We start from the raw sequence: 55,998 nt of genomic DNA, 5'->3' as shown, positions 1-55,998 counted from the left end.
GCCGCCGTCCGTGGTCCCGTAGGAGCCGGTGCCGTCGAGCGGGCCGAGTTCGGCCTTCATCTTGCCGGCCATGGCGAAGGTGCGGCGCACGGTCTCGCCGGCGCGGCCCATGCCCTGGGCGTCGGAGGAGGTGATGCCGATGACCCCGAGGTCGTGCAGCACGTCCTCGGCGCCCATCGTGCCGGCCCGGATGCGGTCGCGGGCCATGGCGGCGTCGCCGGGCAGGTCGACCTTGAGGTCGTGCGCGGAGACGATCATGCCGAAGTGCTCGCCGAGCGCGTCCCGGCCGAAGGGGAGGGTGGGGTTGGTGGAGGAGCCGATGACGTTCGGCACGCCCGCCATCTTCAGGACGTTGGGGACGTGGCCGCCGCCGCAGCCCTCGATGTGGAAGGCGTGGATGGTCCGTCCTTCGAGGACGCGCAGGGTGTCCTCGACGGAGAGGCACTCGTTGAGGCCGTCGGTGTGCAGGGCGACCTGGACGTCGTACTCCTCGGCGACGCGCAGCGCGGTGTCCAGCGCACGGGTGTGCGCGCCCATGTCCTCGTGCACCTTGAAGCCGGAGGCGCCGCCCTCGGCCAGCGCCTCGATCAGCGGGGCCTCGTCGGAGGACGAACCGCGGCCCAGGAAGCCGATGTTGACGGGCCAGGCGTCGAAGGCGTTGAAGGCGTGGCGCAGTGCCCAGGGGGAGTTGACGCCGACGCCCCAGACCGGGCCGAACTCCTGGCCGATGATCGTGGTGACGCCGGAGGCCAGCGAGGCCTCCATGATCCGCGGCGAGAGCAGGTGGACGTGGGTGTCGATGGCGCCGGCGGTGGCGATCATGCCCTCGCCGGAGACGATGGTCGTGCCGGTGCCGACGACGACGTCCACGCCGTCGAGGGTGTCCGGGTTGCCGGCCCGGCCGATGGAGGCGATCCGGCCGTCGATCAGGCCGATGGAGGTCTTGCGGATGCCCTGGACGGCGTCGATGACCAGGACGTTGCTGATCACGACGTCGCAGGTGTCGCGGACGGCGGCGGGCTTGAGGTGCAGGCCGTCGCGGGCGGTCTTGCCGAAGCCGGCCAGGAACTCGTCGCCGGGCGCCTGGGAGTCGGACTCGACCCGGACGATCAGGCCGCTGTCGCCGAGCCGGATCCGGTCGCCGGCGCGCGGGCCGTGGACGGAGATGTAGTCGTGGGGGCTGATGCTGGTCACGAGGGCATCTCCGTGTCGTCGAAGGCGGTCAGGTAGCCGGTGGCCCGGGCCTTCTCCAGGGCGGCCTCCTTCGCTCCGGGCGCGTCCAGCGGTCCGTCGACCAGGCCGGCGAAGCCGATCGCGACCCGCTCGCCGCCGATCGGCACCAGGCCGACCTCGACGGTGGCGCCGGGGTCGAAGCGCACCGAGGAGCCGGCCGGGACGGCCAGGTGGGTGCCGTAGGCGGCGGCGCGGTCGAAGGCGAGGCGGGGGTTGACCTCGAAGAAGTGGAAGTGCGAGGTGACCGAGATCGGCACCTCGGCGGTGTTGTGGACGGGGAGCAGCAGCGTCTCCTCGATCGGGTCGTAGCCCGCGCCGTCGCCGATGAGCGCGCCGCCGGGGGCCTCGTCGCCGAGCGAGCCGGCGCCCTTGAACGGGTCGTTGACCACGGCGAGGCGGGTGCCGTCCTCGAAGACGGCCTCGACCTGGACGACGGTGACCACGTCCGGCACGCCGGGCAGCACGTCGTCGGCGGTCAGCACGGAGCGGCCGGCCTCGATGGCCTCGGCCAGGCGCCGGCCGTCGCGGGCGGCCTCGCAGACGGTGTCCGCGATCAGGGCGGTCGCCTCGGGGATGTTGAGGCGCACGCCCCGGGCGCGGCGGGCGCGGGCCAGTTCGGCTGCTGTGAAGATCAGCAGCCGGTCCCGCTCGGTGGGGGTCAGTCGCACGGTTCCTCGCTCGCGGTCGCCGGGGAGGGGGGGTCGGCTCGGGGCCGGGGGCTTCCGGGGTGATGTTTAGAACGTCGTTCAAACATCTCGGGCCATTGAACCCGGACGGGGGCGCCCTGTCCAGCGTTGCCCGTTCGGGCGGGTCCGGCCTGTCGGGTGGACGGCCCGGCGGCTCGGCCCGGCGCGGCGGCCCGACGCTCGGCCCGGTACAGCGGCCCGACGCTCGGTCCGGTGCGGCGGCGTGAGGTGGTGTACGGACGGCGCGGTGCCGGCCGGGGCGCGCGGCGGTGCGGGTATGGGGCGCGCGGTCGGGCGCGCGGCCGGTGCGGGCGCCGGGTGTGCGCGGGATCGGGTGGGGGCTCCCTCGAAAACGGCCTCTGCGCTTCGCAAACCCGTCCGGCGCGGGCAGTTGGATCACGCGAACCTCCCCGTGCCCCTTTCACCCCACGTGATCGGACGCACACTGTTGCAAACGCCGTCAACTGGGCATGAGGATGGGTGGTCAGAACGAGGGGGCCACCCGGCCGGCGGGGGATCCGGAGGCGGGGGCCCGGATTTGAGGGCGGGGGCATGTTGATGGACGGTCAGTCGCGATTCCCGCGGCAGCGGACGAGTTCGGGCGACGCCTACCGGTCCGGGCCGGTCCAGGGCCCGGCCGTCGGCACCGGGACGACCCTGCCGGGCACGCCGGCCCCGGGCTGCGCACTGCACCGACGCCTGCACCTGACGGTGGACCCGGCCGACCTGGTCGCGGTGGGCGCGGTCCGGCACCGGCTGCGGACGGCGCTCAGCCACTGGGGGGTTCCGGAGCTGTCCGACACGGCCGAGCTGCTCTCCTCCGAGCTGGTCACCAACGCGCTGCAGCACACCGGCAAGGGTGCGGTCTTCGACGCGGTGCTCGGCTCGGACCACCGGCTGCGGGTCGAGGTGCAGGACGGTGCGAGCCGGCTGCCCGGGCGCCGCCGCGACCCCGAGGCCGAGTACGCGACCTCGGGGCGCGGGCTGATGCTGGTGGAGGCGCTCGCGGACTCCTGGGGCGTGCAGCTGAGAGGCGACGGCAAGGTCACCTGGTTCGAGCTGGTGCTGCCGTAGCCCCGAGCCGTCGTGGCCCGGATCCGTCATGAGGACCGAGTCGCCATGGGACCGAACCGTCGTGGGACCGGCCCGCCCGTTGGTCCGCCGCCCCGGCGCGGTCCGTGCGCGCGGTCCGCGGGATGCTTCGCCGCCGATCGGTACGTCGTCGAAGCAAGCCCTGAACAGAAGGCGGAGCGGAAGATTTCCGGACCCTTGGCATTGCCGCTCGGCCGAACATTGGACAGGATGGTGGGAATGTGTGTCCACGTGCGGGAAGTAGCGGGGAGGCCGAACCTCGACTGACCACCGCCCGTCGACACCGTCCGATCCAGCACGACCCATCACACCGCCACGCGGCCCGGCCGGACGGTCGGCGCGGTCCGACGCGGCAGCGGCAGGAGCAGCATGCCCACTGAGCCCGAGTCGCCGGGGCCGGCGCTTCCACCCGGCGCGCGCGCCGTGGAGCCGCCGCCCGCCGCCCGACAGCCCGCCGCCCGACCCCCGGCGCAGGCCTCCCGCCGCAACCCGCTGCGCCCGTCCCCCACGCTGGCCACCGGACGGCTGGCGCTCTCCGGCGGGCTGCCGCCGGCCTCCGCCGACAACATGCCGGACTGGCTGGAGCCCGCGATGGCCGCCAACGGCATCGGCTCCTTCGACTGGGACATCCGCCGCGACGTGCTGGAGGGCGACCCGCGGGCCTGCTCGATCATCGGCCTGGACAGCGTGGAGAAGGGCCGCTTCGACCGCACCGCCGCCTCCTTCCTGGCCCTGCTGCACCCCGAGGACGCGCCCGTGGTGCGCCGCCGGGTCGAGCGCGCGGTCTCCGAACTCGGCCAGTGCGGCGCCTACTACCGCACCGTCGGGTCGAACGGCGCCATGCGCGCGGTGCGCTTCCGCGGCCGGGTGCTCGCAGACGCCTTCGGCCGCGCCTCCCGGATGGTCGGCTTCGTCTGGGACGCCACCGTCGAACTGCACAAGCGCGACCGCGCCGACCGGCTCGCCCTGCTGCGCGAGGAGCGCTCCCGGTTCATCAAGGAGGCCGCGCGCGCCCTCTCCGAAGCGGTCACCGTCCGTGACGTGGCCCGGGTGTTCACCGAGCTGCCGCTGCCCGGGCTGCCGCCGGACGGCCTGGTGCTCGCCGCCTTCGAGGCCGGACGCACCCGGATCCTCGGCGCCTCCGGCTACCGCTCCGGGGCGCTCGCCGTCTGGGACCGCACCGTGCTGCCCGCCGGCCACCCGGCCGCCGAGGCGCTGCGCCAGCGGACGCCGGTCTTCATCTCCAGCCGCGAGGAGTTCCGCGGGGGCTACCCGGAGGTGTGGGAGCAGACCAGCCGGAACGGCCGCGGCTCCTGGGCGTACCTGCCGCTGGTGGCCAGCGGCCGGGCGATCGGCGTCTGCGTGGTCAGCTTCGACGACGAGCGGGAGCTGGACCCGGACGAGCGCACCCTGCTGTCCACCCTGGGCGGGCTGGTCGCCCAGTCGCTGGCCCGGGCCCGGCTGCACGACGCCGAGCACGAGCTGGCGGCCGGCCTGCAACGGGTGATGCTGCCGCGCACCGTCCCGTCCGTCCCCGGCGTCACCACCGCCGTGCGCTACCTCGCGGCCGGCTCCGGCCTCCAGATCGGCGGCGACTGGTACGACGTGGTGCCGCTGCCCGGCGGGCACGTCGGCCTGGTGATCGGCGACGTGCAGGGCCACGACGTGCACGCCGCCGGCATCATGGGCCAGCTGCGGATCGCGCTGCGCGCCTACGCCGCCGAGGGCCACCCGCCCGCCGCGGTGATGGCCCGCGCCTCCCGCTTCCTCGCCGACCTGGACACCGACCACTTCGCGACCTGCACCTACGCCGAGGTCAACGTGGACTACGGAGTGGTCTACGCCGTCCGGGCCGGCCACCTCGACCCGGTGGTGCGCCGCGCCGACGGCACCGCCGCCGTGGTGCCGGTGGCCGGCGGGCTGCCGCTGGGCATCGACCCGGACCAGGAGTACCGCGTCACCCGGTTCAGCCTGGACCCGGGCGAGACCGTGCTGCTGTGCACCGACGGCCTGGTCGAGGCGCGCGGCATGGACCTGGACGAGGGCATCGCCCGGCTCACCCGGGTGCTCGCCCGCCCGCTGCCCACCATCGAGGAGGCGGCCCGCGACCCGCTGGAGGAGCTGGCCGAACGGATCGCCTCCCAGGCCGCCGACTCCAGCGAGCGCGAGGACGACATAGCCCTGCTGCTCCTGCGCTGGGACGGCCCGGCGGGCGGGCTCGCCGCCCAGCAGCTGCGCCGCCGGATCGGCCAGGCCGACCTGGCGCGGATCTCCGAGGTCCGCGCCGAGCTGCGCGACGCGCTGCGCCGCTGGGGCGTCGCCGAGTTCATCGACACCGCCGAGCTGCTCTCCTCCGAGCTGGTCACCAACGCCATCCGGCACACCGACCGGGACGCCATGTTCACCGCCCGGCTCTACCGGGAGCCGGAGGCGGCCGGCGGCCGGGCCCGGCTGCGGGTCGAGGTGGAGGACGAGTCGGACCTCTGGCCGACCCGCCGGACGCCGGGCGAGCAGGCCTCCTCCGGCCGCGGGCTGATGCTGGTCGAGGCGCTGGCGGACGCCTGGGGCGTGGAGCCTCGCGGCTCCGGCAAGCGGATGTGGTTCGAACTCAGCGGGACGGGCGCGGCGGCCTAGCGGACTCAACGGCCTGGACGGGCTAGCCGAACTGCTGCTCCAGGTCCTTCAGCTTGCGCTCCAGCGAATCCAGCCGGGGCAGCGCCACGGTGTCCTCGTCGGGGGTGAGGTCGATGGTGCGCCGCTCCGGACGGGCCGGCAGGCCCGGCTGGACGACCGCGCCCTCGGCCGCCCCGACCTCCCGTGCACCGGTACCGGCGCCCACCTCCCGCGCACCGGCCGACGGCTCGGCCCCGGGTCCGCCGGCCGCGGGGGGCTCCGAGCCGGGTGCCGGCTGCCGTGCGGCGGCGCCGTCGCGGCCGCGCCAGTGGCCGATGCCGCGGTTGATCGCCCGGATCTCCGCCCGCTCGCGGCGGCCGGCCCGCTTGCGGCGCTCCCTCTCCAGGGCCCGCTCCCGCCTGTCCTCGCGGACCTCGTCCACCGCCTCGTCCAGGCTGCGCACGCCCTCCAGGAGCATCAGCGACCAGGCCGCGTAGGTCTCGCGCGGGGCGCGCAGCCAGCGGACGATGCGGATCTGCGGCAGCGGGCGGGGCACGAGGCCCTGCTCGCGCAGTGCCGCCCGGCGGGTCTGCTTCAGCGCGCGGTCGAACAGGACCGCCGCGGACAGCGACATGCCGGAGAAGAACTGCGGGGCGCCCGCGTGGCCCAGGCCGCGCGGGGCGTGCACCCAGTTGAACCAGGCGGAGGCGCCGGCGAAGAGCCAGACCAGCAGCCGGGAGCCGAGCGCGGCGTCGCCGTGGCTGGCCTCGCGGACGGCGAGGACCGAGCAGAACATCGCGGCGCCGTCCAGGCCGAACGGCACGAGGTACTCCCAGCCGCCGGACAGGCCGAGGTTCTGCACGCCGAAGCCGACCAGGCCGTGGAAGGAGAGCGCGGCGGCGACACCGGCGCAGCAGAACAGCAGGGTGTAGGAGGCGGCGCCGTACAGGGACTCCTTGCGGCGTCGCCGTTCCTCGGAGCGCTCCCAGGAGTCCGTGCCGGCGGTGGAGGTCGATCCCCGGTTGCGGGCCAGGGCCACCAGGAGCGCGGTGACCAGCAGCCCGGCGATTCCGGTGACGGCCCAGCCGAGCGGTATGTCGGACGATTTCATCGCCGGAACCAGCCTCGCTTTCCTGCGTCGCTTTCCTGCGTCGTGATGGCGGGGACCATCATGGCGGATGCCCGGCAGGGGAGTGGCCGATTCGCCGTGAATGCGCTGAGGAGAGGGATTTCTGGCACAGGGAAAATCGGATCGTGCGACTAATGCGGAGCGGATTGTTCCTGGAATTGCGGGCTTTACGGATTCGGAATCGGACGGATGTGCGTCAACGCCGCGTGACGCGCGGACAACCGGTGCACATGCCCTCCGGTTCCACGGTGTAGACGAGGCAACAGCTGGCCCGGGCCCGGTCGGTGTCCGGAGCGCCGACGCGGCCGGGCACCGGGAGCGCGAAGCCGGCACCGGGGGTGAAGGGGGCCGGGGTGGGGGCGGCGGTACCGTGCGCGCCGGGCGTGTGCGTCCCGGGCGCCGGGGGTGCCAGCAGCACGGACAGCTCGGCGCGCGCCCGCTCCTGCTCCCCGAGCAGCCCGCCCGCGTACCAGAGCCCCTCCACCACCGCGTCGGTGGCCATCGCCCACAGCACCCGGGGCCCGCGCCGCACCCGGGGGCCGAAGGCGGCCAGCACCGGAGCGAGGAACCCGCCCAGCGCGTCCCGCAGTTCGGCGGCCAGCGCGTCCCCGTCCGCCGCCGTACGGGCCTGCGGCGAGCCGCCCGCCGGATCTCCCGGCAGGCAGGCGAAGGCCTCCGGACGGACGGTCAGCTCCACCGCGGTGGGGCCGCGGCGCACCGAGACGTCGCCGGGGCCGAGCAGCGGGACGCGCCGCTCCAGGAACCACGGCACGGTGAACAGCAGCGAGACCGGCCAGACGAGGCGGTGCAGCCCGAACCCGGCCGCGACGTCGGGGCGCAGCGGCCGCCCGTAGCGGGCGAGGCCCTGCAGGGTGTCGTGCGTGACCAGCTCCTCCACCGCCTGCGGGTCCGCGACCAGTTCGGCGACGGGCAGCCAGCCGTCGCCGCCGCGGGGCGGGGCGCAGCGCACGGTCAGGGTGGGGGTGAGCGCGGTCAGCCGGTGGTACGAGGAGGCGCACGGGGTGGGGGAGTCCGGCGCGGGGGCCTGGCTGTGCGCCCCGGTGGTGCGGGGGGCGCGCGGCGCGGAGCCGGGCCGGGTGCTGCTCGCGGTCATGGGCGGCCCCATCGGGTCGAGCGGGGCCGCCGGTGGACCGCCCGGCGGTGCCCGGCCACCGCGGCGGCCGGGCCCGGCCGGACCGGGGCGCGGCGGTGCCCGGGGAACGGCAAGGCGACCTGGCCGGGATACTGCTCCTCCCGGCCAGGTTAGGCTCACCTTAGCTGATTGTTCCCCGGCTCTCGCGGGTGGTGCGCCCGTCCGGGGGAGGCCCCGGCGTGCGCCCGGTTCCCAGTTGGCGCGCGAGCCAGACCGGAACCCCGCCCAGGGCGTGCACCAGGCGGGCGGCCTCGGCGCGCAGCCGCTCGGCCTCGGCGGGCTCGGACACCTCGGCGAGCGCCGCGAGCGCCGGCGCCACCCCCACCGTGAAGCCGAGTTGCTCGCGCAGCCGCAACGAGGCGTCGAAGCCCTCCCGGGCGTTGCCGCGGTCCCCGCGGGCCAGCGCCAGGGCGGCCAGGTGTCGCCAGGTGTAGGAGCGCAGCAGTTCGTCCCCGCGCTCTCCCGCGCCCTCGTGCGCCCGGCGATAGGCGATCCAGGCGGCGCTGCGGTCGCGCAGCAGGTTCTCGGCGACCAGCCCGCGCCGGAAGTCCAGCAGCGGGCGGCCCGGGGCGTCCGGCGGCAGCAGCGCCGAGGTGCGGCCGAGGGCGGCCTGCGCCTCGTCCAGCCGGTCGCGCGGGCCGAGCACGCTGGCCACGTACGCGAGGAAGCCGCGGGCGCAGGCGGCGGCCGCGCGCTGCTCGGTGCCGGCCGCCAGCGCCTCGGCGAGCCGTAGCGCCTGTTCCGCCTGGATCCAGTGCCCGGCGGTGAACAGGCACTGCTCGATGAGGAGTTCGGCCCGCCCGAGGGCGGCCGCGGGGTCGTGTTCGGAGGCTGGTCGCAGCAGTTCGGCGGCCTCCTGCCAGCACCCCCGGGACCGCAGCCGCCACACGGTGTCGCCCGGTTCCTCCGCTGCCGCCCGCCCCCGCCCGTCCGGGCCGCTCGGGCCCCATCCGTGCTCCGACAACGCCACCTCCTTGTGTGCGCCATCCAGCAGGACGCGGACCTGCCCCTGGAGCCCTGCCGTCACGGCCGATCGCACGGCGACGGCAGGGCGAAGGCCCGCGTTGTGGCGGCAATTCAACACGGGGGCGAGCTTGTGCACCAGATCACGAGCGGAGGTTGTTGCTTTTGGCGGAGAAATGATCTAGTCAGGAGGGTTGGGCGCTCAGGAGGTCCAGCCGGTCTCCATCAGGGCCTCGGCGGCGCCGTTGGCGGGCTGCGGCACGCCCGCGAGGTCCAGGCTGAACAGGGCGACCAGCAGCTGTTCGCCGCGCACGGTGGCCTGGTGCGAGTAGCCGGCGAGGGTGAACATCGCGGCGGCCATCTCCTCCGCGTGCAGGGTCTGGAGCCACAGGCACTCGACCGACTTCACGTCGGCGGGCTCGGTCCAGGTGTCCACCTGGGCGACCATCCGGCTGCCCAGCAGGGTGACCCCGTCGCGTTCCTGGGCCTCGGTCAGCTCCAGGTCGTCGAAGCCGAGCCACTCCAGGTAGCGGGCGGCGGTGAACACCGCGTCCTGCGAGGTGCGCACCGGGTGCGGGCGGAACGGCGTGCGGGGGCGGAACGGGCGGGGGCGGCCGGTGGAGCCGCCGGGCGGCGCGGGCGGGCCGGACACCGGGGCGCTCATCGGGTGCGCCGGGTACGGGCGGGCGGCCTGCGGGTTGGGGGCGGCGAGCGGGGCGGCCGTACCGGTGCCGAGCCGGGTGGTGCGGTCCACCGGCAGCCGGACGGTGGCGCCGCAGTTGCAGGTGAACTCGGGCTGCGGCCACTGGTCGGAGCGGCCGCAGTGCGGGCAGCGCATGCTCAGCCAGGAGTCCTCCCAGGAGCGGAACCGCACCTGCACCGGCACCCCGCCCCGCAGCAGCGGCACCTTCAGCGAGGCGCCGCACGGACAGGGCAGCGAGGGCGGTTCGTAGAGGTGCTCGCGGCGGCAGGCGGGGCAGCGGATCGCCCGGGCGCCACCACCTGTCCCCGGCCCTGGCCGCGCGGGGTCGTGTCCGGTGAAGTCGTCGGGCAGTCCGGCCATCGCGGGCTCCGTCCGTCGGTGTCGGGTGGATGGTTCCCATGCTCCCCGAAACGTCCCGCTCTGGGCGCGGAATGGGGCAATCCTCAGGGACGGATCAGGGGAGGCTGCGCGGCGCGGGCGATGCCGAACCCTTCGCAGGGAGGATGCGGCGGGGAGGGCGCGCGGTCGGTGGACGGAGGGCGCACGGTCGGCGTACGAAGGGCGTGCGGGTCGGCGTACGAAGGGTTCTCAGCCCGCCGACCAGCGGTCCAGGTCGGCGGGGGTGTCCAGGTCGTCCGGCACGGCGACGTCCGCGCACTCGACCAGGACGAGTTCCGCGGCGTGCGCCGCCAGCAGGGCGCGGGCCCCGGCGTCGCCGCCGGCTCCCGCGGCCGCCTCGGCGAAGTGCCGGGCGCCGATCAGCACCGGGTGCCCGCGCCGCCCGCCGTAGGCCGCCGCGGCCAGTTCGGCGCCGGCCCGGTGCGCGGCCAGCAGCCGGGCCACCGCGGCCGGGGTGACGCCCGGGGTGTCCACCAGCATCACCAGCACCGCAGGGGCCCCTGACGGCAGTGCGGCCAGCCCGGCGCGCAGTGAGGAGCCCATGCCCTGCGCCCAGTCCGGGTTGGCCACCAGTCGGCAGCCCGGCAGGTGCGCGGTGGAGCGCACCCGGTCGCGCTCCGCGCCCAGCACCACCGTCACGTCCCGGCAGCCGCCGGCCCGCACGGTGGCCACCGCGTGCTCGACCAGGGGCCGGCCCGCGTAGCGGATCAGCGCCTTGGGCCGCCCGCCGAGGCGGCGTCCGCCCCCGGCGGCGAGGACCAGGGCGACGGGGGTGCGAGGGGTGGGGTCGTGCATGCGTCCAGGGTGCCCGGTGCGGGCGGGGAGCGCAGCCCTTCGGCGGGGTCTGGCGGAGTGTGAGCTTCGACATGCTCCTTGGCCTTCCCGTGGCGTCGGCTTGACCTGGTCTTGGGCGGCTGGTCTGCTGGTTCGCCGTCAACCCGCCCCTGACTCCGGGAGTTCTCCGTGCCCGCCCGCCGTACCTGGCTGTCCGCCGCCTCCGTGTTCCTGATATGCGTGCTCGCGCTGGTCGGCTGGTTGGTGGAGGGCCGCGACCACAAGTCGACCGGCGGATCCGCCGCCCCCGCCGGGGGCCTGGGCACCAGCCCGCTGCAGAACCCGGACGGCACCAAGCCGGGCCTGGCGCCGCTGACCTCCCCCGAGGACCGGAAGGCCGGCCGGGACCTCATCGCCAAGGTCGCCACCGCCTCCGTCGGCGCCAAGGACGGCTACGACCGCAACGAGTTCGGCCCCGCCTGGACCGACAACGTCGACGGCGTCCCGTTCGGGCACAACAACTGCGACACCCGCAACGACCTGCTCGCCCGGGACGGCACCGCCGTCGAGCGCAAGGACGGCTCGAACTGCGTGGTCACCTCGATGACCATCTACGACCCGTACACCGGCAAGACCGTCGACTGGACCAAGCAGCAGGCCACCAAGATCCAGATCGACCACGTGATGCCGCTCTCCTACGACTGGCAGATGGGTGCCAGCAAGTGGGACAAGGCCAAGCGGGTCCAGATCGCCAACGACCCGCTCAACCTGATCCCCGCCGACGGCTCGCAGAACGCCTCCAAGGGCGACTCCGGCCCGGCGTCCTGGCTGCCCGCCAACACCGACATCCGCTGCTCCTACGCCGTGCGCTTCGCCCAGGTCTCGCTGAAGTACCAGCTGCCGGTCACCGAGGCGGACAAGAAGGCCATGCTGGAGCAGTGCGTCTGACGAATCGTTCCGTCTGACACCCGGGGACCGGTGCGATGTGCCCCGGGCGGGTGCCGGGTGGTATTCGTGGGCGGTGCCCTCGTTGATCACCCGGCTCCCGCGGCGTGCCCTGCCCGCCCTCGCCGCCCTCGTCCTCACCCTGCCGGCCGGCTGCTCCGGCCCGGGCGGCCCCGGCGGCCCGGGCACGGTGACCCGGCCGCCGCTCGCCGAGCGGGTCGCCGCCACCGCCTCCCCGGCCCTGCGGGCCTTCTACGACCAGCGGATCGACTGGGCCCCCTGCTCCGACCGGGCCGGCGCCGAACCCGACGGACCGACCGTCCAGTGCGCCACCCTCAGGGTCCCGCTGGACTACGCCGACCCCGGCGGCCGGAGCATCGAGGTGGCCCTCGCCCGGCTGCCCGCCGCCGACCCCGGCGCCCGGATCGGCTCCCTCGTGCTCAACCCCGGCGGCCCCGGCAACTCCGGCGTCGGCATGGTCCGTTGGGGCTGGCGCGGCTACCAGGGCGCGCTGCGCGACCACTTCGACCTGGTCGGCTTCGACCCGCGCGGCGCCGGCGCCACCACCCCCGTCGACTGCCTGGACGACCGCACCCGCGAGAAGTGGAACGGCACCGACGACCCGTCCTACGACCGCGGCCGGGTCCTCGCCGACGCCTGCCGCACCCGGCACGCCGACCTCCTCCCGCACCTGGGCACCCGCGACGCCGCCCGCGACCTCGACGTGCTGCGCGGCGCCCTCGGCGAGCGCCGGCTCGACTTCCTCGGCCTCTCCTACGGCACCCACCTCGGCGCCCTCTACGCCGAGGAGTTCCCCGACCGCACCGGTCGCCTCGTCCTCGACGGCGCCGTCGAGCGCAGCACCGACCTGATGCACCTCAACGCCGAACAGGCCGCCGCCACCGAGACCGCGTTCCGCGCCTACGCCACCGCCTGCGCCGCCGGCGGCGGCTCCTGCCCCCTCGGCACCGACCCGGCCACCGCCCCCAAGCGGCTCGCCGACTTCCTCGACGGCCTCAAGGACCACCCGCTGCGCGCCGCCGACGGCCGTGAGGTCACCGCCGCGCTCGGCTGGGCCGGCGTCCTCGACGTGCTCGCCGACGGCCACCGCTCCTGGCCCCGGCTGCGCGGCGCCCTCGACCCGGCCGTCGAGCGCGGCGAGGGCGACGAACTGCTCAGGCTCGCCGACGGCGCCGACGACCGCGACGAGGACGGCCGCTACGACAGCCGCTGGGACGCCTTCGCGGCCATCCACTGCGCGGACGCCCCGCTGGCGCCCACCGACACGGACCTGCGCGCGGCCCTCGCCGACCTCGCCGCCCACGCCCCGCTGACCAGCGGGCACGACCCCCGGGGCACCCTGTTCACCCCGGACTGCCGCCCCTGGCCGTACCGTTCGCCCGAGCGGCCGCACACGGTGAAGGCGCCCGGCAGCGCCCCGATCCTGGTGGTCGGCTCCACCGGGGATCCGATCACCCCCTACCCGTGGGCGCAGCGGCTGGCGGCCGGACTGGAGCACGGGGTGCTGCTCACCCGCGAGGGCGACGGGCACACCGCGTACGACAAGAGCGAGTGCGTGCGCGAGGCCGTCACGGCGTTCCTGGTGGCCGGCCGGATGCCGGCGGCCGGGACGCGCTGCCCGTCCGACTGAGACCGACACCGAGAGGGGCGTGCCGCGCGAACGCGGCACGCCCCTCTCGGATTTCGGGCCCTGTGGAACAGCGGTTTCAGGACTTCGGAGCCGTCAGGTCGTAGAACGTGGTGCTGCCGACCGTCTTGGCGGTGAAGTGGCTGGTCACCCAGGACTCGATCTGGGCGGACTCGGACTCCTGCCCACCCTCGTCGCCCTCGCCGCCCGCACCGCCGAAGCCCCGGTGGGAGCCGCCGGCGATGAACCAGTGCACCTTGCCCTCCTCGACGTACTTCTGGAAGCCGGCCAGGCTGAGCGACGGGTCGGTGCCGTTGAAGCCGCCGAGGGCCATCACCGGCTCACCGGTGGCGAGTTGGTAGCTGGCGGCGTTCTGCGAGCCGGTGGTGGCGGCCGCCCAGGTGTACTGGTCGGCGCCGTCCTTGAGCAGGGACGCGGCCTCGTCGCTCACCTTGGCGCCGTCGAGCAGGCCGCCCATGCCGCCGCCGCCCATGCCGCCGGGGAAGCCGCCGGGGCCCGTGCCCTCGGAGTCCTGCGCGCCGGGGAAGCCGCCGGTGGTGCCGGGGGCGGCGCCCGTGCCACGCTCGTGGCGGCCGCCGGTGCCCTCGCCCCTCCCGGACCCGTCGGAGCCGTTTCCGGAACCTCCGCCGAACCCGCCCGGGAAGCCGCCGGGGAAGCCGTTCTGCCCGTGCGAGCCCTGACCGCCCTGACCGCCGGGGAAGCCCTGACCGCCCTGGCCTCCCGGGAAGCCCTGGCCGCCGGGGAAGCCCTGCCCGCCCGGGAACCCCTTGCCGCCCCTGTGCCCGCCGCCACCCGGTCCGAACGCGCCCTTCACGGACGGTCCGGCGGTGATGATCGAGCCGGTGTGCGCGGTGCCCACGGTGTCCACCGCGTACGCCGCCGGGCCGCCGAGCGCCGCGGCCAGGCCCACCAGGCCCGCCACCGAGGCGATCCGCGCGCCGACCCGCCCGGAGAGGTTCCCGGCGAACTGCCCGGCCACCAGCGCGACGGCCGCCACCAGTCCGCCGACCAGCACCGCCCAGCGCAGCCAGGGCACGAAGCCGGAGCTGCGTCCGAGCAGGACGAACGACCACACCGCCGTCACCGCGAGGGTCCCGGCCAGCACCAGAGCCCAGGGCAGCCGGTGCCGGGCCCGCCACAGCCCGTCCACGCCCATGCCGACCAGCGCCGCGACGGCCGGGGCGAGCGCCACCGTGTAGTACTGGTGGAAGATCCCGGACATGAAGCTGAAGATCAGCGCGGTGGAGACCAGCCAGCCGCCCCAGACCAGGAAGGCCGCGCGGGCCGTGTCGGTACGGGCGTAGCGGCGGGTCGCCCAGAGGGCGGCGACCAGCAGGATCAGCGCGGCCGGCATCAGCCAGGCGATCTGCCCGCCGATGTCACCGCCGAACATCCGGGTGATGCCGGTCTGGCCCCAGCCGCGGCCGCCGCCGGGCATCGCCCCGCCCGGCAGGTCGAGCCCGGCCGGCATCCGGCCGCCGCCGCCGACGCTGCCGCGCTCGTTGCCGTCGACCCGGCCGAGGCCGTTGTAGCCGAAGGTGAGCGACAGGAAGCTGTTGTCCTGCGAGCCGCCGACGTACGGGCGGGCCGAGGCGGGCAGCAGCTCGACGACCGCCACCCACCAGCCGCCCGCGACCAGCAGGGCCGCGCCCGCGAGCAGGGTCTGCCGCACCCGCCGCCAGAAGCCGGTGGGCGCCACGACCAGGTAGATCACCGCGAAGGCGGGCAGGATCAGGAAGGCCGCCAGCGTCTTGGTGAGGAAGGCGAGGCCGAACATCGCCCCGGTGAACAGCAGCCAGCGGGTGCCCGCCGTCTCGATCGCCCGCACCAGCCCGTACGCGGACAGGGTGAGCAGCAGCACCAGCAGCGCGTCCGGGTTGTTGAAGCGGAACATCAGCGCCGCGACCGGGGTGAGCGCCAGCGCGGCCCCGGCCAGCAGGCCGCCGAGCGGGGAGAAGCGGCGGCGCACCGTCGCGTACAGCACGCCGACGGTGGCGGTGCCCATCAGCGCCTGCGGGGCGAGGATCGCCCAGGAGGAGAGGCCGAAGATCCGCACCGACAGTGCCATCGGCCACAGCGAGGCCGGGGGCTTGTCGACGGTGATGAAGTTGGCGGCGTCGGAGGAGCCGAAGAAGAAGGCCTTCCAGCTCTGGCTGCCGGCCTGCACGGCGGCCGAGTAGAAGGCGTTGGCCCAGCCGGAGGCGCCCAGGCCCCACAGGTAGAGCACGGTGGTCGTGGCCAGCAGCGCCAGCAGGGCCGGGCGCACCCAGCGCGGGTCGTCCGCGCGGCCGCGCCAGGCGCGGGCCGGGAGGGTGCGCAGCCGGTCGGGCCAGGAGGCGAACCCCTTGGGGCCGACGGGCGGCAGGGGCTGCTCGGGGAAGAGCGGCGCCGGGTCCGGCTGCGGCACCTCCGGCGGCGGGTAGTTCGCGGCCTCGGGCCACCACGGATCGCCGGCCGGAGGGGAGTAGCTGCTCGTGGTCATGCGCCATACGCTCGGTGGCGTGCCTGAGAGAACCGTGAGACGGGTCTGTGAGACGGGTGTGATCTGCCGTTTCACCCGGACGGCGGGTGGTGTCAGGCGGTCGCGGGCATGGTGATGTGCTTGCCGAGCCATTCCAGGGCCGGGGGGATCTCCCGGGTCCAGGTGTGGAAGTTGTGGCCGGCGGTGTCCAGGGTGATGGTCGACATCTTGGTCGGGGCCTTGAAGGCGCCGACCATGGCCTGGGTCTCGGCGTAGTTGTTCTCGTCGTTCGCGGTGGTCAGCAGCAGTGAGACGGGCGCGGGCGGCTGGTTCTTGAGCCGCCACAGCAGGTCGTTCTCCTGCTTCAGCTTGTCGCTGCCGCCGAAGAGGTCGCCGGTGGTCGGGTCGTGGGCCGCGCTGTAGTAGCCGGAGAGGGCGACGGCCGCGCGGTAGGAGTCGGGCTTGCGCAGCGCGAACTTGAGCGCGCAGTAGCCGCCGGTGGAGTTGCCGATCACGGCCCGGTTGGACGGGTCGGTGCCGATCCGGTAGGTGGTGGCGAGGGCCTTGGGCAGGTCGGTGGTGAAGAAGGTCTCGACCTGCGGGCCGTTCGGGACGTCCACGCACTCGGTGTCCCGGTCGCCGACGAGGGTGGGGCGGGTCATCACCAGGATGGTCGGCGGCAGCTTCTTCTGCTCTATCGCTTCGAGGGTGGAGGCCGGGTACTGCATCAGCGAGATCAGCTTCTCCGGGGTGCCCGGGTAGCCGGTGAGCACCAGGGCCATCGGGAAGCGCTGCTTGGCGTAGTCCGGCTGGAAGTACTGCGGGGGCAGGTAGACGTACGCCTCGCTGCTCAGGCCGCTGCCGGCTCCTTTGACGTCGACCTTCTGGATCAGTCCGGAGCGCTCCGGGTCCGAGCCCTGGGCCGAGTAGAACTTCTGCTCACCGGTGACGGCCACACCGGAGGCGTTGGGGGAGTGGTCGACGACTGTGCCGAGCCCGCCGCTGGTGCCGAGCAGGTCGGTCCAGGAGCTGTAGAAGCCGAAGTAGCTGTTGGCGATCAGGCCCATGGCGGCCAGCACGGTGAGCTGGGTGGCGAGGAAGGCGCCGAACCGTCCCAGCCAGGACTTCCAGCCCTTCCCGCCGAGCCGCGGCCAGAACCACATGGTGGCGGCGAAGACGAGGATCGCGATGACCGAGGTGGCGATCTGGAGGGGGAGTCCGGTGAGGCTGAGCACGTGCCCGATCGTAGTTGACCTCCTGGGAGCGACCTGGGCGGCCCCTGGGAGTAATGGGCCGGTCATCGGTTGACCATGAGATTCCGTGACCGCCGTGAGGCGGCCCCGTGCGGGCGATCCGTGCGCCCGTAACGGACATATCGGGATGGGTGGTTGCTGTTGGGTGGCACAACACGCGTCGCACGGTGGCGAGTTCGGCCCGAACGGTTGACCACTTGAAGTGACCATGGCACTTTCGTGCGGGCGCGGGCCTCGGCGACCAGCCGGGCACCCCGCGATCCCCCACAAGGAGAGCCATGTTCAAGAGACTTGTCGCGGTGGCCGGTGCGAGTGCCGTCGTCGCGGGCGGGCTGGCCTTCGCCGCCGCCCCCGCGCACGCGGTCCAGGCGGCCGACCTGAACGCGACCATCGCGTTGAGCAACTGCTCGGCCTCGCTGGTCCGTTACCCCGCCTCGGTGGACGGCGACCGGGCGCTGATGCTCACCAACGGGCACTGCCTGCCGACCATGCCGTCGGCCGGCCAGGTCATCCAGAACGTGAGCGCCAGCCGCAGCGGCACCCTGCTCGACGGCGCGGGCAACAGCCTCGGCACCGTCCAGGCCGACCAGGTGCTGTACGCGACGATGACCGGCACCGACGTCGCGCTCTACCGCCTCACCGACACCTACGGCTCGATCAGTTCCAAGTACGGCGTCACCGCGCTGACCGTCAACGACGCGCACCCCGTCGACGGCGCCGCGATGTACATCCCGTCCTCGTACTGGAAGCAGGTCTGGAACTGCTCCGTCAACGGCTTCGTGCCCACCCTGCGCGAGGACCAGTGGACCTGGCACGACTCGCTGCGCTACAGCTCCGGCTGCAACACCACGCACGGCACCTCCGGCTCGCCGATCGTCGACTCCGCGAGCGGGCGGATCGTCGGCATCAACAACACCGGCAACGACGACGGCGCGATGTGCACCCTCAACAACCCCTGTGAGGTCGCCGCCGACGGCACGACCACCGTCACCAAGGGCCAGAGCTACGGCGAGGAGACCTACTGGTTCACCACCTGCCTGGGCACCAACCGGACCATCGACCTCACCGTGCCCGGCTGCCTGCTCACCAAGCCGGCCGGTACCGGCGCCGTCTCGGTCAGCAGCCCCGGTGACCAGTCCACGGCGGTCGGCACCGCGGTGAACCTCCAGATCAACGCCTCGGGCGGCACCGCCCCGCTGTCGTACAGCGCGAGCGGCCTGCCCGCCGGGCTGTCGATCAACTCCTCGACCGGCGCGATCACCGGCACCGCGACCACCGCGGGCACCTCCAACGTCACGGTCACGGTGACGGACTCGGCCGGCAGGGCCGGTTCGACCGGCTTCACCTGGGCGGTGAACGGCGGTGGCGGCGGCACCTGCACGCCGGCGCAGCTGCTGGGCAACCCGGGCTTCGAGACGGGTACGGCGGCGCCGTGGACGACGAGCTCGGGCGTGATCGACAACAGCGCCTCGCAGGCGGCGCACGGCGGTTCGTGGAAGGCGTGGCTGAACGGCTACGGCACCACCCACACCGACACGCTGGCGCAGACGGTGACGATCCCGGCCGGGTGCAAGGCGACGCTGAGCTTCTGGCTGCACATCGACACCGCCGAGTCGGGCTCCACGGCGTACGACAAGCTGACCGTGTCGGTGAACGGCACCACGCTGAAGACCTACTCCAACGTGGACGCCGCGGCCGGCTACCAGCAGCGCACCTTCGACCTCTCGTCCTACGCGGGCCAGAGCGTCACCCTGAAGTTCACCGGGACCGAGGACGCCTCGCTCCAGACGAGCTTCGTGATCGACGACACCTCCATCCAGACCAGCTGAGGCCGGCCGCCGCCCGGGGCCGTCGGCCCGTTCATGGACCACCGGCCCCGGGCGGTGGGCGCATCCCTATGCTGTTCGGATGATCAAGCCGATTGAGCTGGTGATATTCGACTGCGACGGCGTCCTGGTGGACAGCGAGGTGATCGCCGTCCGGGTGCTGGTGCGGCTGGGCGCCGAGCTGGGCTGGCCGCTGACCGAGGCGGAGGCGATCGAGCGGTTCGTCGGGAGATCGGAGGCGGCCAACCACGCGATGGTCGCCGAGCGGCTCGGGGAGGAGACCGCGACGGCGTTCGACCGGCGCTTCCGCGAGCTGCACGCCGAGGCCATGGACGCCTGGTTGACCCCGGTGGACGGCCTGCCGGAGGCGCTGGACGCGATCACCCTGCCGACCTGCGTCGCCTCCAGCGGCACCCACGAGAAGATGCGCCACACCCTCGGCCGCACCGGGCTGTACGACCGCTTCGCCGGGCGGATCTTCAGCGCCACCGAGGTCGGGCGCGGCAAGCCCGCGCCCGACCTGTTCCTGCACGCCGCCCGCACCATGGGCGTCGACCCGGCGGCCTGCCTGGTCGTCGAGGACAGCCTGCCCGGCGTCACGGCCGCCCGCGCCGCCGGGATGCGCTCGCTCGGCTACGCGGGCGGCGTCACCGCGGCGCAGCGGCTGGCCGGGCCGGGCACGGTCGTCTTCGAGTCCATGCGCGAACTGCCCGGGCTCATCGCCGCCCACCGGGGGTGACGGCCGCCGCCCAGTGGGTTCCTAGAGGAGCCCGAAGTCGAACTCCCCGGCGGCGACGGCGTCGATGAACGCGGTGTGGGCCGCGCGGTCGAAGGCGAGGGCGGGGCCGGAGGGGTCCTTCGAGTCGCGGATGCGGGAGCCGGATCCGGAGCCGCCAGGGGTGGCCACCTCGACGCAGTTGTCGTCCCCGGCGCTGTAGCTGGACTTCTTGAAGGTCGGCTGGGTCACTTGATCTTGTCTCTCTGTGCGGTGATGAAGGCGAGCGAGGAGTCGACGGACATGGCTTCCGCCGTGATCTCCTGGAACTTCGCCCGGTAGAGCTCCACATCGGCCGGATCCTCGACCCACAGGCTGCTCAGCAGCCCTTCGACCAGGACGACGTCGAGGTCCTTCCGCTGGGGGAATCCCATCAGCGCGAGTGCTCCGGTCATTCCCGGGTTGATCGCCGCGCCGACCGGCATGACCTGGATGTTGATGTTGGGCAGGCTGCTGAGCGTCAGGAGCCTGTCCAGCTGCGGGACCATGATCTCGGGGCGGTTGGCGTTGGAGCAGAGGGCCGCCTCGTGGATGACGGCCCACACCTGCACGGGGTTCGGGCGGGTCAGGATGGACTGCCGTGCCATGCGCACCTGGACCAGGTCCTCGACGGATCCGCCGGACCGGATGCGCAGACGGTCGATGACGATGCGCGCGTATTCGGGCGTCTGGAAGAGGCCGGGGACGAGGGCCGGCTCGTACGTCTTGTAGGTGGTGGCGTCGGCTTCCAGGAGGATCAGGTCGTTCGCGGTGGCGTTGATGACGTCGCGGTAGCTCAGCCACCAGCCGCGCTTGCTCCCGTCCTTCGTGATGGCGATCAGTCCGGCCCGGTAGTCCTCGTCGTCGCATCCGTAGTAGTCGAGGAGTTTGATGACGTCCTCGATCTTGGCCGCGGTGTGGGCGGTCTCGATCCGGGTGAGTTTGGGCTGGCTCATCCCCGTGGCCTCCGCGACCACTTCGGCGGTGAGCCTCCGTTCCTCACGGAGCTTCCGCAGTTCGCCGCCGAGCCTTCGTCGGCGAACGGTCGAGACTGCCATGCTGCCCCCTCCCGAGCTGTCGGCTGACCAGTCTGCCCGGGTGATGGGCGCCGACGCTACCGACAACTAGCAGGCCAGACCGCCGAATTGAGGTTCGATTTGTATATATGCGAGTCACCGCAAAGAAGTTGCGCCGAGCATCACATAGGCCCCATGCTGAGCGTAGCGAGTCGTGTGCGCTGAGTGTTCGTTGGCTCGTGATCTCGCCGTTGTCCGGGTCCTGTTGGCCGGTATGCGTCGACGAGTGGTCCACTTTCGTCCCCCCGCGGAGGTCTCTTCGTGTTCCCCCTCGAACTCCCCCCTGACCGGTCGGCCGCGCGCGAGGAGTTGTGCGGAGCAGCGCCGCGCGCCGGGTGGAGACCCGGGGGGCGCCGCCGGGTGGCCGTGAACCAGCACCCGTGCCCGATCGGGCCGGCCGGGGGCGACGCGTGCGACTCGTGACCGGCCTCGTCCTGCTCTCCCTCCTGCTCTTCGCCATCGCCGTCGTCGCCCTCGGCGCCCTGGCCGTCCTGCGGATGCCCCACCGCTCCGAGGACCTCACCGCCGCCCCCACACCCGACCGGGACCGTGACCGTGACCGGCAGCCGGTGGCCTGACCGCGGCGGGGCGTCGGACGGCCGATCCCGTGGTGCCCGACCGGTCGGCAGGGCTACGGTGGCGGCCGTGAGTACTTCGACCGGGGTCGTACGGCGGCGCGGCTCCCTCGCCGTGGTGTGGGCGGTGCTGCTCGTCGCGGTGGTGGCACCGCCGTTGGCGGTCGGCCCGGCGTTCGCGCACTCGGCGGCGCTGCTGCTGCCCGGACTGGTGGCGGCGATGGGGCCGGCCGTCCTGCTGCGGTCCGGTACGGCGCGGCGGAAGTCCTGGCGGGCCGACGGAACCCTGGTGCGGGCCCGTACCTGGACGGGCGTGCGGGAGGTGGACCTCGCGGCGCTCGCCATCGTGCGCGGCTGGGTGCTGCCGCGGCGGTCGGGCCCGCTCACCTACGTGTCCGTGGCCGACCGCTCCGGCCGGCGGGTGATCCTGGACGTCGACGACCGGGGCCTGAAACTGGTCGCCGACGCGGTGCGCCACCACGGCGCCGACTACCTCTCGTCCTGGGCCCTGACGATCCTGGGCCTGGCCCCCGCCCATCGGTTCGCCTCGGTCGGCCGCCAACTGGGCCTCGGCTTCATCGCGTTGGGCCTGCTCCTCATCGGCATGCTGCTGGCGGCGGCGATCGCCCAGTGCTGACCCGGATCAACCCGCCCGGTCGGCGGAGCGGTGGAGATGCTCCCGCCCGCCGGGATCCTCGAACTCGACGCTGAGGGGCCGGCCGTGCGCACGGCGATCCCTCAGGGCTTGCGCCAGGTCAGCGAGTAGCGCCGCAGCAGGTGCCACCGGTAGCCGACCCCGGGCAGCACCCGCCAGGCCGCCTGCCGCACCTCCCGGTAGGTCATCACCGGTGCGGTCGTCGGCATGCCCTCCGGGGTGGTGGCCCGCCGTACCGTCTTCACGGCCCGTACCAGTGGTGCGGCGGCTGCTCGCCGGGCCCGGTCCGCCGCCGACCCCTCCCGTGCGAGCCCGACCACCACCAGGACGCCGCCGGGGCGCAGCAGTTCCCGCATGCGGGTGAGGGCGGCCTCGAAGTCCATGTGGTGGATCGCGCTGACCGAGCAGACGAAGTCGAAGCCCTCGACGGGAAGGTCAAGGGTGAGGAAGTCCCCCTCCAGGAAGGCGGGTTCGAGGTGGGCGGCCCGCGCCCGGGCGACCATCTCGGCCGAGGTGTCCACCCCGACCACCCGTCCGCACCGCCGCGCCAGCCTCGACGCCAACAGCCCGTCCCCGCACCCCACGTCCAGCGCCGCCCCGCACCCCGGCGGCACCGCCCGCAGGATGCCGGCGTGCCGGGCCACGTTGGTGTTCCAGTACGGAGCCTGGTCGCGCGTCATCCCCACACCTCAGCGGTATTCGTGCTGCTGGCCGTCCGTCAGGGCCCACATCGGAGCCCAGGCGACATGATGCTCGATTCCTGTGGTCAGGGCCATCGAGCCGAGCGCCGTGATGACCACGATGCCGACTCATCGCGGCGCTGGTCTCGGTCCTCGTCGCCGGGGCCGCGCTGTCGGCCTCGCGGGGGATGTGCTCGTCGTCCCACTGGGGCGTGTGCTCGATCGGGATGGTGATCCGCCCCGCGCAAGCCCGTTTCAGGGGGCGGCCAGGGCGGCGTCGATGGCCGCCTCGGCGTGCAGCCGGGTGGTGGGGAAGACGGGCACCGGGCTGTCCTCCGGCCGGATCAGCAGCTCGATCTCGGTGCAGCCGAGCACGATTCCCTCCGCGCCGGCCGCCACCAGTTCGCTGATGACCTGCCGGTAGCTCGCGCGGGACTCCTCGCGGACCAGGCCGACGCACAGCTCCTCGTAGATGATCCGGTGCACCAGGGCACGCGAACCCGCCTTCGGCACCAGGACGTTCAGGCCGCCGGAGGCCAACCGGCCCCGGTAGAAGTCCTGTTCCATGGTGAATGCCGTCCCCAGCAGTCCGACCCGCCGGACTCCCGCCGCGCGTACGGCTTCGGCGGTGGCGTCGGCGAGGTGCAGCAGCGGGACGGAGACCGCGGCCTCGACCTGGTCGGCGACCTTGTGCATGGTGTTGGTGCAGATCAGCAGGAGTTCGGCGCCCGCCGCCTCCAGCGAGCGCGCGGCGTCGGCGAGGATCTCGCCGGCCTCGCTCCACCGCCCCGCCGCCTGGAGCCGCTCGATCTCGGCGAAGTCGACCGAGTGGAGCACGAGTCGGGCGGAGTGCAGCCCGCCGAGGCGGTTGCGGGTGAGCGTGTTCAGCAGGCGGTAGTACTCGGCGGTGGATTCCCAGCTCATGCCGCCGATCAGGCCGAGGGTCTTCATGGGAGCCATTTATAAGGCGAAAGAGAAAAGAAAGGCAAGTGTATAAGAATAACTTTTAAGGCCTCTCTCGCGGCACCCGGTGCTGCCATTCCCGGGTGAACACCACCGACCCGGCCTCCAGCGCCCGCAGCTGTACGACGCTGATGAAGTGCCCGGCGTCGCAGCGCAGTTGGGTGCGGGTCTGGACGGTCACGTCCCAGCCGATGTCCGGCCGCTCCAGCCGCACCGTGCGGTCGGAGCGGGCCTGGGCGCTGAGCGGGGCGCCGGTGAGGACGCGGTAGGCGGTGACGGTGTGCTCGTCGCGGACCAGGCCGTCGGGGTGGGTGCGGGTGCCGTCGCCGGCGGGGGAGAGTTCGGTGCGCCACTCGTGGCGGCCGATGTCGTGCACGGTGACGTGTTCGGGCCGGGCGGTGAGCGGCTCGGTGACGTGGATGTCCAGCAGGTCGGGCAGCGAGGGCGTCCCGAAGGTGATGGGCGCGGTGCCGATGTCGGCCGCGAGGTGGCGGACCGGCAGGCCGAGGGTGGAGCGGGACGGGTCGACGGCGTACCCGGTGTCGTCGGCGGGCGGCCACACCCACGGCCAGTAGACGGAGGAGAGGGCGAGCCGCAGCCGGTGTCCGGCGGGGACGGTGGCCGCGCAGGCGGCGAGCTCGACCTCGACCTCCGCGCCCCCCTCGCCCACGCCCCCGCCCGCCCCGCCGACGTCCAGCACCCCCCGGCTGAGCAGCTCCGAGGCGCCCTCCGGCCCGACCACGCAGAGCCGCGCGACCACCTGCGCCGGGGCTCCGCCCTCCCGCAGCCGCAGCCGCAGCGTCGGGGCGCCGAGCAGTTCGACCGGTTCGGGCAGCGGCTGGGAGTCGAAGCACACCGAGCGCCCGTCCTCCTCGCGCTGGTCCGGCGGCCGGTCGGCGGGGCGGCCGTGCGGGACGTAGGAGCCGGCGTTGAGGCCGGTGTGCTGCGGGGAGCGGACGTGGACGTAGCGGTCGTCGGAGGCGGTGCCGGCGGTGCTCAGCTGGCCGTCCAGGTCGTAGTGGATCTCGCGGACGTCGGGGGAGGGCCAGGCCTCCTCGCCGGTCCAGCGGGTGCTGATCCAGCTGCGCAGGGCGGGTTCCTTGAGGGCGCCGGTGTCGACGCCGCGCAGCCAGTGGTCCCACCAGCGCAGGGTCTCGGTGAGGGCGGCCTCGGGCAGGCCGTGCGGCCAGGGGCCGATCAGGGCGTGCGCGGTGGGGGATTCGGCGAGCAGCCGCAGGACGAAGGAGCAGGACGGATCGCCCCAGCCGGCCACCGCGAGGACGGGGACGGACACCGGCACGGTGGTGTCCCCGGCGGCGAGCCAGGTGTCGACCGGGGGTTCCAGGGATTCCAGCCGGGCCAGCCAGCCGGCCCGCCAGGCGTCGCCGAGGCGGCGCGGGTCCGGCGGGAGGGCGGCGTTGGCGACCAGGTCGGTGAGCCGGGTGTGCAGGTCGGCGGCGAGGACGGCGCCGCCGAGCCGGTGGCCGCCCTCGGGGCAGGCGGTGACCACGGCGCCGACGGTCTCCGGCACCCGGGCGGCGAGCCGCAGCGCGGTGGTGCCGGCGGCGCCGACGCCGAGCAGGCCGAGCCGGCCGTTGCACCAGGGGCGGCGGGTGAGCCACTGGACGACGGCGGCGCCGTCGGAGAGTTCCCGTTCGCTGCCGGGTTCGGCGGGCGCGCCGCCGGAGTCGCCGTGGCCGCGGGTGTCGACCCGGACGGCGGCGTAGCCGTGGCCGGCGTACCAGGGGTGGCGGCGGGCGTCCTCGGCGGCGGTGCGGTCGCCGAGGCGGTCGGCCGAGTACTCCAGCAGGGTGGGGATGGCCCCTTCGGTGACCGGACGCCACAGCCGGGCGGCGAGCTCGGTGCCGTCGGGCAGCGGGATGCGGACGTCCTCGCGGGTGGTGTGGAACGGGTACGACGGCATGGCCGCTCCCCTCGGGTCCCGGGCCGGTGAGCGCCGAGCGGCCCGCGGCACGGACGGGGGCCGCGCCGCGGGCGTCGGCAGTTCGACCCTAGGGGAGGAACCGGTGGATTTCCTGACGAAGGCCCCCGGCCTCCCGGGGAGGGCCCCCGCCGGTCACGGCAGCGGCGCACGGCGATTTTTGGCGGAAGGGAAACCGAGCCGTAATTGCGTATGACTTGCAACTACTCGCCCCAGGGGGGAAAGATGGCCCAGCTTCCGCCCGGATCACCCGAAGGGATCACAGAATGTCCAGCGCCGTAGGTGCCGCGCCCGTCAGATGGCGCGACCGGCTCACCCGCGAGGAGTGGCTGCGGCTGGCCGGGATGGGCGGCTTCATCCTCGCGCTGCACGTCGTCGGCTGGTTCACCCTGCTGGCGCTGGTCGCGCCCGAGCACTACGACGTCGGCGGCCAGGTCTTCGGCGCGGGCATGGGGATGACCGCCTACACCCTCGGCATGCGGCACGCCTTCGACGCGGACCACATCGCGGCGATCGACAACACCACCCGCAAGCTGATGGGCCAGGGCAAGCGGCCGCTGTCGGTCGGCTTCTGGTTCTCGCTCGGGCACTCCTCGATCGTCTTCGGCCTCTGCGCGCTGCTGGCCTTCGGCATCCGCTCGCTGGCCGGCCAGGTGGAGTCCGACGACTCGACGCTGCACAGGATGACGGGCCTCATCGGCACCACCGTCTCCGGCACCTTCCTGCTGCTGCTCGGCCTGATCAACCTGGGCGCCTTCAACGGCATCCTCAAGGTGTTCCGCCGGATGCGCGACGGCGAGTACGACGAGGCCGAGCTGGAGCGCCAGTTGGAGCGGCGCGGGCTGATGAACCGGATCCTCGGCAAGGTCACCCGGGCGGTCACCAAGCCCTGGCACATGTACCCGGTGGGCCTGCTGTTCGGCCTGGGTTTCGACACCGCCACCGAGGTGTCCCTGCTGGTGCTGGCCGGCGGCGCGGCGGCCTTCTCGCTGCCCTGGTACGCGCTGCTGACCCTGCCCATCCTGTTCGCGGCCGGGATGAGCCTGCTGGACACCATCGACGGCTCGTTCATGAACTTCGCCTACGAGTGGGCGTTCTCCCGGCCGGTCCGCAAGATCTACTACAACCTGACCGTCACCGGCCTGTCGGTGCTGGTCGCGCTGGTCATCGGCCTGATCGAGCTGATCGGCCTGGTCGGCGAGAAGCTGGACGTCACCAGCGGCCCGATCGCCTGGATCGGCGCGCTGGACCTCAACTTCGTCGGCTACGCGATCGTCGCCCTGTTCGTGCTGACCTGGGCCGCGGCGATCGCGTACTGGAAGTTCGGCAAGGTCGAGGAGAAGTGGTCGGCCGGTCTCGCGGCGGCCGAGTCGGAGTGAGCGCAGGGCCGAGGGGCCGTAGAACCGAGGGGCCGGTGACCGGGGTCTGGTCACCGGCCCCTCGGGGTTCTCCTGAACCGGCCGCTACCGCAGCGCGGCCAGCACCGCGTCCGCCATCACCTTCTCGCCGGTGGCGTTCGGGTGGAACGGCACGGCGGGCGAGCCCGGCAGCGCGCCCTCGATCCAGCGGTCGTCCGAGCACACGTCGTGCCCGAGGGTCGGTGTCGCGGTGTCCACGTACGTCGCGCCGTTCGCCGCCGCGGTGGACTTGAGGGCGGCGTTCAGCCCCTTGAGCACGCCGTACAGGTACTCGACGTCGCCCGGCGTCACCGGCTGGCGCAGCACGCACTTCGAGCCGTCGGCGGGCAGCACGGACGGGTAGCCGACCAGCAGGACCCTGGCCTTGGGGGCCTTGGCGTGGATGCGCCGGAGGGTGTCGGCGATCTGCGGGGCGATCGTGGTGGTGATCCGTTCGGCCAGGTCGTCGTTGCCGTACTGCCAGGACCACGTGCTCCAGTCCCAGTAGCCGTGGTGGTAGACGTCCTTGCAGGGCGTGCCGAGCGGGTTGACGACCGCGCCGGCGATGCAGGTGGCGACCAGTTCGCCGAGGCCCAGGTCGCTGGCGGCGAGGTCGTTGCCGCCGATGCCGAGGGTGACGAGGTCGGTGTCGCCGTTCACCGCATCCAGCTGCGGGTCGTTGACCTTGATGAACGCGTCGTACTGCGGCTGCGTCATGGCCTTGACCTTGGCGGCCGAGCAGGTGACGTCGGTGTACCCGCCGGCCTTGAGGGCGGCGGCGACGAGGTGGCCGTAGTTGTGGTCGGAGCGCAGGCACAGCCCGCCCGACTGGCCGGGGACTCCGGCGCCGGCGGCGTAGGAGTCGCCGAGGGCCACGTAGTGCCTCGGGGCGGGGGTGGCGGCCTGGGCGCTGGTGGAGGTGAGCGCGAGGGCGGCGCCGAGGGCGACGGCGGCGAGCGCGGTGGAATGGCGGAGTCGCCGGGAATTCCGGGCAGGGCGGAGCACGGTTCCTCCTGGGGGAGAGAAACGACGGGTGGGGGTCGTCGATCGACGGGGCGTACGGGTCGTGCCGAGCCGGGCCGCAGCTACTCGCAGGTAAGTTACTGCCAGGTTTCGCAGCCGTCCATGCCTTTGACGGAAATTCCGGAAATCCCGTCAGATGGCACCGGGTGCCATTTCGAATTTCGTCCGCCGGGTATCGGGCGCATTTCCGAAACGCGGTGGAGCGGAATTCGTGCGAGCGGTTGTTACCGACCGGTTGACCGGACGTCACCCCGGGCCGCAGTATCGGGCGCACACCGACGGCGGCCGCTCGGCGCGCCGTCCCAGTGGCGGCGCCCACCCCCGGCGTGCCGCCGCCGCGAGCCGCGACGGAGGACTGCGCATGGCCCTGGACGCCGACGTCATCGTCATCGGAGCGGGACTCGCCGGCCTCGCCGCCACCGCCGAACTCGCCGACGCCGGACGGAAGGTGATCCTGCTCGACCAGGAGCCCGCCGCCTCGCTCGGCGGCCAGGCCCACTGGTCCTTCGGCGGCCTCTTCCTGGTCGACTCGCCCGAGCAGCGCCGGATGCGCATCCGCGACTCGCACGCGCTCGCCTGGCAGGACTGGCTCGGCACGGCCGGCTTCGACCGGCCCGAGGACGCCTGGCCGCGCCGCTGGGCCGAGGCCTACGTCGACTTCGCGGCCGGCGAGAAGCGCTCCTGGCTGCACGGCCAGGGCGTGCGGTTCTTCCCCGTGGTCGGCTGGGCCGAGCGAGGCGGCCTCCTCGCCGACGGGCCCGGCAACTCGGTGCCGCGCTTCCACATCACCTGGGGCACCGGGCCGGGGCTGCTCGCCCCCTTCGTCCGCCGGGTCCGCGCCGCCGCCGCGCGCGGACTGGTCGACCTGCGCTTCCGCCACCGGGTCACCGGGCTGGCCGCCACCGCGGGCGCCGTCGACACCGTCACCGGCGAGGTGCTGGTGCCCAGCCCGGCGGCCCGCGGCGAGGCCAGCTCGCGCGAGGTCGCCGGACGCTTCGAACTGCGCGCCCAGGCCGTGATCGTCACCTCCGGCGGCATCGGCGGCAACCACGAGCTGGTCCGCAAGGCCTGGCCCGCCCGGCTCGGCACCCCGCCCGCCGAACTGCTCTCCGGGGTGCCCGCGCACGTCGACGGGCTGATGCTGGACGTCGCCGGCGCGGCCGGGGCCAGCCTGATCAACGGCGACCGGATGTGGCACTACACCGAGGGCATACGGAACTGGGACCCGATCTGGGCCCGCCACGGCATCCGCATCCTGCCCGGCCCGTCCTCGCTCTGGCTGGACGCGCAGGGCCGGCGGCTGCCCGTCCCGCTCTTCCCCGGCTTCGACACCCTCGGCACGCTCGAACACATCATGGCGAGCGGCCACGAGTACACCTGGTTCGTGCTCAACCAGCGCATCATCGAGAAGGAGTTCACCCTCTCCGGCTCCGAGCAGAACCCCGACCTGACGGGGAAGTCCCTGCGCGGCGTGCTCGGCCGCGCCCTGCCCGGCGCCCCCGGGCCGGTCCAGGGGCACCTGCGGCACGGACCGGACTTCGTGGTCGCGGGCAACCTCTCCGACCTCGCCCGCGGCATGAACGCCAGGACCCGCGAGCCGCTGATCGACCCGGACGAACTGCGCCGCACCGTCGAGGAGCGGGACCGGCAGATCGCCAACCCCTTCGCCAAGGACCTCCAGGTCACCGCGATCCACAGCGCCCGCCGCTACCTCGGCGACAAGCTCATCCGCACCGCCACCCCGCACCGCATCCTCGACCCGGCCGCCGCCCCGCTGATCGCGGTCCGGCTCAACATCCTCACCCGCAAGTCGCTCGGCGGCCTGGAGACCGACCTGTCCTCGCGGGTGCTGCGCCCGGACGGCGAGGTGCTGCCCGGCGTCTACGCGGCGGGCGAGGCGGCCGGCTTCGGCGGCGGGGGCGTGCACGGCTACCGCTCGCTGGAGGGGACGTTCCTGGGCGGCTGCCTGTTCTCCGGCCGTACGGCGGGACGGGCGGCGGCGCGGGCGGTGGCTTAGGGCCTGTCGGCCGAGGGCCCGTACGTCGGCGGCGTGGCGGTGCACCCCCTCCCCCGTCGGGGGCGCACCGCCACTGCTCGGGTCCAGCCTTCCGGAGCGGCGCCCGCGCGCCTATCCACTTTCGGCCACGGGACCGCAGCTTTTCGGATAGCCGGACCGCCCCACGGCCGTACGGACCGCCCCACGGCGGCACGGCGCGCTCCGTCAGGCGCGGCGGCGGACGGTGGCGATGGAGGCGGTGACGACCGCGGCGATCAGCCCGAGCAGGGCGAGCAGCAGGCCGATGACCAGTAGGACCGCCGCGCCGATGAGCTTGCCGGGGAGGACGGGGGAGCCGGTGCCGGAGTGCCAGACCACCCGGCCCCCGGTCAGCTTGGCGAGGTCGACGGTGCCCTGCTGCCCGTCCGCGGTCCTGAGCCGGGAGTCGATCGCCTCGTCCCGCCGGTCGCCCATCAGGAAGGCGCGGCCGGGCGGGACGGTGACGTCGAAGTCGTGGGCGCAGGTGCCGGCCTGCCGGTCGAGCGGCTCGTCCAGCGGCTGCCCGTTGAGGCTGAGCTGCCCGCCGGCGCAGGCGATGCGGTCCCCGCCGAGGGCCATCACCCGGGAGACGACGGGGTACGGGAAGTCCCAGGGGGAGTCGACGACGTGGATCTCGCCGCGCCGCACGTCCCGGGCCGCGACCCGGTCGGTCAGCATCCGGTCGCCCTGCTGGAGCGTCGGCCGCATCGCGGTGCCGTCCATCCGGTGCACGGAGTAGCCGCCGGTGAGCACCACCGAGAGTCCGAGGGCCGCGCACAGGACGCCGACCACCCCCACGGTCACCGCGACCCACAGGCCCCGGGCCCTCCGCTTCGGCATCCGTCCGTCCTCCTCCGGAATCCCCGGGACCAGTCCTCCGCCGGGGTGGGCCCGGCACGGGTGGCCAGCATCCTAGTGAGGGGCGCTCGCTCGGGCCGCACGCCCCCGGCCGGCGGGTACAGTGCCGGTGCGGGCACGCCCGCGGAGCAGGACCGCGGAGCAGAACCGCAGACCAGGACCGCCGACCAGGGGGAGTACCGCAGCCGATGAGCCGCCGAGACCGCGACCGCAAGCAGGGCTCCGGCTCCCCGGTGACCGTCACCGTCTGCCGGGGCTGCTGCTGCGGCACCGAGGCCAAGCACCCGGGGGTGGACCACGCGGGGCAGTACGAGCGGCTGCGTACGGCGGTCGGCTCGGCGGGGCGGGTGCGCGCGGTGAAGTGCCTGGACGTGTGCACCCAGTCCAACGTGGTGGTGGTCGGCCCCTCCGCGGAGGGCCGGGCGGCGGGCGGCCGCCCGGTCTGGCTCGGCTTCGTGCTGATGGACGAGATGATCGACGACATAGCCGCCTGGGTGCACGCCGGCGGCCCCGGCCTCGCCGATCCGCCGGGCCTGCTCGACCTCCAGCTGATCTCGGTCTCCCGCCGGGTCCGCGAGCAGCTGGCCGAGTGAGCAGACCGAGTGAGCCGGCCGCCCGGTCGTCCATGAGCTGACTGATCATCGGATCGATCTTGGGGCGGCCGCAGGGCCCGACCACTACCATGACCGGTGGCATCGAGCGGTTCCTTGCCCGGGGAGGAAGACGATGACGACGGTCTGCCGCATCTGCGCGGGCACCGGCCGGACCGCCGGTCTCAGCTGCCGGACCTGCCAGGGCACCGGTACCACCGAGGTGGGCGGTGGGGGCGGCAACTGCTTCCTCTGCGACGGCACCGGGGTCTACGTGCGCTACCGGGTGGACGCGATCGGCGCCAAGCACGCCTACCGGGACGAGATCTGCCGCACCTGCGACGGCACCGGCGACCGGGCCGAGACCCACTGGGGCGAGCCCTCCTCCTGACCGCGGTGGCCGCGACGGGACGTCAGACCACGTGGGCGACGGGGGCCATGATCCGACGTTGAATCGGTATGAACATGCTCTTTACCTAACCATGGTCGAACGTTGGTGTTCGAGTGGGGGACGCGCAGAGCCCCGTTCACCGGAAGTCCGCGTGTGGTCAACGCGTCGCTGACAGAGTCCCGCGCATGGATATCCCCAACATGGGCGTGCCGGCCAAGCTTGCCGACCGCATGAGCATGGCCGAGCAGCACGAGTACCTGCGGGCCCGCTTCTCCCGCCGCCGGATGCTGCGCGCCGGCGCCGTCACCGTGGGCGCCGTCGCCGTCGGCGGTGCGCTGGGCAGCGGGACGGCCTTCGCCGCCCCGGCGACCCCGCAGCTGCTGACCGGTGGCACGACCGCCGGCATCGACGGCGCGCTGGTCGCGCCGATCGGCCGTCACCTCCAGTTCGGCCCCGAGCCGGACACCCAGTTCCGCGTCTCCTGGCAGGTCCCGGCGCCGGTCAAGAAGCCGTTCCTGCGCTACGGCAAGACCCCGTGGGAGCTGAGCCACAAGGTCCAGGCCGAGGTCCGCGCCCTGCACACCCCGGCGCTGGCCCCGGGCAGCCAGCCGGTGGACCAGTACTACCTGCACGTGGCGCTGGAGGACCTCCGCCCCGACACCACCTACTACTACGGTGTCGGCCACGAGGGCTTCGACCCGGCCTCGCAGCAGCAGATCTCCACCCTGCACACCTTCCGCACCGCGCCCTCCCGCGACCACCGCTGGGGCAAGGTGTACGAGCCGTTCACCTTCACCGCCTTCGGTGACCAGGGCGTGAGCGACGACGCCAAGGCCAACGACAACATCATCCGGGCCCAGAAGCCGGCCTTCCACCTGCACGCCGGCGACATCTGCTACGCGGACCCGAAGGGCACCGGCACGGACCCGGACAAGGTCGCGTACGACGCCAAGACCTGGGATTCCTTCCTGGTCCAGACCGAGACGGTCGCCGCCGACATCCCGTGGATGGTCGCGTACGGCAACCACGACGTCGAGGCCTGGTACTCGCCCAACGGCTACGGCGGCGACAACGCCCGCTTCTTCCTGCCGAACAACGGCCCGGACCCGCGCACGGTCCCCGGCGTCTACACGTTCCGCTACAAGAACGTCGGCGTCATCTCCCTGGACGCCAACGACGTCTCGTACGAGATCCCGGCCAACCTCGGCATCTCGGCGAACAAGCAGACCAAGTGGCTGGAGCGCACCCTCAAGGACCTGCGCAACGACGAGACCATCGACTTCGTCGTGGTCTTCTTCCACCACTGCGCCTTCTCCACCACCGTCGCGCACGCCTCCGAGGGCGGTGTCCGCGAGGCCTGGGTGCCGCTGTTCGAGAAGTACCGGGTGGACCTGGTCATCAACGGCCACAACCACATCTACGAGCGCACCGACGCCATCCTGGGCAACAAGGTCTCGAAGCAGGTGCCGAGCGGCGCCACCATCGAGCCCGCGAAGGACGGCGTGGTCTACGTGACCGCGGGTGCGGCCGGCCGCAGCCTGTACAAGTTCGACGTGCCGGACACCTACGAGGGCCACGAGAACCACCAGGACGAGGTGAAGACCTACTACTGGGGCAAGGGCAAGGTGAAGGTCCCCGAGACCATCCAGTGGTCGAGGGTGCGCTACACCGGCTACTCGTTCATCAAGGTCGATGTGACCCCGGCCCGCCTGGGCCAGAAGTCGGTCATGAAGGTCACCGCGCTGACCGAGGACGGCAAGCAGATCGACAACTACTCGATCCTGCGCAAGGTCGGCGAGGGCTGGGACTCCGACCGGGACGACGACGGCCAGGGCGGCGGCTGGGGCTGGTAGTCCCCGAACGCGGCCGACGGGCCCCGGCGCCGGGGGAGGACCTCAGCGCCGGGGCCCGTACATGATCACGGCGACCCCGGCCAGGCAGATCAGCGCGCCCAGCACGTCGTAGCGGGTCGGCCGGAAGCCGTCCACGAACACGCCCCACAGCAGCGAGCCGGCCACGAACACCCCGCCGTACGCGGCCAGCACCCGGCCGAAGTGGCTGTCCGGTTGCAGCGCCGCGACGAAGCCGTACGCGCCGAGCAGCACCACGCCCAACCCGGCCAGCCACCACGGCCGTTGCTCCCGCACGCTCTGCCAGACCAGCCAGCAGCCGCCGATCTCGGCGAGCGCGGCGAGCACGAACAGGGCGACGGAGCGAAGGACGGTCATGGCCGCCCAGCCTACGTGGGTCAGCTCTGCCGGTACGTGGCCAGGAAGCGCCCGATCCGGTTCACGGCCGTCTCCAGGTCGTCGGCGCGCGGCAGGGTGACGAAGCGGAAGTGGTCCGGGCGGGGCCAGTTGAAGCCGGTGCCCTGGACGACGTGGATCTTCTCGCGCAGCAGCAGGTCCAGCACGAAGCGCTCGTCGTCGACGATCCGGTGCACGGCCGGGTCGAGCCTGGCGAAGGCGTACAGGGCGCCCTTGGGCTTGACGCAGCTGACGCCGGGGATCTCGTTGAGCGCCTTGACCGCGATGTCGCGCTGCTCGGTGAGCCGCCCGTTCGGCAGCACCAGGTCGTTGATGGACTGGTGGCCGCCGAGGGCCGCCTGCACGGCGTACTGCGCGGGCACGTTGGGGCACAGCCGCATGCCGGAGAGCATGGTCAGGCCCTCCAGGTAGTCGGTGGCGTGCTGCTTGGGGCCGGAGACGACCAGCCAGCCGCTGCGGAAGCCGGCCACCCGGTAGGACTTGGAGAGGCCGTTGAAGGTGAGGGTGAGCACGTCGTCGGCCAGGGCCGCCAGGCAGTGGTGCTCGGCGCCGTCGTAGAGGATCTTGTCGTAGATCTCGTCGGCCAGCACCATCAGGTGGTGGCGGCGGGCCAGGTCGAGGATGCCCTCCAGCAGTTCCTTCGGGTAGACCGCGCCGGTGGGGTTGTTGGGGTTGATGACGACGATCGCCTTGGTCCGGGCGGTGATCTTGGCGGCGATGTCGTCCAGGTCCGGGTACCACTCGGCCTCTTCGTCGCACAGGTAGTGCACGGCCTTGCCGCCGGCCAGCCGGACCGCCGCCGTCCACAGCGGGTAGTCGGGCATCGGGACGAGCACCTCGTCGCCGTCGTCGACCAGCGCGGTGACGGCCATCTGGATCAGCTCGGAGACGCCGTTGCCGAGGTAGACGTCGTTGACGGTGACGCCCTGGACCCCGCGCTGCTGGTAGTACTGCACCACCGCGCGGCGGGCCGGCAGGATGCCGCGCGAGTCGCTGTAGCCGTGCGCCTTGGGCAGGTTGCGGATGATGTCCTGGATGATCTCCTCCGGCGCCTCGAAGCCGAACGGCGCCGGGTTGCCGGTGTTCAGCCGCAGTACGGTGTGCCCGGCCTCCTCCAGCGCGTTGGCCTGGTCGACCACCGGACCGCGGATCTCGTAGCACACGTCGTTGAGCTTGCTGGACTGTCGAAACTCCATCTGCGGCCTCCCGACCGTCACCACCCGCTTCGTTGCTGCTGCTTTGTTCTACCAAGTGAGCACTTGGAAAGTCCAACCTCTTGGCTATGCTGATCCACATGTCACGCCGAAGCTACGACCAGTACTGCGCCGTCGCCCGCGCCCTGGACGCGGTGGGCGAGCGCTGGAGCCTCCTGATCGTCCGTGAACTCCTCGACGGCCCGCGCCGCTACACCGACCTGCACGCCGACCTGCCCGGCGTCTCCACCGACATCCTCGCCGCCCGGCTCAAGCAGCTGGAGGGCGACGGGCTCGCGGAGCGGCGCAGGCTGGAACGGCCGGCCAACGCGACGGTGTACGAGCTGACCGAGCGCGGACGTGAACTGCGGCCGGTGATAGAGGCCCTGGGGGCGTGGGGGCTGGGCGCCCTCGGCGAGCAGCGGCCCACCGACGCGGTGCGGGAGCACTGGTTCACGGCTCGGAGCGCGACCGTCGCGGGGTGACCCTGGCCGGATGGAGCGGGCCGGATGGGGCGGGCCGGTGGGGCGGCGGCAAGGCCCCCGTCGCCGGCCGCCGCCCCGTGCCCTCAGGATGGCGCGGGCCGATAAACGAACAGTGGACGCCGAATGAGCGCCGGCCCTTGTGCCCCGGCCCTTGGCGTCCAGACCCTCGGTACTCCGGCCCTCGCTGCTCCGGCCCGCAGGCGCACACGTACGATCGTCGGACCGCGGAGCCAACCCGGGAGAGCGGAGACCGTACGTGCCCACCACCCACCGCAGCTACGCCAGCTACGTCGCCGTCGGGGACTCCTTCACCGAGGGCATGTGCGACGACCTGCTGCCCGACGGCCACTACCGCGGCTGGGCCGACCGGGTCGCCTCGACGCTGGCCGCCGACGCCCCGGCCGACGGCTTCCGCTACGCCAACCTCGCCGTGCGCGGCAAGCTCATCGGCCAGATCCACGACGAACAGCTCGCCGCCGCCACTGCCATGGGCGCCGAACTCGTCACCCTGGCCGGCGGCCTCAACGACGTGCTGCGCCCCGGCTGCGACATCGACCGGGTCGAGCGGCTGCTCGGCCACTGCGCCGCCGAACTGGGCGCCACCGGCGCCACCGTGGTGCTGTTCACCAGCACCGACCCCACCCGCCGACTGGCCGGCAGCGCCCGGCTGCTGCCCACCATCCTGCGACTGAAGGCCTTCGTGCAGGAACTCGGGCAGCAGGACGGCTTCGCCGTCGTCGACCTCTTCTCCGCGCCCTGCTTCGACGACCGCCGGCTCTGGGCCGAGGACCGGCTGCACCTGTCGCCCGAGGGCCACCGCCGGGTCGCCGAGGGCGTGCTGGAGGCGCTCGGCCGCCCCGCCGCCTTCGACTGGCGCGCCCCGCTGCCGCCCGCCGCCCCGCGCGGCCGCACCGAGCGGCTGCGCTCCGACGCCCGCTGGCTGGGCACCCACCTCGGCCCGTGGATCGGCCGCCGCCTCACCGGCCGCTCCTCCGGCGACGGCCGCCCGGCGAAGCGCCCGGAGCTGGCGCCGTACCGCTAAGCCGCTTCGGGCTCCAGGACCAGGCTCGCCATCGGGGAGTGGGTGGTCCAGCCCAGCGTGACGTAGAGCGCCTGCCCCTCCAGGGTGCCGACCAGCACGCCGGTGCGTGCGCCGGTCTCGTACGCGGCGGACTGGAGCGTCCGCATCACCACGGAGCCCAGGCCCCGGCGGCGGTGCTCGGGGGCGGTGGTGATCTGGTCCGGCACCGCCACCCGGCCGTCCGCGGACAGGCCCGCCTGCCCGCGCGCGGCCAGGTGCCCGGCCTCGGTGCGGATCAGCGCCCGGAGCACTCCGCCGCGCTCCCAGGTGGTCACGGTGTAGCCGGCCGGGAGCTCGGGCCGCTCGGGGGTGAGCGGGGCGGTCATCAGGAAGCCCGGCTGGTCCAGCCGCCACCGCGGGCCGAGCCAGGGCCGTACGGTGTCGTCCCCGGCGAACAGCTTCAGCCAGGTGGTCGGCGCGGTGGTGGTCTCGGCGAGCTTGCGGACCTCGGCCTCGGTCGGTTCGGGCAGCACGTGCCGGGCCACCTCGCCGACGGGTGCGCCGACGTCGATGGTCCAGCCCCAGGGCTGGTCCACCGGTTCGGCGGCGCCCCGGGAGACGGTCCATCCGCTGATCCACATCCGGACCAGCTCTCTGATGTCCGACTGCCGCATACCGTCTACCCCCTGCTGTTGGTAATGGCCACTGAGTCGATCGGCACCTTACCGGCGTCGGGGTGGCCCTGCCCAGTAGGATTTGGCACTCGAAACACCCCGCTGCTGGAAGGACCCCGGAACGTGCGCGAGACCGAGCCGCCGCAGGACCGGACGGCCGCCGCGCCGACCCCGCTCCAGTCCGACTGCCGCAGCTGCTTCGGGCTCTGCTGCGTCGTCCTGCCCTTCGCGGCCGGCGCCGACTTCGCCGTTGACAAGGCCGCCGGCACCCCCTGCCGCAACCTCCAGGACGACTTCGGCTGTGGCATTCACGCCCGGCTGCGCGACAGCGGATTCCAGGGCTGCACCGTCTACGACTGCTTCGGCGCCGGGCAGAGGGTCTCCCAGGTCACCTTCGGCGGGGTGAGCTGGCGGGAGGAGCCGTCGAGCGCCCGGCCGATGTTCGACGTCTTCCCGATCGTGCGGCAGCTCCACGAACTGCTCCGCCACCTCACCGAGGCGCTCACCTTCGAACCCGCCCGCGCCGTCCACGCCGAACTGCGCGCGGCCCTGGAGGAGACCGACCGGCTGGCCGGCGGCACCCCCGAGGAGATCCTCGCCCTCGACGTCCCGGCCCACCGCGCGCGGATCGCCGAACTGCTGCTGCGCGCCAGCGAACTCGTCCGCGCCGCCGTCCCCCGCCGCCGCGAACACCGCGGCGCCGACCTCTTCGGAGCCCGCCTGCGCGGCGCCGACCTCCAGGGCGCCAACCTGCGCGGGGCCCTCCTCGTCGCCGCCGACCTCTCCGGCGCCGACCTGCGCCTGGCCGACCTCATCGGCGCCGACCTCCGCGACGCCAACCTGGCCGGCGCCGACCTCACCACGGCCCTCTTCCTCACCCAGATCCAGCTCAACGCCGCCCGAGGCGACGCCACCACCCGCCTCCCCGCCACCCTCACCCGCCCCACCCACTGGCCGGAGACGTCCACCTCCCCTGCGCCCGCCGCCTCGCGCAAGCCGCGTGGCGCGGCCAGGCCGCAGGGCGGCGGCCGTTCCGGCAAGCCTCGCAGGCGGTAGGGCGCGGGCCACCCCGGTTCACGGCCCGGGGTGGAGCGGATCCTCGGGTACGACTGCGGCGATCCGCACGGTCGGGGGCCACGGTGGTGCGGGCGCGAAGGCATGCACCACATTGACGGCCGGACGACCGGCCGCCGGGTCGCCCTCGATCCGAGTGGAGTAGAGCTCGACCTGCTGCGTGCCTTCGGTGACCGTGCGGATGTGGCGGCCGAGCCGGGGCTCGTGTTCCAGTTCGGCGCGCAGCGCCTCAAGGGCCTCGGTGACACCGAGTTCCTTGGCCCGTTGGGCGGCTCGATCGGTGACAACCGCGACCACCGTGCTGCCCGGGTCGTGCAGGTCGTGCGGGTCGTTCACTCGGCGCCCTGCCTGGCCAGCAGGTCGTTCACGGCCTCATTCACGGCGTCGGTCGCCTCGCGGTCGGCTGCGAGCAGTACCCGGCCCCGGTAGGCGGCGACGATCTCGGCGACCGCGACCAGGTCGACCACCGTGCCCACCTCCCCGACCTGGTCGAGCTGGTCGACCGGCACCCGGCGCAGCAGCTGCTCGGCGAGTTCGGCGTCCAGGCGCTCCGCGTCGCCGGGGAAGCCGTGGCCAGTCCGCAGCGCGGCCCGCAGTTCCTGAACCGTGTTCATCGGCGGCAGGCCCAGGCGGCCCCCACCGTGCCCGTGTTCGGCGGGCTGGGCACTCATTCCCACCAACCCCTTCCTCGTTGGCTCACCCGGCGCCGGGCCGGGCCCTGTGGTCCCAACGGTATCCGCCCCGCGCTGGTCCGTGGGGCCGCGCTTGACAACCTGCTGGGTTCTGAGGAGGGGCGGCCCTGCACAGGAAGTCGGCGGATCCGACTTCCTGTGCGTCACCCCGTGGGCTCGCGCAGGTGGACCGCGACGAGCGGGTCGCCGTGGAGGTCGGCCAGGTGCAGGGAGCTGCTGTCGGGGTCGTCGCGTTCGGCCCAGGTGCGGACGCCGTGGGTGTGCGGGTGGGTGCGGGTGGCGGCCAGGTCGGGGGTGTGGAGGCCGACCAGGGCGCGGTAGCCGTCCGCGGTGTGGTCGTGCAGCGCCTGGAAGCCCAGGGCGGCGTCCGCGTCGTCCACCCCGGGGCCTGGACCGGCCCACCGACGGGTCAGTCGGTCAGCAGCCGGGTGCGCAGGGCGTCGATCCGGGCGCGATCGAGGCCGAGGGTGCCGGTGAGGTAGGCCTCGACGGAGCCGTGGCGGGTGGCGAGGTCGGCCAGGGCGAGGCGGATCACGGTCTCCGGGGCGCGGCCGTAGCCGGGCCAGCGCAGGGTGCGGTCGGGGTGGGCGGCCCGCCACTCGGCGATGAGGTGCGGGGTGGCGAGTTCGGTGAGGGCGAAGTCGGCGGCGATGTCGTCCTCGGCGACGCCGAGCAGGGTGAGCAGCAGGGCGGCGATCAGGCCGGTGCGGTCCTTGCCGGAGGCGCAGTGGAAGACCACGGGGGCCTCGGCGTCGGCGATCACCTCCAGGGCCTGGCGGATCTCCTTCACCCCGTCCTCGGCGACCTCGGCGAAGCGGTCGGCGAGGTAGCGCCAGGGGTCGAGCTCCGGGTCGATCTCGGCCTGGTCGTACGGGCGGTGCTCGATCGAGAGGTTGTGGTACTCCAGCCCGTCGTACGCGGGCACCCGGCCCTTGGCGGCGATCTCCCAGTCGTAGCGCAGGTCGATCACGGTCCGTACGCCGAGGGCCTGGAGCCGGTCGAGGTCGGCGGGGGAGGTGAGCTTGCCGAGGGAGTCGGAGCGGTGGAGCAGGCCCCACCGTACGGTCCGGCCGTCGGCGGCCCGGTAGCCGCCCAGGTCGCGGAAGTTGTGCAGGGCTTCGAACGTGAGGTGACGCGTCGTCATGCGCGGCACTCTAGCCAGCGGTGTCAAGCGCCAGCGGTGTCAGGCGCCGGCGGTGTCAGACGCCGGAGCAGTACCCCCGGGCGAGCAGCGCGAAGGCGTGCCCGGCCTCGGCGACGGCCTCGGCGTGGAGGTCGTCGGCGGTGCGGCCGCCCTCGTGGATGCGCCGCCAGTTGTGCAGGGCGAGGACCCGCTGGGTGGCGGTGACCTGGGCGGCGAGCAGGGCGGCGGTGAGTTCGCGCGGCGCGGCGAGCTCGGGGGCCTCGCGCAGCGCCTCGGCGAGGGACTGTTCGGCGCGGGCCACGTAGGCGCCGACCCGGGCGGCCAGGCTCGGGGTGCCGTGGACGAGGGCGGTGAAGGCCAGCACCTGGGGGTGGTCGTTGAGGCCGGTGACCGGGTCGCGCCGGTCGAGGCCGTCGAGGAAGTCCCGCCGCAGGGCGTCGAGCACCGTCTCGCCGTCGGCCCGGCCCCGGACCACCTCGGCGGACTGCTCCTGGTGGTCGGCGAAGCGGTGGACGACCAGGTCCTCCTTGGTGGCGAAGTAGGTGAAGAGGGTGGGTTTGGATACCTCGGCGGCGGCCGCGACGTCCACCACCGACACCTGGTCGAAGCCGTGTTCCAGGAAGAGCGTGATGGCGGCCTCGGAGATGGCCTGCCGCGTCCGCTCCTTCTTGCGTTCCCGCAGTCCGCTCATGCCTCTCAGGCTAGCAGCGGGGTTGACCGAGTCAAGTTGTTGACCTGGTTCGACAATCGCGGGCTCAGGAGTCGAAGGAGTCCAGGATCCGGCGGACGGACTCCACCACCGGTGCGCCCGCCCGGACCAGCGAGGCCACCCCGGAGATGTTGCGCAGCGCCCGCCGCAGCACGGACGGCGAGGCCTCGGAGCCGTCGCCGATGGCCTCCAGCGACTCGTCCAGCACCTCGCGGTCCTCCGCCGGCACCTGCTCGCGCAACTGCCCGACGGCCGTCACGAGTTCGCGCAGCGCCGCCTTGGGGTCGACCGGACCCTGGTTCTTGACGATGCCGATGTTGTGGTCGCCGTGCTGGGTGACCGAGTCCCCGAAGTGGAAGGTGCTCACAGTGCGACCTGCTTTCCGATGTTGTGGTCCCCGTACTGGTTGATCCTGTCGCCGATGTGGACGTTCTCGACCTGGATCGCGAACTCCGCCTGGGGGTTGTCGATCGCCTCCATGATCCGCTGGATCAGGTCCTCGACCTGCCAGGCGTGGTGGCTCACCACGGCGGTGACCGAGGAGCTGGAGGTCTCGATGACCAGCTTGTAGAGCGGCTTCTGCCGCAGCCGGGTGACCAGGCGGTAGGTGAAGTAGGCGAGGAACCCGAGCAGCAGCACACCCGGGACGGCGGACGCTCCCGTGTTGTTCAGCGCGCCCCCGGTGAGCGCGTTGAGGAATCCGACGGCGACCAGGAACCCGATCACCTGCCGGACGTACCTGATGATCACCCGCGAGCGCTTGGGCGGCCACCACACCAGCTGCCGTGCCCGGGCGATGTGGCCGAGCGGGTACGCGTCCCCACCGACCCACAGCACCCGCCGGCTGACTCTGACGTCGATCACGCTACGTGCCAAGACCGTTCCCCCTACCGTAGTGGCGGGGAGAACCATAGCAACGGCCGCCGACAGCGCGGCCGGGGGTCCCCGTCGGCTCCGATCGGCCCCTACCAGCCGCGGTCGGCGAGGATCTCGCGGACCACGTGCCGGGCGTTGGAGGTCAGCGCCTGGTCGGTGTGGCGGTAGTAGGGGATCGTCACCAGGGCTATCGAGAAGGCCCAGGCGCGGCCGCGGGCCCACATGGCGTCGTCCGCGCGCAGGGCGGCCCGGAAGGCGGGGCGGGCGGCGGCGGGCAGTAGGTTCCAGGCGGCGATCAGGTCGGCGGTCGGGTCGCCGACGCCCATCAGGGCGAAGTCGATGACGGCGGCGAGTCGGCCGGTCCGGGAGACCAGCAGGTTGCCGGGGGTGAGATCGCCGTGCATCCAGACCGGCGGGCCGTCGTACTCGGGCAGCCGAAGGGCCTTGTCCCACAGGGCGGTTGCGGCATCCGTGTCGATCGAGCCGGTCAGCTGGGCTATCGCCGCGCGGGTGGCGCCGTCGCGGGAGGCGAGCGGGACGCTGCGGTGGCCGGCTGGGGCGCCCGCCGGGTTGACGGCGCGCAGGGCGTTGACGAAGCCGGCCAGATCGCGGGCCAGCGCCTCGGGCGCGGCCAGGGCGCCCGTCGCCGGGTTCGCGCCGTCGATCCAGCGCAGCACCGACCACTCCCACGGGTAGCCCGCGGCGGGCCGGCCGACGGCGAGCGGGGCGGGGACGGGCAGCGGCAACCGCGGTGCCAGCAGGGGCAGCCACTGCTGCTCCCGGCGGACGTCCCCGGCCGCCCACTCGACCCGGGGCAGCCGGACGGCGAGTTCGGGCCCGAGCCGGAACATCGCGTTGTCCGCTCCGGGAGAGCCGACGGGCGTGACCGGAAGGCCCACCCACTGCGGGAACTGGGCGGAGAGCAACCGCCGTACCAGGGCCGCGTCGACGACCGGTCCATCGGGGTGCATCCGGGCGGCAGCGCACATGCCCGGCAGCGTACAGCGCGGATCGCCGGCGCTCAGCCGGATTCCCGAACTGCGGGCCGGATTCCCGAACTGCGCACAACCCCGTGATCCCCGCCCGGTCGGGGGACGGCGGGCGGACGGCCAACGGATGCCCGGCGGCGCCCCGTTCCGGCTCGTCACACCCGGGCCGTTCCGGCTCGTCACACCCGGGCCGTTCCGGCTCGTCACACCCGGGCCGACCGGCTCGCCACGCCCGGCCGACGCGGGTCCGGCCGGGAGTCGTCACCGGTACCTGCCAGAATGCAGGGCGTACGGCCAAAGCATTGAAGGAGAAGGTGACCGGCTTCGTGACCACGCCAGTCGAACAGGTGGCCCGGCAGGCCCAGCAGGCGATCGAGCGCAAGATCGCCGAGGAACTGGGCGTCCGCGAAGGGCAGGTGAAGGCTGCTGTCGACCTGCTCGACGGCGGCTCGACCGTCCCCTTCGTGGCCCGTTACCGCAAGGAGGTCACCGGCTCACTGGACGACGCCCAACTGCGCACCCTGGAGGAGCGGCTGCGCTACCTGCGGGAGCTGGAGGACCGCCGGGCGGCCGTCCTGGAGTCGATCGAGGCCCAGGGCAAGCTGGACGACGCGCTGCGCGCCCAGGTGCTCGCCGCCGACTCCAAGGCCCGCCTGGAGGACATCTACCTGCCGTTCAAGCCCAAGCGGCGCACCAAGGCGCAGATCGCCCGCGAGGCCGGCCTGGAACCGCTGGCCGACACCCTGCTCGCCGACCCGACGCAGGACCCGGCGGCGCTCGCCGCCCAGTACCTCACCGAGTCGGTGGCGGACGGCGCCGCGGCCCTGGAGGGCGCCCGGGCGATCCTGACCGAGCGCTTCGGCGAGGACGCCGACCTGGTCGGCTCGCTGCGCGAGCGGATGTGGACCCGCGGCCGCCTGGTCGCGAAGGTCCGCGACGGCAAGGAGGGCGACGGCGCCAAGTTCGCCGACTACTTCGACTTCGCCGAGCCGTACACGAGGCTTCCCTCGCACCGCATCCTGGCGATGCTGCGCGGCGAGAAGGAGGAGGTGCTCGACCTCGAACTCTCGCCCTACGAAGGCGAGTCCGAGGGTGACCTGCCCGGCGAGAACGACTACGAGCAGCGGATCGCCGCCCGCTTCGGCATCGCCGACCACGGCCGTGCGGCCGACAGGTGGCTGGGTGACACCGTCCGTTGGGCCTGGCGCACCCGCGTCCTGGTCCGGCTCGGCATCGACCTGCGGTCCCGGCTGCGCGTCGAGGCCGAGGAGGAGGCGGTGCGCGTCTTCGCCGCCAACCTGCGCGACCTGCTGCTCGCCGCCCCGGCCGGCACCCGCGCCACCATGGGCCTGGACCCGGGCTTCCGCACCGGTGTGAAGGTCGCCGTGGTGGACGCCACCGGCAAGGTCGTCGCGTACGAGACGATCTACCCGCACCAGCCCGCCAACAAGTGGGACGCGGCCCTGAACACCCTGGCCGCGCTGGCGAAGAAGCACGACGTCGACCTGGTCGCGATCGGCAACGGCACCGCCTCCCGGGAGACCGACAAGCTCGCCGAGGACCTCCTCAAGCGCCACCCCGAGCTGAAGCTCACCAAGGCGATGGTCAGCGAGGCCGGCGCCTCGGTCTACTCGGCCTCCGCGTTCGCCTCGCAGGAGCTGCCGGACCTGGACGTGTCGATCCGCGGTGCGGTCTCCATCGCCCGCCGCCTCCAGGACCCGCTGGCCGAACTGGTCAAGATCGACCCCAAGTCGATCGGCGTCGGTCAGTACCAGCACGACCTGAGCGAGGTGAAGCTCTCCCGCTCGCTGGACGCCGTGGTCGAGGACTGCGTCAACGCCGTCGGCGTGGACGTCAACACCGCCTCGGCGCCGCTGCTCACCCGGGTCTCCGGCATCACCGGCACGCTGGCCGACAACATCGTGGCCCACCGCGACGCCAACGGCCCGTTCCGCACCCGCAAGCAGCTCAAGGACGTCTCCCGGCTCGGCCCCAAGGCCTTCGAGCAGTGCGCGGGCTTCCTGCGCATCCCCGGCGGCGAGGACCCGCTGGACGCCTCCAGCGTGCACCCCGAGGCCTACCCGGTGGTGCGCCGCATCCTTGCCGCGACCGGCGGGGAGCTGCGCGAGCTGATCGGCAACGGCGAGCGGCTGCGCGCGCTGCGCCCGGCCGACTTCGCCGACGACACCTTCGGCGTCCCGACCGTCACCGACATCCTCGGCGAGCTGGACAAGCCGGGCCGTGACCCGCGCCCGGCCTTCCGCACCGCGACCTTCAAGGAGGGCGTGGACAAGATCGGCGACCTTGAGGTCGGCATGGTGCTGGAGGGCGTCGTCACCAACGTCGCGGCCTTCGGCGCCTTCGTCGACGTGGGCGTCCACCAGGACGGGCTGGTGCACGTCTCGGCGCTGTCGAAGAACTTCGTCAAGGACCCGCGCGAGGTGGTCAAGCCCGGCGACATCGTCAAGGTCCGGGTGGTCTCGGTGGACGTGCCGCGCAAGCGGATCGGGCTCACCCTGCGGCTGGACGACGAGGTCGGCCGCGAGCGTGGCGACCGCGGCGGCGACCGTGGCGGCGACCGGGGTGGCGACCGGCAGGCCCGCCCGCCGCGCCAGGAGCGGCGCGGCGGCGGCCAGGGCAGCGGCCAGGGCGGCCGCGGCGGCCAGGACCGGCGCGACCGCGGCGACCGCGGTGACCGCGGCGACCGGGGCGGTTTTGGCGGCGGCGCACCGGCCAACAGCGCCATGGCGGACGCGCTGCGTCGCGCGGGCCTGACCGGTGGCGGCGACGGCGGCGGTTCGAAGGACCGCCGCTCCGGGCGCCGCTGAGCACCGACGGGCGTACGGCCGGGGCCGGTGGGTGCGGTGCGCGCCCACCGGCCCCGGCCGTTCCCGGCCCGGCCGTCACGCCAGGATTCTGTCCTTGGCCTTCTGGTACTCCTCGTCGGAGAGGACGCCCTTCTCCTTCAGGTCCGCCAGTTTCGCGAGGTCGTCGACGTGGCTGCGGCCGCCGCCCTCACCCGCCGGTGCGGCTCCGGCCGCGTCCCGGATGTAGGCCCTGACCGCGGCCTCGGACCGCTGGGCCTGTTCGGCGTCCCGCTTCCCCATGTCCTTGCCGCGGGCGATGAGGTAGGCGAGGACGCCGATCAGCGGCAGGATGATCACCAGGACCAGCCAGCCGGCCTTGCCCCAGCCGCCCAGGTCGTGGCTGCGGAAGATGTCCGTGATGATCTTGAACAGCAGGAAGAACCAGAGGATCCAGAGGAACAGCTCCAGCATCGTCCAGAAGATGTTGAGCACCGGGTAGTCCACGGCCAGCTGCAAGGTGTCCATGGCCGATTCATATCACCGCAAAACGGACATTGCTTCCTGTTGTTCGGCCGTTCCGGTGGTCTTCCGGCCGGGCGGGAATATTCCGGCCGGGGAGCGACCCCGGCGCCGGGGAGCGATCGCCGGGGAGGGGCGGCCTCAGCCCCGCCCGGCCCGCCGGCGCAGCTCCACCGCGAGCCCGACCAGCTCGCCCCACCAGGCGTCGTGCCCGGTCAGCAGCAGCCGCTGCGCCTCGGCGGCCGGGACGGTGCGGACCTCGACCACCTGCTCGCCGTCGTCCGGATTGGTCGGCACGGAGTCCAGCTCGACCTCGCCCCAGCCCCACAGCCAGGCCTTCTCCGGGTGCGGCTGCCACGGCTTGTACGGCACCGGGTCGTCGGTGCGGCAGCGGTGCGCGCCCAGCCAGTCCGGCTCGCCGAGCAGCCGGGCGCCGGCCTCCTCGCGCAGCTCCCGCTCCAGGCAGGCCTCGATGCTCTCGTCCCGCTCCCGGGTGCCGCCGGGCAGGAACCAGTGGTCCCGGTCGTCCCGGCAGAGCACCACGTCGCCGTCCGCGAACCCGACCAGGTGGATGTTGGTGACCAGCGCGTCCGGCGGCAGCACGGTCGAGAACAGCGCGTCGTAACGGCCCCAGGCCCAGTACTGCGGCGCGTGCAACGCCGGGAAAAGTGCGGCGAGTTCGGCGGCTCTGGTGGAGGTGTCGGTGCGGTCCGTGGTGTCTGTCATCATGACTCCTTCGTTGATGCCCCGGCTTCGGCCGGGGATTCGGGTGGCCGTTTCACCGCCAGGGCAGGACCGGCAATTCGGTGGGCAATCACCCGTCGATGTTCACAATCTGACGATGTATCTTGTAAACCATGGCGGCCACCCATGTGAAGCGGGCCTACAAGTTCCGCTTCTATCCGACCGATGCGCAGGCGGCCGAGCTGTCGCGCACGTTCGGATGCGTGCGGAAGGTCTACAACATGGCGTTGCAGGCTCGCACCGAGGCCTGGTCGCTGCGGGGCGAGCGGATCAGCTACAACGCCTCGTCGGCGATGCTGACGGCCTGGAAAAGGACCGCGGAACTGTCCTACCTGTCCGAGGTGTCGTCCGTGCCGTTGCAGCAGGCGCTCAGGCATCTTCAAGGGGCTTTTACGAACTTCTTCGCGAAGCGGGCCAGGTATCCACGGTTCAAGTCGAAGAAGAAGTCTCGTGACAGCGCCGAGTACACCACGTCCGCGTTCCGCTACCGGGACGGACGACTCACCTTGGCGAAGATGTCCGAGCCGTTGGCGATCGCGTGGTCCCGGCCGCTGCCCGAAGGGCGGTCGCCGTCCACGGTGACCGTGAGCCGGGACGCGGCGGGTCGCTGGTTCGTCTCGATGCTGTGTGACGATCCCGGCGTCGAACCCCTGCCCATGCTCGACAGCGCAGTGGGCGTCGACGCCGGAATCACCAGCCTGGTGGCGCTCTCCACTGGGGAGAAGATCGCCAACCCCCGGCATGAACGCCGTGACCGGGAACGGCTCGTCAGGGCTCAGCGGGATCTCGCCCGCAAGGCCAACGGTTCGGCCAACCGGGAGAAGGCCCGGCGCAAGGTCGCCCGCGTTCATGCGAGGATCGCCGACCGGCGCAGGGACTTCCTCCACAAGCTCACCACTCGACTCGTCCGTGAGAACCAAACGGTCGTGATCGAGGATCTGACGGTCCGCAACATGCTCAGGAACGGCAGGCTGTCCCGGGCCATCTCGGACGCGAGCTGGAGCGATCTGCGGACGATGCTGGAGTACAAGGCCCAGTGGTACGGCCGTGACCTGGTGACCATCGACCGGTGGTTTCCCAGCTCAAAGCTGTGCTCGGCCTGCGGAACCATCCGCGACAGGATGCCGCTGAACGTCCGCGCATGGGAGTGCGACTGCGGAGCGGTCCACGACCGGGACGTCAACGCGGCACGCAACATCCTGGCCGCCGGGCTGGCGGTCGCAGCCTGTGGAGACGGTGTAAGACCTCAACGGAGCACTCCGGGCGGGCGGTCGTCGGTGAAGCAGGAAGTAGTCCCACCGCTGCGCTCACGCGCGGCGGCTCAGCCGTGAGGCTGAGGGGAACCCCCTGCCCTTCCGGAAGGGGAGGAAGTCAATCGGTGATCGTAGTGCCGGCCGGGAAACGACGGGGGGCCACCGGGTGGACGAGGGTGATGTCGGAGGTGGAGATGGCGCGCGGTCGGCGGCGCACCGGTTCGCCCTGGTTCTCGGCCCAACTGCCCAGCGACATCTCGGCGGTGATGCCCGGTCCGAAGCCGGCGATCAGCCCGGGGGTGCCCTCGGGCACGCCGCCGTCGGCGAACAGTCGGGCGAGGGCGTCGAACACGACGGCGCTGGCGATGTTGCCGCGTTCGGTCAGCGTGGCCCGGCTGTAACGGAAGTTCGCCGGCTCCATGTTGAGGAAGTGGCACAGGTCGTCCAGGATGCGCGGACCGCCGGCGTGCACGATGTGGAAGCCCAGCCCGGAGACGTCCCAGCCGTGGGCCCCGGCCAGCGAGCGCAGCGCGGGCGCGAGCATCTCCATGGTGCCGGGCACCCGCTTGTCCAGCTGGAAGTGGAAGCCGGTCTCCTTGATCCCGTACGAGATCCAGTTCTCGGTGTTCGGGACGAGGTGGGAGCCGTTGCGTTCGATGTGCACGCCGGTGCCGCCGTGCCCGCGCATCACGACGGCGGCGATGGCGTCCCCGAACAGGCCGTTGGAGAGCAGCGAGCCGACGCCGAGGTCGGTCGGCTGGTAGCAGAGCGAGCAGAACTCGCAGGCGACGATGAGCACGTTGGCGCCCGGGTAGGCCCGGCAGAAGTCGTGCGCGCGGTTGACGGCGGCGCCGCCGGCCGCGCAGCCGAGCTGGGCGATCGGCACCTGGCGGGTGTCGGAGCGGAAGCCCATGGTGTTGATCAGCCAGGCGGTCATCGACGGCATCATGAAGCCGGTGCAGGACACGTAGATGATCAGGTCGACGTCCCGGGCCTCCAGCTCGGCGTGGCCGAGGGCGCGTTCGACCACCTCGGGGACGCGCAGCTTGGCCTCCCGCTCGTACACCTGGTTGCGGACGGCGAAGCCGGGGTGGGTGAGGGTCTCCTCGATCGGCTGGACCAGGTGGCGGGTCCGCACCCCGGTGTTCTCGATCAGCCGCAGGGCCAGGCCGAGTTGGGGGTGCCCGGCGTGCAGGGTGCGGGCCAGGTCGAGGGTCTCTTCGAGGGTGATGACGTGCTCGGGCACGGCGATGGCAGGGCGGCAGAGTGTTGCCATGGTGCGGGTCTCCCCATGGGGGCCGGCGCGGACCGGCGGGCGGCTCGGCGGAGGGCCGGTGGATTGCGTGGAGCGGTGCGGGCGCCGTGCGGCGGCGCGGGAGGTCACCAGGCGAGCGGCAGCGTGCGGGGGAAGCGCCAGATCGAGCCGGAGTTCCAGTCGAGTTCGGAGGGGTCGACGGCCAGGCGCAGCCGGGGGAAGCGCCGCAGCAGCGTGCCGATGGCGACCTGGAGTTCCATCCGGGCCAGGTGTGAGCCGAGGCAGTGGTGCTGGCCGTGGCCGAAGGTCATGTGGGTGGGGGTGCCGCGGTCGAGGTCCAGCTCGTCGGGGCGGTCGTAGACCGAAGGGTCCCGGTTGGCGGTCAGGTAGGAGACGTGCACGGCCTCGCCGGCCCGGATCAGCACGCCGCCCAGCTCGACGTCCTCGATGGCGACCCTGGCGATGCCCACGCCCTGGCGGAACGGGATGAAGCGCAGCAGTTCCTCCAGCGCGCGCGGCAGCATGTCCGGTTGGGCGCGCAGCTTGGCGAGCTGTTCGGGGTGGGTGAGCAGGGTGTAGGTGATGTTGCTGAGCTGGTAGGTGCTGGTGTCGTGGCCGGTGACCAGCAGCACCATGGCCATGACGGCCAACTCCTGGTCGTCCAGCAGTTCGTCGCCGTCGCGGGCGGTGGCGAGCGAGCTGACCAGGTCCTCGCCGGGGTCCGCGCGGCGGGCGGCGGTGAGCCTGGTGAAGTAGGTGCGCAGGCCGGCCTTGGCCTCCTCCTGGGTCGCGCGGCTGTCCGGGCCCATCCGCATCATGGCGACGGCCCAGGTGCGCAGCCGGGGGCGGTCCTGCTCGGGGATGCCCAGCAGTTCGCAGATGGTGGTGAGCGGGAGGCGGCTGGAGAGGAAGTGCACGAGGTCCGCGGGGGAGCCGTGTTCGGCCATCTCGTCCAGGTAGCCGTCGACGATCCGCTGGGTGGCCGTGCGCATCCGCTCGACCTGGCGGTTGGTGAAGCCCTGGGCGACCAGTCGGCGCAGCCGGTTGTGGGCGGGCGGGTCCATCAGGTTGATGGCCTCGGCCTGGGCGATCGCGGCGGGCGTCATCCGGGGCAGGTCGCGGCCGATGCCGGCGGCGCGGCTGAACCGGCGGTCGGTGGTGACCACCTTGACGTCCTCGTAGCGGGTGGCCAGCCAGGCCTCGCCCTCGCCGTGCGGCAGTCGGATCTTCGCGATCGGGGCCTCGGTGAGCAGCCGCTTGAGGAGGGGGTCGAACTCCAGGCCGTCGGTGTGGTGGAAGGGGCAGTCCCACACGGGGGTGGTGGTGGTCACGGGCCTGTCCAATTGTCCTCGTCGTGCCGGGTGGTGGCGCCCGAACGGCTTCTCCGATCAACGGTTGCTCCGATCCGGGCGCGGACATGCAGATGTTCCCCCATGGGCTGGCAAAAATGTGAATCCTGAGAGTGGTTCGCTCTAACGAGTGAGATAGCTGATTGTCATGCGAATTATCGTGACGGGGAGGGGAGTTGGTGTTCAGCGTTCCGAGGCGGGCGTGACCAGACCGGTCTCGTAGGCGAGCACCACCGCCTGGGCCCGGTCGCGCAGGTTCAACTTGGCGAAGATCCGGGCGACGTGGGTCTTCACCGTGGACTCGCTGAGGGTCAGTTCGCCCGCCAACTCGGTGTTGGACAGGCCGCGTCCGAGCAGGCTGAGCACCTCCGCCTCGCGCGGGGTGAGCGGGGCGAGGTCGCGGTGCAGCCGCGACGGTTCGTCGCCGGAGGGGTGCGGGGCGCCGGCCGCGAACCGCTCGACCAGGCGGCGGGTGATCGAGGGCGCGAGCAGGGCGTCGCCGGTGTCCACCAGGCGTACGGCGGCGGCGAGATGGGCCGAGGTGACGTCCTTGAGCAGGAAGCCGCTCGCCCCCGCGGACAGCGCCGCGTAGACGTACTGGTCGAGGTCGAAGGTGGTCAGCATGATCACCCGGCAGCCGGGGGCCTGGGCCAGGATCCGGCGGGCCGCCTCCAGGCCGTCCATGACGGGCATCCGGATGTCCAGCAGGGCCACGTCGGGCCGGTGCAGTACGGCGGCGGCCACCGCCTCGGCGCCGTCCGCGGCCTCGGCGACCACGTCGATGCCGCGCGCGGTGAGGATCATCCGGAAGCCGGTGCGGACCAGCTCCTGGTCGTCGGCGATCACCACCCGGGGGCGGCGTGCCTCTTCGGGGGCGTTCACGGCCGGTCCAGCGGGATGCGGGCGCGCACCCGGTAGCCGCCGCCGAGCCGGCGCCGGGCGTCCAGGTCCCCGCCGTACACCGCGACCCGCTCGCGCAGGCCGATCAGCCCGCGCCCCGCGCCGTCCGCCCGCTTCGGCGTGGGGGTGGACGAGCCGGAGAGCACGCTCGGCCCGCTGTTCAGCACCTCCACCCGCAGGTAGTGGTCCGCGTACCGCACCGTCACCTCCGCCGTCACCCCGTCCCCGTGTTTGAGCGCGTTGGTCAGCGCCTCCTGGATGATCCGGTACGCCGTCACGTCGACGCCGCCGGGCAGCGGCCTCGGCTCGCCGGAGATCCGGACCTCGACCGGCAGTCCGGCGAAGGCGAACCGGTCGATCAGCGGGCTCAGCCGGCTCAGGCTCGGCTGCGGCGAGAAGCCCTCCTGCTCCGGCTCCTCGGAGCCGTCCGCGGCCGGGGCGAGCAGGCCCAGCAGGTGCCGCAGCTCGGTCATCGTGTCCCGCCCGGCCGCCTCGACCGCGCCCATCGCGGCCGCCGCCTCCTCCGGCATGGTGGCCAGCACCTCGCGCGCGGCCCCGGCCTGGACGACCATCAGGCTCACGTTGTGGCTCACGATGTCGTGCAGCTCGGCCGCGATCCGCGCCCGTTCGGCGTCCACCGCGGTACGGGCGGCGCTCTCCCGCTCCCGTTCCAGCAGCCAGCCGCGCTCGCCGATGGCCTCGCGGTGCAGCCGCCGGGCCCGGGCGAGGGCCACGCCCAGCCAGCCGGCGCCCGCGCAGGCCGCACCCGCCACCGCGAGCGCGATCCAGTCCGTTTCCGTTCCCCACACCCCGTCAGCCTCCCAGGCCGGTGCTTGATCCACATCATCCGGGGGTGCCGCCCCCGTACATCTCCGGTACTACGGCCACCTGCGGTTACACCCGGGGTGGGACGTCCGGCCGGGGCGGCCGCGCCTACCGTCGTCCACCATGAGCAACGACCACGACGGGACCACCCGGCCGGACGACGCGCAGGTCGTCGTCGAGCTGTCCGGGGTGCACAAGGAGTTCGGCGACGCCAAGGCGCTGGACGGCGTCGACCTGCGGATCCGGGCGGGCGAGGCGGTCGCCGTGATGGGCCCCTCGGGGTGCGGCAAGTCCACCCTGCTGAACATGGTGGCCGGGCTGGACCGGCCCACCTCCGGCACCGTCCGGGTGCAGGGGCAGGACCTCGGGCAGCTGAACGAGAGCGGGCTGGCCCTCTTCCGCCGCCGCCACGTCGGCATGATCTTCCAGTTCTTCAACCTGATCGACGACCTCCCGGCCCTCGACAACGTCGCCCTGGCCGCCCAGCTGACCGGCACCAGCGCCAAGCAGGCCCGCCGCCGGGCGCTGGAGCTGCTCGACGAGCTGGGGGTGGCGCACCGCAAGGACGTCTACCCGGCCACCCTCAGCGGCGGCGAGCGCCAACGGGTCGCGGTGGCCCGGGCCCTGATGAACCGCCCGGCGCTGCTGCTCGCGGACGAACCGACCGGCGCGCTGGACAGCCGCTCGGGCGAGCAGGTGATGGACCTGTTGATCGACCTCAACCAGATCGGGCAGACCCTGCTGATCGTCACCCACGACCCCAACCTGGCCACCCGCTGCGCCAGCCGGCTGGTCGAGGTCGCGGACGGCAGGGTGGCGCGCGAGCGGATGCTGGAGACCCAGTCGTGAATGGTGGAGCCGTCTGGCGGGCCTCCCGGGGGGCCGTGAAGCGCCGCAGGGTGCAGACCATCGTGATCGGCCTGGTCGTCTTCTGCTCCACCGCGACCGTGCTGCTCGCCCTCGCGGTGATCAGCGCCGCCCGGGCCCCCTTCGACACCGCCTTCGAGGCCGAGCACGGCGCGCACGTCACCGCCGGCTTCGACCCGGCCAGGGCCTCGGCGGAGCAACTGGCCGCGACCGCCCACCGACCGGGCGTCGAGGCGGCCGCCGGGCCCTTCGACCAGACCGTGGTGACGATCCCCACCGACTGGATCGGCCACGCGCCGGGCCCGCTGACCCTGACCGGCAGGCCCGATCCGGCGGCCGCGCCGGTGGACCGGGTGACGGTGCTGGCGGGCCGCTGGGCCACCGCGCCCGGCGAGGTGGTCGTCGCCACCCCGGGGGGCGCCGCGGAGAGGTTCCTCGGCTCGTCGATCATCACCAACACCGGGCTGAAGCTCACCGTCGTCGGCTTCGCGACCGACATGAGCCAGTCCTCCGGCGGCTGGGTCACCCCCGAGCAGATGGCCGCCCTGCACCCCACCGCCCGGCAGATGCTCTACCGCTTCACCGACGCCGACACCGAGCAGCAGCTCACCGCCTCGCTCGGCGCCGCCACCGAGGGCCTGCCCCAGGACGCCGTCGCCAGCGCCCAGTCCTACCTGGTGCTCAAGCAGGCCTTCTCGGCGGGCGCGGACGCCTACCTGCCGCTGATGACGGTCTTCGGCGTGCTCGGTCTGATCGTCGCCGCGCTGATCGTCGGCAACGTGGTGAGCGGGGCGGTGGTCTCCGGCTACCGGCACATCGGGGTGCTGAAGTCGATCGGCTTCACCCCGCGCCAGGTGGTCACGGTCTACCTGACCATGGTCTCGGTGCCCGCGGTCGTCGGCACCGTCCTCGGGACGGCCGCCGGCTGGGTGGCCGCGTACCCGATCCTGGAGACCGCCTTCACCGGGATCTCCACCGGCACCGCCGTGATCGAGCCGGCCGGCTGGCTGCCCGTCGCCACCCTGCTCGGCGTCCCGCTGCTGGTCGCCCTCGCCGCCCTCGTCCCCGCCTCGCGCGCCCACCGGTTCTCCGCCGCCCAGGCGATCTCGGCCGGCAGCGCGCCGCGCACCGGGCGCGGGCTGAAGGTCCAGCGCTGGCTCAGCGGCACCCGACTGCCGCGCGCCGTCAGCCTCGGCCTCGGCCAGCCCTTCGCCCGCCCCGCCCGTACGGCGCTGACCATGGCGGCGATCACGCTCGGCGTGGTCACCGTGACGGTGACGACCGGGGTGACCGGCACCCTGGCCAAGTCCTTCGTCCCGCCCGACCGCAACACCCACATCGACGTGCTGACCGCCAAGTTCGCGGAGAAGAAGATCGAGCCCCGGCTGACCCCGGAGCAGACCGAGGCGATGCTGCACGCCACCCCCGGCGCCGAGCGGGTCTCCGTCCGAGGGCTCGTGCGGGTCGGCCTGGTCGGCCAGCCCCAGCTCGTCTTCGCCAACTTCTACGGCGGCGACGACATGGTCGACCACCAGCGGCTCCGGGTGGTCGAGGGCCGCCCGGCGACCGGGCTGGGCGAGATCGAGGCCGGGCCCGCCTTCCTCGACCAGCACGGCGTCAAGCTCGGCGACCGGCTCACCCTCGTCCTGGACGGCCGGCAGACCACCGTCACCATCGTCGGCAAGGAGCTCCAGGGCAACGCCAACGCGATCTCCTCCAACGCCGCCACCCGCGCCCTGCTCACCCCCGACCCGCACGTGGTCGAGTACGACGTGCGGCTCGCCCAGGGCACCGACGCCGCGGCCTACCAGAAGGCGATCACGGACGCGGACCCGAGCCTGACGCCCTCGATCGTCGCGCCGAGCACGGAAGGGAGCGTCGTCGCGATCCAGAGCTTCAGCACGACCTTCACCGTCCTGCTGTCGGTGGTCGCCGCGCTCGGCGTCTTCAACACCCTGCTGCTCACCATCCGCGAACGCCGCCGCGACCTCGGCATGCTGAAGGCGATCGGGATGACGCCCCGGCAGGTCGTCGCGATGACGATCACCTCGGTGGCCTGGCAGGGCGTGCTCAGCGGGATCATCGGCATCCCGCTCGGGATCCTGACGCACCGGCTGATCATCGAGCACGTCCGGATCATCGCCTTCACGGAGGGGATGATCGACGTCTGGGGTGCCCCGCTGCTCGCCGCCCTCGCCCTCGCGGGCGTCGCGATCGCCGTCCTCGGCGCGCTCGTCCCGGCCCGCTCGGCGGCCCGGCTGCCGATCGCCGAGGTGCTGCACAACGAGTGAGCCCGAAGTCGAGGGCGGCGGACGGCCGGTCGGACACCCCGACCGGCCGTCCGTGTTGTCCGAGCTTGCCGTATCGTCCGCCGCGCCCGCCGCATGGCTGACGCCTGCTCAGGACCGGGTGTTCGAGCGCCTATCATCGCGCCATGGCCACCGCTGAGCTGATCCGCATCGTCTCCCGCTCCTCACCCATGGCACTCGCCCAGGTCGACCGGGTCCGCGCCGAACT

General features: G+C 73.2%; 52 protein-coding genes and 3 pseudogenes (2 of these 55 cut by a window edge). 22 read left to right on the top strand and 33 right to left on the bottom strand.

All coding sequences use genetic code 11. The annotated features are described in order from the left end of the window. Positions 1–1,194, bottom strand: partial view of an urease subunit alpha gene (locus RZ50_RS11255; RefSeq protein WP_374199908.1) — the 5' portion only. It extends 528 nt beyond the left edge of the window; the window shows 1,194 of its 1,722 coding nt (coding positions 1–1,194); it begins with the start codon at positions 1,192–1,194; the stop codon falls past the left edge of the window. Beyond that, positions 1,191–1,901 carry an urease subunit gamma gene (locus RZ50_RS11250; RefSeq protein ID WP_196951815.1) on the bottom strand — a complete coding sequence of 237 codons (711 nt, stop codon included), beginning with the start codon at positions 1,899–1,901 and terminating at the stop codon, positions 1,191–1,193. The genes RZ50_RS11255 and RZ50_RS11250 overlap by 4 nt, the downstream gene beginning before the upstream one ends. A 570-nt stretch (positions 1,902–2,471) precedes the next feature. Between RZ50_RS11250 and RZ50_RS11245 the strand changes: the two genes are divergently transcribed. Together RZ50_RS11245 and RZ50_RS11240 are read left to right on the top strand one after the other, a co-directional pair. Next, positions 2,472–2,993 (top strand): ATP-binding protein, encoded by a 522-nt coding sequence (locus tag RZ50_RS11245; RefSeq protein ID WP_254802451.1) that lies wholly within the window; start codon positions 2,472–2,474, stop codon positions 2,991–2,993. A 387-nt stretch (positions 2,994–3,380) separates the two neighbouring features. After that, entirely contained in the window at positions 3,381–5,645 is a 2,265-nt protein-coding gene (locus RZ50_RS11240) for a SpoIIE family protein phosphatase (protein WP_196951816.1), read from the top strand. Positions 5,646–5,667: 22 nt separating this feature from the next. On the opposite strand, the gene RZ50_RS11235 is transcribed toward RZ50_RS11240, so the two are convergent. From RZ50_RS11235 to RZ50_RS11215, 5 genes are all read right to left on the bottom strand, one after another. Beyond that, complete coding sequence (locus tag RZ50_RS11235; RefSeq protein ID WP_196951817.1) at positions 5,668–6,735, bottom strand: DUF2637 domain-containing protein; 1,068 nt, start codon at positions 6,733–6,735, stop codon at positions 5,668–5,670. Positions 6,736–6,949: 214 nt separating this feature from the next. Beyond that, on the bottom strand, positions 6,950–7,867 hold the full coding sequence (locus RZ50_RS11230) for a (2Fe-2S)-binding protein (RefSeq protein WP_196951818.1): 918 nt from the start codon (positions 7,865–7,867) through the stop codon (positions 6,950–6,952). A 160-nt stretch (positions 7,868–8,027) separates the two neighbouring features. Then, positions 8,028–8,870, bottom strand: a complete 843-nt coding sequence (locus tag RZ50_RS11225; protein WP_374199907.1) for a hypothetical protein — start codon at positions 8,868–8,870, stop codon at positions 8,028–8,030. A 201-nt stretch (positions 8,871–9,071) separates the two neighbouring features. Then, positions 9,072–9,932 carry a hypothetical protein gene (locus tag RZ50_RS11220; RefSeq protein ID WP_254802450.1) on the bottom strand — a complete coding sequence of 287 codons (861 nt, stop codon included), beginning with the start codon at positions 9,930–9,932 and terminating at the stop codon, positions 9,072–9,074. Between the two features lie 228 nt (positions 9,933–10,160). Then, positions 10,161–10,766 carry an NTP transferase domain-containing protein gene (locus RZ50_RS11215; RefSeq protein WP_217680497.1) on the bottom strand — a complete coding sequence of 202 codons (606 nt, stop codon included), beginning with the start codon at positions 10,764–10,766 and terminating at the stop codon, positions 10,161–10,163. A gap of 168 nt (positions 10,767–10,934) precedes the next feature. Between RZ50_RS11215 and RZ50_RS11210 the strand changes: the two genes are divergently transcribed. Beyond that, positions 10,935–11,693 (top strand): HNH endonuclease family protein, encoded by a 759-nt coding sequence (locus tag RZ50_RS11210; protein ID WP_196949484.1) that lies wholly within the window; start codon positions 10,935–10,937, stop codon positions 11,691–11,693. A gap of 73 nt (positions 11,694–11,766) precedes the next feature. Beyond that, on the top strand, positions 11,767–13,341 hold the full coding sequence (locus tag RZ50_RS11205; RefSeq protein WP_196949485.1) for an alpha/beta hydrolase: 1,575 nt from the start codon (positions 11,767–11,769) through the stop codon (positions 13,339–13,341). Positions 13,342–13,417: 76 nt separating this feature from the next. On the opposite strand, the gene RZ50_RS11200 is transcribed toward RZ50_RS11205, so the two are convergent. Both RZ50_RS11200 and RZ50_RS11195 read right to left on the bottom strand, forming a co-directional pair. Further along, a complete protein-coding gene (locus RZ50_RS11200; RefSeq protein WP_196949486.1) occupies positions 13,418–15,841 on the bottom strand; it encodes a glycosyltransferase family 39 protein in 2,424 nt (807 codons plus the stop codon). Between the two features lie 92 nt (positions 15,842–15,933). Beyond that, the gene (locus RZ50_RS11195) at positions 15,934–17,055 is read right to left on the bottom strand and encodes an alpha/beta hydrolase-fold protein (RefSeq protein ID WP_308271587.1); all 1,122 of its coding nucleotides are present in this window, start codon (positions 17,053–17,055) and stop codon (positions 15,934–15,936) included. Between the two features lie 296 nt (positions 17,056–17,351). Here RZ50_RS11195 and RZ50_RS29070 point away from each other — a divergent pair. The 3 genes and pseudogenes from RZ50_RS29070 to RZ50_RS11185 all read left to right on the top strand — a co-directional run. Next, positions 17,352–17,969: pseudogene (locus tag RZ50_RS29070) on the top strand (serine protease); the annotation flags it as partial. Between the two features lie 201 nt (positions 17,970–18,170). Then, a pseudogene (locus tag RZ50_RS29065) lies at positions 18,171–18,902 on the top strand (putative Ig domain-containing protein); the annotation flags it as partial. 79 nt (positions 18,903–18,981) lie between these two features. After that, on the top strand, positions 18,982–19,638 hold the full coding sequence (locus tag RZ50_RS11185) for an HAD family phosphatase (protein WP_196949899.1): 657 nt from the start codon (positions 18,982–18,984) through the stop codon (positions 19,636–19,638). Between the two features lie 21 nt (positions 19,639–19,659). Here the strand turns inward: RZ50_RS11185 and RZ50_RS29060 are convergent, their stop codons facing one another. Both RZ50_RS29060 and RZ50_RS11175 read right to left on the bottom strand, forming a co-directional pair. After that, positions 19,660–19,866, bottom strand: a complete 207-nt coding sequence (locus tag RZ50_RS29060) for a DUF397 domain-containing protein (protein ID WP_217680493.1) — start codon at positions 19,864–19,866, stop codon at positions 19,660–19,662. Next, positions 19,863–20,711: a helix-turn-helix transcriptional regulator gene (locus RZ50_RS11175; RefSeq protein WP_217680491.1), complete on the bottom strand. Its 849-nt coding sequence runs from the start codon at positions 20,709–20,711 to the stop codon at positions 19,863–19,865. Before RZ50_RS11175 ends, RZ50_RS29060 begins: the two co-directional genes overlap by 4 nt. Positions 20,712–21,139: 428 nt before the next feature. On the opposite strand from RZ50_RS11175, the gene RZ50_RS11170 reads away from it, so the two are divergent. After that, positions 21,140–21,307 carry a hypothetical protein gene (locus tag RZ50_RS11170; protein ID WP_196949900.1) on the top strand — a complete coding sequence of 56 codons (168 nt, stop codon included), beginning with the start codon at positions 21,140–21,142 and terminating at the stop codon, positions 21,305–21,307. Positions 21,308–21,374: 67 nt separating this feature from the next. Further along, positions 21,375–21,941 carry a hypothetical protein gene (locus RZ50_RS11165; protein ID WP_196949901.1) on the top strand — a complete coding sequence of 189 codons (567 nt, stop codon included), beginning with the start codon at positions 21,375–21,377 and terminating at the stop codon, positions 21,939–21,941. 101 nt (positions 21,942–22,042) lie between these two features. On the opposite strand, the gene RZ50_RS11160 is transcribed toward RZ50_RS11165, so the two are convergent. From RZ50_RS11160 to RZ50_RS11150, 3 genes are all read right to left on the bottom strand, one after another. Continuing rightward, positions 22,043–22,639 carry a bifunctional 2-polyprenyl-6-hydroxyphenol methylase/3-demethylubiquinol 3-O-methyltransferase UbiG gene (locus RZ50_RS11160; RefSeq protein ID WP_196949902.1) on the bottom strand — a complete coding sequence of 199 codons (597 nt, stop codon included), beginning with the start codon at positions 22,637–22,639 and terminating at the stop codon, positions 22,043–22,045. Positions 22,640–22,894: 255 nt separating this feature from the next. After that, positions 22,895–23,590, bottom strand: a complete 696-nt coding sequence (locus RZ50_RS11155; RefSeq protein ID WP_196949903.1) for an aspartate/glutamate racemase family protein — start codon at positions 23,588–23,590, stop codon at positions 22,895–22,897. A gap of 55 nt (positions 23,591–23,645) precedes the next feature. After that, positions 23,646–25,526, bottom strand: coding sequence for a CocE/NonD family hydrolase (locus RZ50_RS11150; RefSeq protein ID WP_217680489.1), 1,881 nt, complete (start codon positions 25,524–25,526; stop codon positions 23,646–23,648). 284 nt (positions 25,527–25,810) lie between these two features. Between RZ50_RS11150 and RZ50_RS11145 the strand changes: the two genes are divergently transcribed. Continuing rightward, entirely contained in the window at positions 25,811–26,923 is a 1,113-nt protein-coding gene (locus RZ50_RS11145; RefSeq protein ID WP_196949894.1) for a HoxN/HupN/NixA family nickel/cobalt transporter, read from the top strand. A gap of 84 nt (positions 26,924–27,007) precedes the next feature. Here the strand turns inward: RZ50_RS11145 and RZ50_RS11140 are convergent, their stop codons facing one another. Next, positions 27,008–27,946 carry an SGNH/GDSL hydrolase family protein gene (locus tag RZ50_RS11140; RefSeq protein WP_196949893.1) on the bottom strand — a complete coding sequence of 313 codons (939 nt, stop codon included), beginning with the start codon at positions 27,944–27,946 and terminating at the stop codon, positions 27,008–27,010. A gap of 379 nt (positions 27,947–28,325) precedes the next feature. Here RZ50_RS11140 and RZ50_RS11135 point away from each other — a divergent pair, with 379 nt between their 5' ends. Next, complete coding sequence (locus RZ50_RS11135) at positions 28,326–29,981, top strand: FAD-binding dehydrogenase (RefSeq protein WP_196949892.1); 1,656 nt, start codon at positions 28,326–28,328, stop codon at positions 29,979–29,981. Positions 29,982–30,185: 204 nt separating this feature from the next. Here the strand turns inward: RZ50_RS11135 and lepB are convergent, their stop codons facing one another. After that, positions 30,186–30,839, bottom strand: a complete 654-nt coding sequence (gene lepB, locus RZ50_RS11130) for a signal peptidase I (protein WP_196949891.1) — start codon at positions 30,837–30,839, stop codon at positions 30,186–30,188. A 206-nt stretch (positions 30,840–31,045) separates the two neighbouring features. Between lepB and RZ50_RS11125 the strand changes: the two genes are divergently transcribed. The 3 genes from RZ50_RS11125 to RZ50_RS11115 all read left to right on the top strand — a co-directional run bounded on the left by RZ50_RS11125 (position 31,046) and on the right by RZ50_RS11115 (position 33,691). Further along, positions 31,046–31,450, top strand: a complete 405-nt coding sequence (locus RZ50_RS11125) for a (2Fe-2S) ferredoxin domain-containing protein (protein WP_196949890.1) — start codon at positions 31,046–31,048, stop codon at positions 31,448–31,450. A gap of 133 nt (positions 31,451–31,583) precedes the next feature. Beyond that, the gene (locus RZ50_RS11120; RefSeq protein WP_196949889.1) at positions 31,584–31,838 is read left to right on the top strand and encodes a hypothetical protein; all 255 of its coding nucleotides are present in this window, start codon (positions 31,584–31,586) and stop codon (positions 31,836–31,838) included. 185 nt (positions 31,839–32,023) lie between these two features. Beyond that, a complete protein-coding gene (locus RZ50_RS11115; protein ID WP_196949888.1) occupies positions 32,024–33,691 on the top strand; it encodes a metallophosphoesterase family protein in 1,668 nt (555 codons plus the stop codon). Between the two features lie 42 nt (positions 33,692–33,733). Here the strand turns inward: RZ50_RS11115 and RZ50_RS11110 are convergent, their stop codons facing one another. Continuing rightward, positions 33,734–34,066, bottom strand: coding sequence for a YnfA family protein (locus RZ50_RS11110; protein ID WP_196949887.1), 333 nt, complete (start codon positions 34,064–34,066; stop codon positions 33,734–33,736). Positions 34,067–34,086: 20 nt separating this feature from the next. Then, positions 34,087–35,301 carry a pyridoxal phosphate-dependent aminotransferase gene (locus tag RZ50_RS11105; RefSeq protein ID WP_196949886.1) on the bottom strand — a complete coding sequence of 405 codons (1,215 nt, stop codon included), beginning with the start codon at positions 35,299–35,301 and terminating at the stop codon, positions 34,087–34,089. 98 nt (positions 35,302–35,399) lie between these two features. On the opposite strand from RZ50_RS11105, the pseudogene RZ50_RS11100 reads away from it, so the two are divergent. Together RZ50_RS11100 and RZ50_RS11095 are read left to right on the top strand one after the other, a co-directional pair. Then, positions 35,400–35,753: pseudogene (locus RZ50_RS11100) on the top strand (winged helix-turn-helix transcriptional regulator); the annotation flags it as partial. A 286-nt stretch (positions 35,754–36,039) separates the two neighbouring features. Further along, entirely contained in the window at positions 36,040–36,825 is a 786-nt protein-coding gene (locus RZ50_RS11095) for an SGNH/GDSL hydrolase family protein (protein WP_196949884.1), read from the top strand. Here the strand turns inward: RZ50_RS11095 and RZ50_RS11090 are convergent. Further along, positions 36,822–37,478, bottom strand: a complete 657-nt coding sequence (locus RZ50_RS11090; protein ID WP_196949883.1) for a GNAT family N-acetyltransferase — start codon at positions 37,476–37,478, stop codon at positions 36,822–36,824. The two genes, RZ50_RS11095 and RZ50_RS11090, sit on opposite strands and share 4 nt — an antisense overlap. A 123-nt stretch (positions 37,479–37,601) precedes the next feature. On the opposite strand from RZ50_RS11090, the gene RZ50_RS11085 reads away from it, so the two are divergent. Further along, positions 37,602–38,534: a pentapeptide repeat-containing protein gene (locus RZ50_RS11085; protein ID WP_308271586.1), complete on the top strand. Its 933-nt coding sequence runs from the start codon at positions 37,602–37,604 to the stop codon at positions 38,532–38,534. Positions 38,535–38,552: 18 nt separating this feature from the next. On the opposite strand, the gene RZ50_RS11080 is transcribed toward RZ50_RS11085, so the two are convergent. From RZ50_RS11080 to RZ50_RS11045, 8 genes are all read right to left on the bottom strand, one after another. Then, positions 38,553–38,888, bottom strand: coding sequence for a hypothetical protein (locus tag RZ50_RS11080; RefSeq protein ID WP_196949881.1), 336 nt, complete (start codon positions 38,886–38,888; stop codon positions 38,553–38,555). Beyond that, positions 38,885–39,223 carry a hypothetical protein gene (locus RZ50_RS11075; RefSeq protein WP_196949880.1) on the bottom strand — a complete coding sequence of 113 codons (339 nt, stop codon included), beginning with the start codon at positions 39,221–39,223 and terminating at the stop codon, positions 38,885–38,887. The genes RZ50_RS11080 and RZ50_RS11075 overlap by 4 nt, the downstream gene beginning before the upstream one ends. Before the next feature lie 164 nt (positions 39,224–39,387). Beyond that, the gene (locus RZ50_RS11070) at positions 39,388–39,624 is read right to left on the bottom strand and encodes a hypothetical protein (protein ID WP_196949879.1); all 237 of its coding nucleotides are present in this window, start codon (positions 39,622–39,624) and stop codon (positions 39,388–39,390) included. A 29-nt stretch (positions 39,625–39,653) separates the two neighbouring features. Further along, a complete protein-coding gene (locus tag RZ50_RS11065) occupies positions 39,654–40,388 on the bottom strand; it encodes a tyrosine-protein phosphatase (protein ID WP_196949878.1) in 735 nt (244 codons plus the stop codon). A 55-nt stretch (positions 40,389–40,443) separates the two neighbouring features. After that, positions 40,444–41,079 carry a TetR/AcrR family transcriptional regulator gene (locus RZ50_RS11060; RefSeq protein ID WP_196949877.1) on the bottom strand — a complete coding sequence of 212 codons (636 nt, stop codon included), beginning with the start codon at positions 41,077–41,079 and terminating at the stop codon, positions 40,444–40,446. Positions 41,080–41,143: 64 nt separating this feature from the next. Next, a complete protein-coding gene (locus tag RZ50_RS11055; RefSeq protein ID WP_196949876.1) occupies positions 41,144–41,464 on the bottom strand; it encodes a hypothetical protein in 321 nt (106 codons plus the stop codon). After that, positions 41,461–41,973: a DUF6232 family protein gene (locus tag RZ50_RS11050; protein ID WP_217680487.1), complete on the bottom strand. Its 513-nt coding sequence runs from the start codon at positions 41,971–41,973 to the stop codon at positions 41,461–41,463. Before RZ50_RS11050 ends, RZ50_RS11055 begins: the two co-directional genes overlap by 4 nt. A gap of 89 nt (positions 41,974–42,062) precedes the next feature. Then, positions 42,063–42,962 (bottom strand): aminoglycoside phosphotransferase family protein, encoded by a 900-nt coding sequence (locus tag RZ50_RS11045; RefSeq protein ID WP_254802449.1) that lies wholly within the window; start codon positions 42,960–42,962, stop codon positions 42,063–42,065. Positions 42,963–43,288: 326 nt separating this feature from the next. On the opposite strand from RZ50_RS11045, the gene RZ50_RS11040 reads away from it, so the two are divergent. Continuing rightward, the gene (locus RZ50_RS11040) at positions 43,289–45,790 is read left to right on the top strand and encodes a Tex family protein (RefSeq protein ID WP_196949874.1); all 2,502 of its coding nucleotides are present in this window, start codon (positions 43,289–43,291) and stop codon (positions 45,788–45,790) included. Positions 45,791–45,865: 75 nt separating this feature from the next. On the opposite strand, the gene RZ50_RS11035 is transcribed toward RZ50_RS11040, so the two are convergent. Both RZ50_RS11035 and RZ50_RS11030 read right to left on the bottom strand, forming a co-directional pair. Then, complete coding sequence (locus RZ50_RS11035; protein WP_196949873.1) at positions 45,866–46,294, bottom strand: SHOCT domain-containing protein; 429 nt, start codon at positions 46,292–46,294, stop codon at positions 45,866–45,868. A gap of 135 nt (positions 46,295–46,429) precedes the next feature. Continuing rightward, positions 46,430–47,014, bottom strand: a complete 585-nt coding sequence (locus RZ50_RS11030) for an NUDIX hydrolase (protein WP_196949872.1) — start codon at positions 47,012–47,014, stop codon at positions 46,430–46,432. 131 nt (positions 47,015–47,145) lie between these two features. Between RZ50_RS11030 and RZ50_RS11025 the strand changes: the two genes are divergently transcribed. Further along, entirely contained in the window at positions 47,146–48,363 is a 1,218-nt protein-coding gene (locus tag RZ50_RS11025) for an RNA-guided endonuclease TnpB family protein (RefSeq protein ID WP_196949871.1), read from the top strand. 40 nt (positions 48,364–48,403) lie between these two features. Here RZ50_RS11025 and RZ50_RS11020 read toward each other — a convergent pair whose 3' ends face one another. From RZ50_RS11020 to RZ50_RS11005, 4 genes are all read right to left on the bottom strand, one after another. Then, positions 48,404–49,561, bottom strand: coding sequence for a type III polyketide synthase (locus RZ50_RS11020; RefSeq protein WP_196949870.1), 1,158 nt, complete (start codon positions 49,559–49,561; stop codon positions 48,404–48,406). A 104-nt stretch (positions 49,562–49,665) separates the two neighbouring features. Then, positions 49,666–50,871: a cytochrome P450 gene (locus tag RZ50_RS11015; RefSeq protein WP_196949869.1), complete on the bottom strand. Its 1,206-nt coding sequence runs from the start codon at positions 50,869–50,871 to the stop codon at positions 49,666–49,668. A 201-nt stretch (positions 50,872–51,072) separates the two neighbouring features. Continuing rightward, positions 51,073–51,771, bottom strand: coding sequence for a response regulator transcription factor (locus RZ50_RS11010; protein WP_196949868.1), 699 nt, complete (start codon positions 51,769–51,771; stop codon positions 51,073–51,075). Next, positions 51,768–52,598: a histidine kinase gene (locus RZ50_RS11005; protein WP_196949867.1), complete on the bottom strand. Its 831-nt coding sequence runs from the start codon at positions 52,596–52,598 to the stop codon at positions 51,768–51,770. The genes RZ50_RS11010 and RZ50_RS11005 overlap by 4 nt, the downstream gene beginning before the upstream one ends. 139 nt (positions 52,599–52,737) lie before the next feature. On the opposite strand from RZ50_RS11005, the gene RZ50_RS11000 reads away from it, so the two are divergent. The 3 genes from RZ50_RS11000 to hemC all read left to right on the top strand — a co-directional run. Next, positions 52,738–53,463, top strand: a complete 726-nt coding sequence (locus tag RZ50_RS11000; RefSeq protein WP_196949866.1) for an ABC transporter ATP-binding protein — start codon at positions 52,738–52,740, stop codon at positions 53,461–53,463. Continuing rightward, positions 53,460–55,772, top strand: coding sequence for an FtsX-like permease family protein (locus RZ50_RS10995; protein ID WP_196949865.1), 2,313 nt, complete (start codon positions 53,460–53,462; stop codon positions 55,770–55,772). The genes RZ50_RS11000 and RZ50_RS10995 overlap by 4 nt, the downstream gene beginning before the upstream one ends. 143 nt (positions 55,773–55,915) lie before the next feature. After that, on the top strand, positions 55,916–55,998 hold the 5' portion of the coding sequence (hemC, locus tag RZ50_RS10990) for a hydroxymethylbilane synthase (protein WP_196949864.1). The gene runs 853 nt beyond the window's last position; the window shows 83 of its 936 coding nt (coding positions 1–83); the start codon lies at positions 55,916–55,918; its stop codon lies beyond the right edge, outside the window.

Origin of the sequence: Kitasatospora sp. SUK 42, assembly GCF_015776785.2 — a bacterium.
Classification (GTDB): Bacteria; Actinomycetota; Actinomycetes; order Streptomycetales; family Streptomycetaceae; genus Kitasatospora.
The sequence above is the reverse complement of the archived record's forward strand: the minus strand, read 5'-3'. Positions and strand labels throughout refer to the sequence as shown.

Excerpts from the sequence above, each read along its gene's own strand:
- RZ50_RS11120 (WP_196949889.1), top strand. The coding sequence starts at position 31,584 with ATGACGACGGTCTGCCGCATCTGCGCGGGCACCGGCCGGACCGCCGGT.
- RZ50_RS11045 (WP_254802449.1), bottom strand. The coding sequence starts at position 42,962 with ATGTGCGCTGCCGCCCGGATGCACCCCGATGGACCGGTCGTCGACGCG.
- RZ50_RS11115 (WP_196949888.1), top strand. The coding sequence starts at position 32,024 with ATGGATATCCCCAACATGGGCGTGCCGGCCAAGCTTGCCGACCGCATG.
- RZ50_RS11000 (WP_196949866.1), top strand. The coding sequence starts at position 52,738 with ATGAGCAACGACCACGACGGGACCACCCGGCCGGACGACGCGCAGGTC.
- RZ50_RS11155 (WP_196949903.1), bottom strand. The coding sequence starts at position 23,590 with ATGAAGACCCTCGGCCTGATCGGCGGCATGAGCTGGGAATCCACCGCC.
- RZ50_RS11150 (WP_217680489.1), bottom strand. The coding sequence starts at position 25,526 with ATGCCGTCGTACCCGTTCCACACCACCCGCGAGGACGTCCGCATCCCG.
- RZ50_RS11065 (WP_196949878.1), bottom strand. The coding sequence starts at position 40,388 with ATGACGACGCGTCACCTCACGTTCGAAGCCCTGCACAACTTCCGCGAC.
- RZ50_RS11035 (WP_196949873.1), bottom strand. The coding sequence starts at position 46,294 with ATGGACACCTTGCAGCTGGCCGTGGACTACCCGGTGCTCAACATCTTC.
- lepB (WP_196949891.1), bottom strand. The coding sequence starts at position 30,839 with ATGCCGAAGCGGAGGGCCCGGGGCCTGTGGGTCGCGGTGACCGTGGGG.
- RZ50_RS11245 (WP_254802451.1), top strand. The coding sequence starts at position 2,472 with ATGTTGATGGACGGTCAGTCGCGATTCCCGCGGCAGCGGACGAGTTCG.
- RZ50_RS11185 (WP_196949899.1), top strand. The coding sequence starts at position 18,982 with ATGATCAAGCCGATTGAGCTGGTGATATTCGACTGCGACGGCGTCCTG.
- RZ50_RS11025 (WP_196949871.1), top strand. The coding sequence starts at position 47,146 with ATGGCGGCCACCCATGTGAAGCGGGCCTACAAGTTCCGCTTCTATCCG.
- RZ50_RS11090 (WP_196949883.1), bottom strand. The coding sequence starts at position 37,478 with ATGCGGCAGTCGGACATCAGAGAGCTGGTCCGGATGTGGATCAGCGGA.
- RZ50_RS11030 (WP_196949872.1), bottom strand. The coding sequence starts at position 47,014 with ATGACAGACACCACGGACCGCACCGACACCTCCACCAGAGCCGCCGAA.
- RZ50_RS11105 (WP_196949886.1), bottom strand. The coding sequence starts at position 35,301 with ATGGAGTTTCGACAGTCCAGCAAGCTCAACGACGTGTGCTACGAGATC.
- RZ50_RS11110 (WP_196949887.1), bottom strand. The coding sequence starts at position 34,066 with ATGACCGTCCTTCGCTCCGTCGCCCTGTTCGTGCTCGCCGCGCTCGCC.
- RZ50_RS11060 (WP_196949877.1), bottom strand. The coding sequence starts at position 41,079 with ATGAGCGGACTGCGGGAACGCAAGAAGGAGCGGACGCGGCAGGCCATC.
- RZ50_RS11125 (WP_196949890.1), top strand. The coding sequence starts at position 31,046 with ATGAGCCGCCGAGACCGCGACCGCAAGCAGGGCTCCGGCTCCCCGGTG.
- RZ50_RS11220 (WP_254802450.1), bottom strand. The coding sequence starts at position 9,932 with ATGGCCGGACTGCCCGACGACTTCACCGGACACGACCCCGCGCGGCCA.
- RZ50_RS11075 (WP_196949880.1), bottom strand. The coding sequence starts at position 39,223 with ATGAGTGCCCAGCCCGCCGAACACGGGCACGGTGGGGGCCGCCTGGGC.
- RZ50_RS11235 (WP_196951817.1), bottom strand. The coding sequence starts at position 6,735 with ATGAAATCGTCCGACATACCGCTCGGCTGGGCCGTCACCGGAATCGCC.
- RZ50_RS11200 (WP_196949486.1), bottom strand. The coding sequence starts at position 15,841 with ATGACCACGAGCAGCTACTCCCCTCCGGCCGGCGATCCGTGGTGGCCC.
- RZ50_RS11135 (WP_196949892.1), top strand. The coding sequence starts at position 28,326 with ATGGCCCTGGACGCCGACGTCATCGTCATCGGAGCGGGACTCGCCGGC.
- RZ50_RS11160 (WP_196949902.1), bottom strand. The coding sequence starts at position 22,639 with ATGACGCGCGACCAGGCTCCGTACTGGAACACCAACGTGGCCCGGCAC.
- RZ50_RS11020 (WP_196949870.1), bottom strand. The coding sequence starts at position 49,561 with ATGGCAACACTCTGCCGCCCTGCCATCGCCGTGCCCGAGCACGTCATC.
- RZ50_RS11145 (WP_196949894.1), top strand. The coding sequence starts at position 25,811 with ATGTCCAGCGCCGTAGGTGCCGCGCCCGTCAGATGGCGCGACCGGCTC.
- RZ50_RS11175 (WP_217680491.1), bottom strand. The coding sequence starts at position 20,711 with ATGGCAGTCTCGACCGTTCGCCGACGAAGGCTCGGCGGCGAACTGCGG.
- RZ50_RS11215 (WP_217680497.1), bottom strand. The coding sequence starts at position 10,766 with ATGCACGACCCCACCCCTCGCACCCCCGTCGCCCTGGTCCTCGCCGCC.
- RZ50_RS11230 (WP_196951818.1), bottom strand. The coding sequence starts at position 7,867 with ATGACCGCGAGCAGCACCCGGCCCGGCTCCGCGCCGCGCGCCCCCCGC.
- RZ50_RS11240 (WP_196951816.1), top strand. The coding sequence starts at position 3,381 with ATGCCCACTGAGCCCGAGTCGCCGGGGCCGGCGCTTCCACCCGGCGCG.